The sequence below is a fragment of the Serratia sp. HNCC26DJ206 genome (genome assembly GCF_057180605.1).
The window spans coordinates 1-57,671 of sequence record NZ_JBXUGP010000028.1 but is presented as its reverse complement, the minus strand read 5'-3'; the positions used below and the strand labels follow the sequence as shown (position 1 = coordinate 57,671).

Below are 57,671 nucleotides of genomic sequence, written 5' to 3'. Positions count from 1 at the left end.
CGTGGTCGATACCATTATGGCCGGTGCTTACAGTGCCACGGATATGGCCGCCGTGGCCGTTGGCACATCGATCTGGCTCCCGGCCATTCTGTTTGGTCACGGCCTGCTGTTGGCCCTGACTCCGGTGATTGCCCAACTGAACGGCGCAGGCCGCCGCGATCGCATTGCCCATCAGGTGCGCCAGGGCTTCTGGCTGGCGTCAGGGGTTTCGGTGCTGATTATCGTCGCCATCTACAACAGTAAATTGGTCATCGATATGATGCACGGTATCGATCCCCAGTTGGCGGATAAAGCCGTCGGTTATCTACATGCCATTATGTGGGGAGCTCCCGGCTATCTGTTCTTCCAGGTGGTACGTAACCAGTGTGAAGGGCTTTCAAAAACCAAGCCCGGCATGGTGATTGGCTTTATCGGTCTGCTGGTCAATATTCCCATTAACTACATTTTCATCTACGGCAAATTCGGTATGCCTGAGCTGGGCGGTGTCGGTTGCGGCGTCGCCACCGGTAGCGTGTATTGGATCATGTTCCTGCTGATGCGCTGGTATGCCAAACACGCATCGTCGCAGCGTGATATCAAATTGGCCGTTGGCCAGCGTCGCGGCCCAGATTGGCAAACCCTGAAGCGCCTGATCGGCCTTGGCATGCCGGTCGCGCTGGCTCTGTTTTTTGAAGTGACGCTGTTTGCGGTCGTGGCGCTGCTGGTGTCACCACTGGGTATTGTCTCGGTTGCCGGGCACCAGATTGCCCTGAACTTCAGCGCGCTAATGTTTGTACTGCCGCTGTCGCTCGGCGTCGGTGCCACCATCCGCGTTGGCCACCGCTTGGGGGAACGGTCGGTGGAAGGCGCTCGGGTCGCGGCTTACTCAGCGATTGGCGTTGGTATTGCCATGGCGTGCTGTACCGCGCTGTTCACCACGGTTTTCCGGGAGCATATCGCCCTGCTGTATAACGACAGCCCGGCGGTGGTAGCCATGGCGTCACACCTGATGCTGCTGGCAGCCATTTACCAGATCTCCGACTCGGTGCAGGTGATCGGCAGCGGTATCCTGCGTGGCTACAAAGATACCCGCTCGATTTTCTACATCACCTTTGTCGCCTATTGGATCCTGGGGCTGCCCAGTGGCTATCTGCTGGCGCTGACGGACTATGTTGTTCCGGCCATGGGGCCAAGCGGTTTCTGGATTGGCTTTATCATTGGCCTGACCTTTGCCGCCATCATGATGGCATGGCGCATGCACTGGCTACAGCGGCAACCTGCGGCCTTGATCCTGCAACGTTCCACCCGTTAAGGCTATTTGCCGGTCGGTGTTATGCAGACCGGCGAGTTCCCCATCAATCTTTGCAGAAAAAACCGCCTCGCTGCGCATAAGCTCAGCAATCGCGTGAAATACCAAATAAAATTGTGCTTTTCCCCTTGCCAGCAAGCAGGTAGCTCGTTAATATTCGTCCCCGCTGTCAGCCATGACAGATAGGAAAAGATGCGTCCGTAGCTCAGTTGGTTAGAGCACCACCTTGACATGGTGGGGGTCGATGGTTCGAGTCCATTCGGACGCACCAAATTCCTGTAGCAACTCAGTGCGTCCGTAGCTCAGTTGGTTAGAGCACCACCTTGACATGGTGGGGGTCGATGGTTCGAGTCCATTCGGACGCACCACTTCTTTTCAGGTTATCTCCCTTTTCTAGCCAAATTTCATCATTAGTAACGGTATTACAGCGATACTTCATCGGGTATCATCAACACAATACCGGTTAAAGGCAGCTTTTCTCATGTTGATATTTAAAGCTGAGACGCCGTTCGAGTGTCTCGACAATGGTCTTGCCCGCCGTGAAGGGCGAATGAGTGATCAAACGCCAGCAACGGAAGTGAAATTTACTGCCGGTGCGTTTGGCCAATTGCAAAAGCGGCCGTACCCACAGCAGATCCAAATCCTTTCTGGCGAATTTGAATTTACCGTCGGTAATGACATTCACACCATTTTTGCTGGGGAAACGCTGCTGATCCCTGCCGCAACCTTATTTGGCTGTTTTTGCCTGGTTGCGGGTAGCCTGCTGGAAATTCCACAGCACGCTTAAATGACGCGAGTTCGTGAGCAGTAACCTATATAAGGTTGTGATTTACCAATCAGTTTCCCTTCTGGCGCTCGTCAAATTGTTTACAGTAAGGTTATTTGCGCAACAAACCGCTACTGCTGATTTGCATTTGCGCCACATTTGCCCCGGTTTTGACTAAACCTGCCATACGCATCGGTTTTTTGTTTTGTTTCCCACCACAGAGCCCTTATAATGCGCAACGTCTTTCAGTTGAATGGTTTCAGCCCTTGATCTGCGAAAACGCAATAACGACAATTTCTCATCCCATCATTATGCGCAGCATACCCGCGCCTCAGCAGCGGCTGAATTTTTCCACATCATTTTTACTGTGGTCACCTATTCTTAACTATGTTTTGCACTACCAGGCACGCTTCAAATCCCTTACCGATGGCCCGGCCACCGGTATCGTTCGTTTTATCATCCATCACAACTTGTAGAAAAAATCGTCATGAAAAAGACCAAAATTGTTTGTACCATCGGCCCAAAAACCGAATCGGAAGAAATGCTGACCAGCCTGCTGAGCGCAGGTATGAACGTAATGCGCCTTAACTTTTCCCATGGCGATTACGAAGAACATGGCAACCGCATCAAGAACCTGCGCGCCGTACTGGCGAAAACCGGTAAAACCGCCGGTATCCTGCTGGATACCAAAGGCCCGGAAATCCGCACCATGAAATTGGAAGGCGGAACTGACGCCGCTCTGGTGGCTGGCCAGACTTTCACCTTTACCACCGATCAAAGCGTCATCGGCAATAAAGAACGTGTCGCAGTGACCTACCCTGGTTTCACGGCCGATCTGAAAGTGGGCAATACCGTGCTGGTGGATGATGGTTTGATCGGGATGGAAGTCACCGCCGTTACTGACAAAGAAGTGGTCTGTAAAGTGCTGAACAACGGCGATCTGGGTGAAAACAAAGGCGTTAACCTGCCAGGCGTTTCCATCCAACTGCCAGCACTGGCGGAAAAAGACAAACTCGACCTGATCTTCGGCTGCGAGCAAGGCGTAGACTTCGTTGCAGCTTCGTTCATCCGTAAACGCTCCGACGTGCTGGAAATCCGTGAACATCTGAAAGCGCACGGCGGCGAAAACATCCAGATCATCTCCAAAATTGAAAACCAGGAAGGTCTGAATAACTTCGACGAAATCCTCGAGGCCTCTGACGGCATCATGGTTGCTCGTGGTGACTTGGGTGTCGAGATCCCGGTTGAGGAAGTGATCTTCGCGCAGAAGATGATGATCGAAAAATGTAACCGTGCACGCAAAGTGGTGATCACCGCCACCCAGATGCTGGATTCGATGATCAAAAACCCGCGCCCTACCCGTGCTGAAGCCGGTGACGTAGCCAACGCCATTCTGGATGGTACCGATGCCGTGATGCTGTCCGGCGAAAGCGCCAAGGGCAAATATCCGCTGGAAGCCGTGACCATCATGGCGACTATCTGCGAACGTACCGACCGCGTGATGCCAAGCCGTATCGAAACCCAGAACGACAGCCGCAAGTTGCGCATCACCGAAGCCGTCTGCCGTGGCGCTGTCGAAACGGCCGAAAAGCTGGATGCACCATTGATCGTGGTGGCAACCAGCGGTGGTAAATCGGCCAAGTCAGTGCGCAAATACTTCCCTAACGCCGTCATTCTGGCGCTGACCACCAATGAAATCACCGCACGCCAGTTGATCCTGAGCAAGGGCGTCGTGACTCAGATGGTGAAAGAAATCGCCTCTACCGATGATTTCTATCGCATTGGTAAAGAAGCGGCGCTAGCCAGTGGACTGGCACATAAAGGCGACGTCGTGGTGATGGTTTCCGGTGCTTTGGTACCGAGTGGCACCACCAATACAGCTTCGGTTCACGTACTGTAATTAATATACGTGACAATAAGTGCTCTGACTAAAACGCCGCTTTGCGGCGTTTTTTTATCCTTCGCCAACTGTTTTCTAAAAAACGCAACCGCTAACTGCTCATTATTTAGCTAATTTCAATGAAGAGTGGTCCGTTGTAATGGGGCTGTTTTCCTTCGTTTTTTTAACTATTTTGTAAAACAAGATGCAAGTTTGAGCGAACGATCAAAATAAAGGGCCCTAATACAAAAAAATTATTCTCTTTCGAAAAAAGTTTGTGTAATACTTGTAACGCTACATGGAGATTAACTCAATCTAGAGGGTGTTATAATGAATCGTACTAAACTGGTACTGGGCGCGGTAATCCTGGCTTCTACTATGCTGGCTGGTTGCTCTAGCAATGCTAAAATCGATCAACTGTCTTCTGACGTTCAGACTCTGAACGCTAAAGTTGATCAGCTGAGCAACGACGTGAACGCAATCCGTTCTGACGTTCAAGCAGCTAAAGACGACGCAGCGCGCGCTAACCAGCGTCTGGACAACCAAGCACACACTTACAAAAAGTAAGTTAGCTTCGGTAATTAAAAACGGTGCACAATGTGCGCCGTTTTTTTTGCCTGCCATTCCCACTCGGAACCTCCCTTTTCATCTTGCCAACTCTCTTTAATGCCTGTTTATAGGCAAAAAAAGAGGCCCAGCATGCTGGACCTCAGTATTCTCTAAAACCGACTTAATTGACTGAACTGATCGGAGCCCCTGTTGGAGCCGCGCTATTTGCGCTCTGAGGCTCCACTGGCGCTAAAGAAACCTCATCAGGCTCCTGACCTACGCTCACCAGCACAGGCATGCCAGAGCGCCGTACAACCGCACTGTCGAACACGGCCTTATCCGTCAGTTGATCGCTCGCAAAGGCTTTCTGGTTTTTAGAAAGCGAAATAGGCATGGTCTGTGGATCGTCACTGTCCACTCTCGACAACGGCTGATGCACTTCCACATAGCGTTTACCGTCAGGTTCAACGGAAACCTTCACCGGCTCATTGATGATCTGCACCCGCATACCTTGAGGGATCATATTAAACAACGCTTCGATATCCGTTGGGCGTAAACGAATGCAGCCAGAGCTGACGCGCATGCCAATGCCAAAGTTGGCATTGGTGCCGTGGATCAGATATTGGCCATGCCCCATCGATAGACGCAGGGCAAACAGCCCCATTGGATTCTCTGGCCCGGCCGGGATCACCGCCGGAAGTATTTCCCCCTGAGCCGCGTAGCGTTTGCGGATATTGGCGGTTGGCGTCCAGGTTGGGTTCGGGATCTTCTGGCTAATCGACGTCACCTGCAACGGAGTATTCATCCCGGTCTGGCCAATCCCGATCGGATAGACGATGACCTTATCTTCGCCTTTCGGATAATAATACAGACGCAATTCTGCCAGGTTAACCACAATCCCTTCGCGCGGGGTATCAGGCAACAGCATCTGCGTCGGGATCGTCAATGCAGAGCCCGGCGTTGGCAGATAGGGGTCGGTGCCTGGATTAGCCTCCAGCATCCCCAACAGACCAATCTTGTAATCAGCAGCAATGGCCTCGAGCGAGCGCCCATCGTTCGGCACATTGTAAATAATGTTTTCACCAATCAGGCGGCTACCCGGTGGCGGCAATGGGTATTCATTCGCACTGGCGGTTTGGATGCCTGTCAGCGCGGTGGCAAACAGTATGCCTATTAAAGTCAACGTACGTTTCATTCTCATCCCTATTCTTAATCACACCCTTCAAGCTTGATGCCACTGCACAAAGCTTTGGGTATACAGTTCAATCACAAGACTATCTGGCGCTTGTTGGTGGGTAAATCAGATAAACACTCGAATGATACTAACAAGAACAGGAGTAAAGGCAATAAGTCGTCTAAAAATCAACATGTTATAACATAATCAATGCATCAGATTGTCAACGGAACGTCAATGAGTAACATGCTGAAATACCACTGATTTAGCGGGAAAAAGCGAGGGATTGATCGGGATTGTAAAGGCTCATTGACATTAAACCGGTATCAATGAGCCAAGGTTCTAAGTGAACTGCGCGGCTTTACTGCGAATAGCGCGGATCATCGCCTCAAGCCCCTGAGCGCGCGAAGGCGTCAAATGCTGGCTGAGCGCCAGTTCAGCGAAGAATGGCCGCACGTCCAGATCGATAATCTGCTGTGGCGTGAGTTGGTGATACAGAATAAACACCACCGCCAGCAAGCCTTTCACGATAGCCGCGTCGCTGTCGCCATGGAACGCAATCTCCCCTTCGGCCTGTTTACGCAGCGCAATCCATACCTGGCTCTGGCAACCGGCAATCAGGTTCTCAGCCTGCCGATCGGTTGCGGCCAACGGCGGCAATTGGCTGCCCAGTTCGATCACGTACAGGTACTTCTCTTCCCAATTCAGGCAACGGGAAAAGTTACGCACCAGTTTGTCTTTGTCCGGCAAGTTTGCCATGAGGCTCCCTTCTGTGATGCAAGGCGTTATCCAAGTAACCGGTTGATCCGCTGTAACCCAGCGACCAACCGGTCCACCTCTTCCCGCGTATTATACAGCGCCAACGAGGCACGACACATGCTCGGCACAGCGTAGAAGGCCATCAGCGGCATCGCGCAGTGGTGCCCGGTGCGAATGGCGATGCCGTACTGATCCAAAAAGCTGCCAACGTCATAAGCATGATGCTCACCCAGGTTAAAGGCAATCACGCCTGAACGCTCTACTGGGCCATAAATCCTTAGCGTCGGCACCTGTTTCAGCGCCTCCAGCGCGTAATGCATCAGCGACTGTTCGTAATCGTGGATCGCATCCAACCCCAGATCGTTCACATAATCAATCGCAGCACCCAGCCCCATGATGCCAGCGCTGTTTGGCGAGCCCGCCTCAAAACGCCACGGTGGCGCAGCAAACGTGGTGCCTGTTGTCAGATTGACCTGCTGGATCATCGCACCGCCCCCTTCCCATGGCGGCATCTGTGCCAGCAGTGACTGCTTGCCATACAGAATACCTATCCCAGAAGGCCCATAGAGCTTATGGCCGGAGAACACATAGAAGTCACAATCCAGCGCCTGCACGTCAACCCGTTGGTGCATCACCGCCTGCGCACCATCCACCAGCACCTTCACCCCAGCGGCTTTGGCCACAGGAATGATTTCACTCAGTGGATTGACTGTACCCAGCACATTGGAAACCTGAGCGATCGCCAGCAGGCGGGTTGAGGCATCAATCAGGCCCGGCAACTGTGCCAGATCCAAGGTTCCATCCGGCTGTAATGGCCAGATGCGCAGCTCGATCCCCCGCTCCTGCGCTAGCATCTGCCAAGGCACAATATTGGCGTGGTGCTCCATTTCGGTGATGATGATATTGTCACCCGCAGCCAATAAATGGCGGCCAAAGCTGTTAGCCACCAGATTGATCCCTTCGGTGGTGCCTTTTACAAACACGATCTCTTCTGCCGACGCAGCATTGATAAAAGCAGCCACCTGCCCACGCACCGCTTCCATCTGCTGCGTGGCTTCTGCACTCAGCAGATGTATGCCACGGTGCACGGCGGCGTAGCCGTGGCGATAAAAATCCAGTTCACGGTCAATCACTCTCTGCGGTTTCTGCGCGCTGGCGGCGCTGTCCAGATAGGCCAGCGGTTGCCCATTCACTTCGCGTGCCAACAAGGGGAAATCGCTACGCACCCGTTCCAGGGGATAACTCATGCAGCCTCCTTCGGCAAACGTTCAGCAATGCGAGCCAACACCTGTGCGCGAATGGTGGGATTGGCGATCCCTTCCGTCAGTTCTGCGGCAAAAGCAAAAATGATCATCCGCTGTGCCGCCGGTTTATCAATCCCGCGTGATTGCAGGTAGAACAGTTGCTCGGCATCGATGCGCCCTACGGTGGCACCATGGCTGCACTTGACGTCATCGGCGTAAATTTCCAACTGCGGTTTGGTGTCCACCTCCGCCACTTTCCCCAACAGCAGGTTATGGTTGGTCATCTGACCATCCGTTTTAATCGCGTGCTGTGCGACTTTGAGCATGCCGTTGAACACCGCCTTGGCGCGATCGCTGACCACCGTTTTGTGTAACTGGCGGCTTTCGCCATAGCCTTGGTTATGCTCCAGATAGGTTCGGGTATCGCACACCTCTTTGCCCACCGGCAGCACCAGGCTGTTGATCACCAGATTGGCCCCTTCTCCGTTCAACTGCGCGCTGGTGTTATGGCGAGTTAGCCGCGCGCCAAGCAAGAAACTGTCACTTTTTACCCGTGCGTCACGGCCAACCACCAGATCGTTGTGCGCAAAGTGGTAGCTGCCCTGGTTTTCAAACGCCAGCTTACAGTGGAGCAATACGGCATTGTCGCCAATCGTCGCAGTCAGGCGTGCACCGGTAAAATGCGCCGCTGAACCCAAGCTGACGTAGTGCTCGATCACTTCCGCCTGCGCGCCGGTTGCAATGTTCAGATGGTGCCGGTGATGTACGGTATTCACCTCTCCGTCATCGCCACGCCCGCTGCTGATATGCAGCAGATAGAGCGGTTTTCCGGGCGCTTTACCGGCTGGCAAATGGATCACACGGGTTTCCTGCGCCAAGCTTTCAGTCAGATGCAGGAAAATCTCCGGCTGAATCGGCTCCGGCAGCGTTGGTGGTGCGCTCTGTAGCTGATAGTCACCCAAGTCCTTGTCGCTTAACTGCGGGCAGAAGCGCCCATCGATAAACACCAGACGATAGGCATCGATCTTCAGCGCCAAAGCATCGCGCTGGGCAGCAGTAAACGTTCTCCCCACAGGTTCCAGAAACTGTTGATCCAGCAGAGCGTCCAGCGGAGTATATTTCCAGTTTTCCTGCTTGCGGGTTGGCCAACCAAGGCACAAAACCTGCTGCCAATGTGCCAAAGCATGAGGTGAAGATTCGCCGCCGCGGGCTGCGAACAGACTGTGCATCTGTTGTAGCACCGGCGAATTATTGTTGGTCGGAAAGCCAGCCATAGCCCTGCTCCTCCAACTGTTTCACCAAAGAGAAATCGCCGGATTTGACGATGCGCCCTTGGGAAAGGACATGCACATGATCTGGTTGGATGTAGTCCAGAATGCGCTGGTAGTGGGTGACGATAATAAAGGCACGATTGCCGTTACGCAGCGAGTTAACGCCGTTCGCTACAATCTTCAACGCATCAATATCCAACCCGGAATCAGTTTCATCAAGGATGCATAAATCCGGCTCCAACGCCGCCATTTGCAAGATATCGTTACGTTTCTTTTCGCCCCCCGAGAAACCGACATTTACCGAACGGGTCAGCAGATCGGCGGGCATACTCAGCAGCGCGATCTTCTCCTCAATAAAATCGGCGAAATCGAAGCGATCGAGCGCCTGTTGCCCACGATATTTACGCACCGCGTTAACCGAGGTTTGCAGGAAAAAATGGTTGCTGACGCCGGGGATCTCGACCGGATACTGAAACGCCAGAAAAACCCCTTCACCGGCGCGAGCCTCCGGCGCCAAGGCCAGCAGGTCTTTACCTTTGAAGCTGATTTCACCGGTGGTCACCTGATACTCTTCACGCCCGGCCAGCGTGGCGGCCAGCGTACTTTTGCCTGAGCCGTTCGGGCCCATGATGGCGTGCACTTCACCCGGCTTAATCTCCAGATTCAGGCCCTTGAGGATCTCGTTACCGTCTGCGCTAACGTGCAAATTCTTGATACTTAACATACTGTGTCCTCATTGGCGTGCTTAGCCCACGCTGTGCTCCAGGCTGATCGCCAGCAGTTTCTGTGCCTCAACGGCAAACTCCAGCGGCAGTTCGGAGAAAACATCCTTACAGAAACCATTAACGATCATCGAGATAGCATCATCTTCGCTGATGCCACGCTGCAAGCAGTAGAATAACTGGTCGTCACCGATCTTCGAGGTGGTGGCTTCATGTTCCAACTGAGCGCTGTTGTTGCGCACCTCCACATATGGGAAGGTATGTGCGCCGCTGTCCGGCCCAATCAACATCGAGTCGCACTGGGTAAAATTGCGCGCGTTTTCCGCCCCCGGCAGGATCTTCACCAGGCCACGATAGGTATTCTGGCTGTGCCCGGCGGAGATCCCTTTGGCAATAATGGTGGATTTGGTGTTTTTGCCGATATGGATCATCTTGGTGCCGGTATCGGCCTGTTGATGGCCGTTGGTCAGCGCCACAGAGAAAAATTCGCCGACGGAGTTATCCCCTTGCAGGATCACGCTGGGGTATTTCCAGGTGATCGCCGAACCGGTTTCCGACTGCGTCCACGACATTTTGGAACCGGCACCCTCGCACAGCGCCCGCTTGGTGACAAAGTTCAGAATCCCACCTTTGCTTTCGCCCCCGGCAAACCAGTTCTGCACCGTGGAATATTTCACTTCGGCATCTTTATGCAGGATCACTTCCACCACCGCCGCATGCAGTTGATAGCTGTCGCGCACCGGCGCTGAACAGCCCTCAATGTAGCTGACGTAGCTGCCCTCATCGGCAATCAGAATGGTGCGCTCGAACTGGCCGGTTTTTGCCGCGTTGATGCGAAAGTAGGTGGACAGCTCCATCGGGCAACGCACGCCTTTCGGCACATAAACAAAGGTGCCGTCAGAGGCCACCGCAGCGTTGAGCGCGGCAAAGAAGTTATCGTTATGCGGCACCACGCGGCCCAGATACTTGCGTACCAGATCCGGATATTCTTGAATTGCCTCACTGAACGAGCAGAAAATCACCCCGCTTTCCGCCAGTTTCGAACGATAGGTGGTGGCCACAGAAACCGAATCGAAGATGGCGTCTACCGCCACCTCACTGCCTTCGCGCACCGGCACGCCCAGTTGGGTGAACGCCAGTTCCACTTCGCTGGTCAGATAATTGTTTTCCGTCACCGCACCAGGTTGCTGCTCAGCCCCCGGCTGAGAGCCGCAGGCGTCGTCACAATGGCCGCAAGAGGGGGCAGAATAATAGCTGTAATCCTGATAATTCAGTTTGTCGTAGTTGGCTTTCAGCCAATGCGGCTCTTCCATTTGCAGCCAGGCACGGTAGGCCTCCAGGCGGAATTCCAGCATCCACTCAGGTTCATTGCGCTTGGCGGAAATGGCGCGTACCACCTGTTCATTAATGCCCTTGGCCAACTCATCGGTGGCCAACTGGGTGAAGAAACCCTCTTTGTAACGACCCTCGCTGACCCAAGCCTGTACATCATGAGTCACTTCTACCTTGCTTCGCGTCATGTTGATAGCATCGCTCAAACGCCAAAGCTCTCACCGCACCCGCAGGCGTTCTGAGCTCTAGGGTTATTGAATTTGAAGATCTGATTCAGCCCATCGCGGACAAAATCCACCGTGGTTCCATCAATAAACGGCATCGCTTTCAGTGGCACATACAGCACCGCGCCATCACGTTCGAAGCGCAGATCGTCTGCGGCTGGCTCGCGCGTCAAGTCCAGCACATAGGCAAAACCGGCGCAGCCTGATTGCTTCACCCCAAGCCGCAGCCCCAAGACCTGCGGATCCTGCTGCGTTAATTTGATAATTTGCATAACTGCACTGTCGCTGAGCGAAATGCCTTGCCAGACACTGTCTGCCAAAGAGAACGTACCGACATCTTCCGTTTGCATAAGACCCGCCTCAATCTGGTGTTTCACCATGACAAATAAACATATATATAAAATACCTATTTATGCATCTTGTCTGTCGCAAAAATGCGCTTCGTTGCTTTAAGTTTAGTCGTTACTGAGTTTTTTGAACCACTGGCGGCCAAATGAACTGATTGGAGGGAGTATGAGAGAATGGCCCGCAGACTGGAGTTCTGCGGGCAAAAAGATTACTCGATGACCGCCGTGGTTAGGCGAGAGGTGCAGCACAGGCGATCGCGGCTATCGAAAATCTCGATCTGCCAGACCTGATTACGCCGGCCCGCGTGCAGCGCGCGGCAAACGCCACGCACCTGCCCTTCAAACACCGCCCGAATATGGTTGGCGTTGATTTCCAGCCCAACCACTTTCTGTTCCCCTTCGGTACATAGGTAACCGGCCATAGAACCCATCGATTCCGCCAGCACCACCGAAGCACCGCCGTGCAGCAGGCCGAACGGTTGCTTGGTGCGATGATCAACCGGCATTACCGCCTCCAGATAATCATCCTCAATGCGGGTGAACTGGATGCCAACATGGCCTACCATGCACCCTTCACCGGTGTGATTGAGCTGTTCCAGCGTTGCTTCACGTTTCCACAATTTCACGCCATTATCTCCAGAAGAGCCTGTAACGGATGCCGCACGCCATTACCTTCAATGCGTTTCACCTGGCTGCGGCAGGAATAACCGGTCGCCAAGCAACGTTGCCGCGGCAAACGTTGCAGCGCCTGGTGCCAAGAAAGCTCATAAATCCCCAAGGAGTTCTGTAGATTCTTGGCTTCATGACCGTAAGTTCCCGCCATGCCGCAACAGCCGACGCTGACGTTCTCCAGTTTTGCGCCAAAACGGCTAAAGATCGTGGCCCATTGCTGGGTGCTGGCAGGCAGCGCAGTGGTTTCGGTACAGTGGCCAAACAGATACCAGGCTTCGCCGGTTGCGGATTGATCTGGACGATCGGCCAGCAACTGTTGCAACCATTCGTGCACCAACTGCACCTGGAAATTGCCCCGGTTATCACCGAGGATCTCCTGATACTCGTCGCGGTAGCACAGCACCAACGCCGGATCGACCCCTACCATCGGCATACCGAGCTTCGCCACCCGGTTGAGGAAATCGGCAGTTTTGCGTGCCGTTTTGGCAAACCGCGTCAGGAACCCTTTGATGTGCTGTGCTTTACCGTTGGGTGAGAATGGCAGCAATACCGGTTGGTAGCCCAGCTTCTCCACCAGCCGCACAAAATCAGCCACCACCTGCGCATCGTAATAGCTGGTAAACGGATCCTGCACGATCAGCACATGCTGTTGCCGCTGCGCCTCGCTCAGTGCTTCAAGCTGTTCCAGCGTCATGGTAAAAGCGCTGTGGCCGGAAAGCTGCTGACGCAGAGTCGGGCTGGAGAGCAGCGGTAAATCCACCATGCCGATGGTGCTACGACTCAGTTCGCGCATCCAAGGCTGTTTAAAGAAGAAGTTGAACACCTTCGGCGCTTTGGCCATCAGCGGCGTATAGCTCTCCACCCCGGCAACCATATAATCGCGCACCGGGCGCAGGTAGCGGGTGTGATAAAGCTGTAGGAAGCGGGAGCGGAAGCCCGGTACGTCGATCTTGATCGGGCACTGAGTTGAACAGGCTTTACAGGCCAAGCAGCCGGACATGGCTTCTTTCACTTCGTGCGAGAAATCATACTCCCCTTTGCCAGCACGCCAGCTGTTGCGGGTTTTCTCGATTACGGTGCGGAAGCTAAGGCGCTGCTGCGGCAGTTGCTGCTCCAGCGCCACCGGATCGACGCCCTGTTCAGCCAACAGCCGCAGCCATTCACGCACCAGCGCCGCGCGGCCTTTTGGCGAATGAATACGGTTACCGGTGATCTTCATCGACGGGCACATCGGGCTGCGCACGTCAAAGTTGAAGCACAAACCGTTACCGTTACACTCCAGCGCACCACGGAACGAAGTGCGGATATCCAGCGGAATACGGCGATCCAACGTGCCGCGTTTCACCGCATCCACCTTCATCATCGGCTCATCCACACCCATCGGCGGGCAGATCTTGCCTGGGTTGAGGCGATTAAGCGGATCGAACGCCGTCTTGATGCGGCGCAACTCTTCATACAGGATTTCACCGAAGAAGGCTGGGCTGTATTCCGCGCGGAAGCCTTTACCGTGCTCCCCCCACAGCAACCCGCCATATTTGGCAGTGAGCGCCACCACCCGATCGGAGATTTGCTTCATCAGCACTTCTTGCTGCGGATCGCACATATCCAGCGCCGGGCGCACATGCAGTACCCCCGCATCGACGTGGCCAAACATGCCGTAGCTCAGGTTGTGGCTGTCCAGCAACTGCCGGAATTCGGTAATGTAATCGGCCAGATGCTGTGGCGGCACACAGGTATCTTCGGCAAACGGGATCGGCTTGGCCTGCCCTTTGGCATTGCCCAACAGCCCCACCGCCTTTTTGCGCATATTGTAGATACGCTCAATACCGGTAAGATCGCCACAAATCTGATAACCAATCACCCCAGACTGTTGCTTGGCAATCAAATCGTCCAGGCGTTCACACAGCGCTGCCATCTGGCCGTCGATCAGCGCTTTATCATCACCGGCAAACTCGACGATATTCAGCCCGAGCATCTCTTTATCCGGCACGTTGGTGATCAACTCGCTGACGGAATGCCAGACGATGTCCTCGCGCGCCAGGTTGAGCACCTTGGAGTCGATGGTTTCCACCGACAGCGCCTTGGCTTCCACCATCACGGGCGCATTGCGCAGCGCAGAATCGAAAGAGTCGTATTTGATGTTAACCAAGCGGCGCACTTTCGGCAGCGGCGTGATATCCAGCCGCGCTTCGGTGATAAACGCCAGCGTACCTTCGGAGCCGGTGAGAATACGCGTCAGGTCAAAGGTTTGCAGATCGTCGCTCAGCACGTGGCGCAGATCATAGCCGGTGAGGAAGCGGTTAAGTTTGGGGAATTTATCCAGGATCAGCGCACGCTGTTCGCGGCAACGGTTGAGCACCGTGTCGTAAATGCGCCCTTCCGGCGTGTTTTCCTGGGCAATCGTTTCCGCCAACGGCGTCGGCATAGCGCGAGTGTCGATCATATCGCCCCCCAGCAGCACCGCCCGCAACCCGAGCACGTGATCCGAGGTTTTTCCATAAACCAGTGAACCCTGGCCGGAGGCGTCGGTATTGATCATACCGCCGAGCGTGGCGCGGTTACTGGTGGAAAGCTCTGGAGAGAAGAAATAGCCGAACGGCCGCAGATACTGGTTGAGCTGGTCTTTAATCACCCCGGCCTCAACCCGCACCCAACCCTGTTCAACATTGATATCCAGAATACGGTTCATGTAGCGCGACATATCGACCACAATGCCAGCGTTCAGCGCTTGACCGTTAGTGCCGGTGCCGCCGCCGCGCGGGGTGAAGGTCAACGCCTTGAAACGCTCTTCTGCCGCCACGCGGGCAAGCAGCGCCACATCACTGGTTGAACGAGGGAACACCACCGCATCGGGCAACAGTTGATAAATACTGTTGTCCGTCGCCATCGTCAGACGATCGGCGTAGCTGGTGGCAGTATCGCCGCTGAATCCGTTTTGTTTTAACGCTTCCAAAAAATCGAGCACACATTGAACGAGGCCGGGTGCCTGAGAAATCTGTGGGATCATTCGCTTTTTTGACCCTGTCTGTCTAATTTTTAACTACTTAACCGGGCCTAGATGCAGACCCACCCCTATCTTTATATCGTCAGTAAAAGCTAACATACTTCGTTTTGTGCAGGCACTCACATTATCACAAACTGACGGCAACAGAAGCGCCTGCGGCAAAACGTACGCTTGGCTGTGAAAGTTGCCCGAAATGCACCATGATAAAAACGGATAGAAGATTTCACTAATAGGATGAAAACGCATTCATGACACAATCGCAACGCCGATACGATTTACCCACGATTATTTTTGGCGTGCTGTTTATTGCCATTATGATCGTCGCCAGTTTTTGGGTGGTTCAGCCGTTTATTCTTGGCTTCGCCTGGGCTGGCATGGTGGTGATCGCAACCTGGCCAGTATTGATTAAACTACAACGCTTGCTGTGGGGCCGCCGCTCGCTGGCGGTGCTGATCATGACCATTCTGCTGATCCTGCTGTTTGTGCTGCCGATTTCGTTGCTGGTCAGCAGCGTCGTCGACAATAGCGCACCGATAGTCTCTTGGGTGAACTCACCGGGTAAGATCCAGATCCCGGAGCTGGAATGGCTGCGCGCCATCCCGCTGATTGGCGACCGGGTTTATAGCAGCTATCACCTGCTGGTGAGCACGGGTGGAGCCGCACTGATCGCCAAAGTGCAGCCCTATTTCGGCCAGACGGCAACCTGGTTCGTGACGCAGGCGGCGCATATTGGGCGTTTTCTGGTGCACTGTACGCTGATGGTGCTGTTCAGCGCCCTGCTGTATGCCCGGGGCGAACAGGTCGGGCTGGCGATCCGCCATTTTGCCGTGCGCCTGGCTGCCGAACGTGGCGATGCCGCCGTGCTGCTCGCTGGGCAAGCGATCCGCGCCGTGGCATTGGGCGTGGTAGTGACGGCTCTGGTGCAGTCGGTGCTGGGGGGAATTGGTCTGGCGGTTGCCGGTATCCCTGCGGCTACGTTGCTGACGGTACTAATGTTCGTGTTCTGCGTGGCACAGTTGGGGCCATTACTGATACTGATCCCGGCGATTATCTGGCTGTATTGGACCGGCGATACCACTTGGGGCACCGTGCTGCTGATATGGAGTTGTGTGGTGGGTACGCTGGACAACTTCCTGCGCCCGGCGCTGATTCGCATGGGAGCAGACCTGCCGTTGATTCTGATCCTGTCCGGTGTGATCGGCGGTTTGTTGGCATTTGGGATGATCGGCCTGTTTATCGGCCCGGTGGTGCTAGCGGTTTCTTATCGCTTGGTCAGTGCCTGGGTCAATGAAGCCCCAGAACCCAATACCGATATTGAGGAAGTGGTTAAGGACTTAGAACAGCTGTAATCACTTAGCGGTCTGCCCGGCCACGGGCAGACTATTATCTCGCTCATCTCTCCTTCATTCCCCTTTTCGTTTTATACCGCCAGGCTTGATTAGGACGAGTCTTAATGACGAGCCCTGCGTAAGTGCTTATTCTTCTTGCTATATCTTGCCTAGATCACCGACATTCTGGCAGATATCCAACCAATATCATTCCATCTAAGTGAATTGCTGTGTGTAGTCTTTGCCCGTCTCTTACGATGGGCCTTTTTTTATTTTTATCATAACCTCGTGGCTGTAATATCGCTCAGTTACCTACAACAGAGGGTGCTGGTGAAACCCGCGGCTCTCACTGCGGGTACACTGTATTTCTCAGGATTATTCGGCCGTAACAGGTTTGACCGTGGAAAGGGGTTGGGCCGTGACACGATGTTTAAGCACAAAGCAGGCGGCGATACCAAAGCAGGCCATCACGACGGTATAACCAAAATAAAGTTGGTAACCGGTTTTCTGATCGGGGGCATAGTCCATGATATAGCCATTAATCAGTGGGATAAAAATATCCGGACAATAACCAACCGCAGAAATTACGCCAATTGCCAGACCGAGCTTACTTTCCGGCACCTTCAGGTTCTCAATAATCGCCCAGTACAAGCCACGTACTGCGTAAGTCAGCAGGCCGACAAACAGAATAAAGAAAACGCAGAAACCTATCACCAGGCCCGCAGACAAACGGGTCGCCGGAATACAGATCAGCCCGACAAGCCCAAGCGCGCTAAGCATTAATGCGTAGGTTAATACCCTGATATTCCCTAATTTATCCCCCAGAAAACCACCGACGACGCCTCCTACTGGCCGCAGCCACAGCTTGATCGTGGTGATCGTCCCCGCCATCACCGCGGTAAATCCCCAGCCACCGGCCTGTAAATAACCTGAAAAGCTGTAGGTAGACCAAAATAAGTGATAACCGGAGGAGATAATAATCGCGATCAGCCATACCTCGGGTTGGCGCAGGATAAAACCTAAATCCTTCATCAGGTTTTTATGAGTGACTTTTGTCTGCTTTTCCTCTGTCTCGTTTGGTGAGTTTCCTTCAAACCAGATACAGACAAAACAGACTACGGCTAACGCAATACAAAACCAGGAGTACAGGTGAATAACGTAGACTAACCCTTGAACCACGTTCGCGTCATTCGGGCCGACCGTCATCGAGAAGATAAATAACGCAATGCTTGCGAGGATCGATTCCACCAGGCCACGGCCACCATCATAAATACCGTAAAAGCGCCCAGCCTCATTTTTGGCCGCAAGCAGCTTAATGCGCTTCATAACGGCCCCCCAGAAGGTCAAACCGGTGGTCACTCCCCAGCCAGAGAAAATGATTAATAGCGCGGTATAGGAAGGCAAGGTGCTGTACCAAAGCCCTAACAGGCCCGTCCCCAGTAGCGACAGGGTGATCAGTTTCATCGGCTTCACTCTATCAGCCAACCAACCGCTGGGCGTGTAGCAGATAAAGAATAAAAAACCCATGACTGAATACAATTCACCGAGCTGTACATTGGAAATATTAAAGGCGTGGATCATCGTATCCTGATAAATCTGCCTCAAGTATAACATCGGATATATTGCCCCACCGGCGACAGTCAGCAATAATATTTGCATATATCTGGCACTATTTTTAACTTGCTCAGTCTTTGCTGTATTTTCCATAATAGTCATACCTGTATGATATTGTTCACCCTCTTTTATCCAAACAGTAAGATGCCCTAAGCCAGATATTTAATTAACATCTATGCGTAGCACCTTGGAATGGAGTAGAGAGATTTTTATATTGATGGTTTATTAAGAAAACCATAGGCCTCTGACAGGAGTGGATCGGTATAATTGCGTACTTTCATATAGACATTTTTATTAATCTCATCATAGTAAATATGGTTGTTCTGATTCGGAATGTACTTCTTCTTAACCTGCACCATATCTCTTTTCGCCTGGTTGAAATCCTCCACCACGCCTAATCCAACGGCGGTACACATGGCAGCTCCCAGGCAGGCTGAACTATTGGCCTTCAGGGTATAGGTCTCTTTACCAAACAGATCACAGATAATCTGCACTAATACATCGCTTTTTGCCCCGCCGCCAATAATACGAATACTGCTTATCGTGGAGGCCGTTTCCTGTAACATCGCATCAATATTATTTTTTATCGTGTAAGCAATAGCTTCCAGAATAGAACGATAAATATGATATTTAGTGTGCCGTTGATCAAAGCCAAGCATGATCCCTTTGCGGAATTGATGGCTTGGAGGGCTCAGCCAGTCAAGAATAGTGATCAACCCTTCCGAACCTGGTGCGATGGATTCTGCAATACGATTTAACACATCCTCTTCACTGATATTTTCCATTTCAGCGATCTTACTGATATCTTCACCGGCTAAATTTTTAAACCAACTCACCGTCCACATACCGCGCCGGATCCCAGTAGATTCATAGACATATTTGAAAGGTTCGCACGCCAGCGTCGGGAAAAAACTCTCGGCATTAGAGTAATAATCATGACGGTAAAGCATGGCTGAAATGAATGTCCCTAACGAGATCATGATTTCATCGGTCGCAGTGATACCTGCCCCCAGCACTTCGACGGCTTTGTCATTGCCGGTGGCAAACACCTGAATGTTGGCGTTCAGACCAAAACGCTCGCAGAGTTCTGCACGGAGCGGGCCGTAACTCTCGCCGGGTTTAATCAGTTCAAACAGCTGGCCGCGCGTTAACCCCTGACGCTGGATCTCGGCGTCATCGGCCCACTGCAAGGTTTGCCAATCCATTGGCCAATAGACTTCCTGGTTGGAACAGCTGTCCTTGAACGCGCCGGTCAGGCGGAGCCCAAGGTAACCGGAGGTGGTGGTGACATATTTCACCGCGTCATTCTGATGAACATAGGGTTGCGACATACGCATGTCCATCCAACTGATGACCGGCTCAACCAACTCACCGTTTTCATCCAGTAACACCCGGCAACAACGGATAGTACACAGCCCCATTCCCAGGATCTGATGCCGGTCGCCGGTAAATTTATTCAGGCAATCCTCTATGGCCCGCACCAGGCTTTCCCAGAGATCCTCTCCGGGATGGTAAACAACCCCAGGTGCCGGTGTTTCTGTACTCTGTAATAGATCGCTGCCATAACAGATTTCATTACCCTGCTGATCAAAAATACCCACCTTGGTACTTTGCGATCCACTATCAATGCCCATAAATAGTTTTTGCATTATTCACTTCCATTATTCTTGATAGCTATAAGGTGGGAAAGGTATTTATCTATCCTGAGTTGCAATATTATTGACTGCAACGCCAAGCACGCAGGATATTACATAAGCCTCTCCCGTTCCCTTTGGAAGATTTATCCGTGAAGATTACTCAAAGAAATGCTCAGTACCCGGCTGTGGATAAATACAGCCAAAGTTCATGATGCCTTTCGGATCATAGACCTGTTTCAGCCCTTGCAGAATATAATAGGCGCTGCCATGTTCCTGCTCGGTCCATTGGTTACGATATTTCCCAATACCGTGATGGTGACACATGGAACCGCCCAGTTTCAGCGTCTCTTCCACAATAATACGCTGGATAGGATGGTGATAAATACGCATCTCATCCTTTGGTTCACAGTGAATATTATAGTTATACACAAAGTACATATTGGTACCGTTAATATAACTGTGCGATGAGTGCCCCCCCAGCATGGTGAGATCTTCACTGCGTTCAAATTCACTACGAATACGCTGGATCACGCGATCGTAAATTTTCGGGATCATTTCCCAGCTTGCTGAGATCTCAGTGGTGAAACCATCATGCCGATTGTGATTCACCATCTCGCTCACCTCTTGCTCGATGCGCGCCTGTGACCAGTTGAGATGATTGAACCAGTCTTCGATCAGTTGGCCTTTAACCGGTTTCAGGATCCCCGCCGCATGCTCTTTGATGATGTCGTTGATGCCATCAATGGTGGCATTCACAATGCCGGAAGGCCCTTCCACCATAAAGATCAGAACACATTTGCCTTCGTGGAAGGCCGAGAAATGCTGCGCCGCGTCCTCTTCAGAATACACTCGCGCCACCGAAGGGCGATAGCCTGCCGCCATAACGTCACGCAGGATCTTGATACCCGAAGCAACATCTTTGATTAAGTGGCCGATAAACCGATTGTTTTCCGGGTAGAACTTGAACAGTTTCACCGTCACTTCGGTGATAAAACACAGGGTGCCTTCGTTACCAATCACCACATGACGGATGTCCGGGCCACCCGCACGGCGGGCAACGCTCTTGATGCGTGAAATATGCCCATCAGGGAAGACACACTCCAGACCAAGCACCATATCCTCAATCCCGCCGTACAGGGTAGAGAACTGGCCGATACTGCGGGTTGCCACTAAGCCACCATACTGCGCCACCGGTTTGGACTGGGGTGAGTGGCCGGTGGTCAGGCCCTGCTTACGCACTTCATCTTCCAGCGTTTGCAGGCAAACACCGGCTTGCACCGTGGCCTCCATATTATAACTGTCGATCTTGATGATTTTATTCAGGCGCGCTGAGTCAATCACCAGCGTATTTTCTTTCCAGTTTTCCAGGCCACCTTCAGTCGCCGTCTTGCCACTTCTTGGAATAACGTTAACGGTATTTTCATTACAGAATTTAAGGATCTCAGCCACTTCTTCGGCATTTTCTGGCAGCACAATTGCCGTAGGGATAGGAACATTAAGCTGCTCCTTGGCCTTGGCATATTTTTTATATCTGTCGGCGGCTGCATCATAGAGCTTGGCATGATCGGTCACGATCTGATCCGCTTTCAGCAGGCTACGCAATTGCCCTAATGTGTCATGCTTGTTCATAATTACCCTTATCATCATTGATTAACGCACTAAAAAACCACCATCAACCGCTATCACTGAGCCGTTAACATAATTGGATGCATCTGAGGCCAAAAAGACTGCCGTCCCCATCAGATCGGCAATATTTCCCCAGCGATTAGCTGCAATATGAGAAAGCACCCGTTGATTAGCGTCAGGATCTGAACGTGTTTTTTCAGTTAATGGCGTTGCATAATATCCAGGGGCGATAGCGGTGACCTGAATATTGAACTGTGCCAATTCGTCGCAATAGGCTTTCGTCAGCCCAACAATGCCATGTTTACTTGCTGAATAAGCCGGTGACCACTGCCCCCCTAAATAAGAGAACATAGAGGCGATATTGATAATCTTCCCGCTTCGTTGGGGGATCATGTACTTGGCCACTTCGTGAGACATTTCAAAGGCGGCGCTCAGATTGAGAGCGATCATTTTATCCCACTGTACGCGGGTAAATTTGAGAACATCCGGCTCGTTAATGCACATCCCGGCATTGTTAACCAGTATATCGATTCGACCAAAACGCGCGGCTACCTGATCTATGGCCTGCTGTGGCTCCCCTTCACGGGTAATGTCCGCAAGAATAAACTGATAGTCCACCCCACACTCTTCTACCAGATGCCGGGTTTCCCCTTCGTCGTCCGCAATGGCGATAACAGCAACATTGGCACCAGCTTTAGCAAACGCCAGGCTGTATGCCTGCCCCAGCCCACTGTTGCCTCCCGTGACGATCGCAGTCCTGCCCTTTAGGGAGAACAGGTTCAAACTGAAGTCTGTGATTTTTTCCAACATGATCGTTTCCTGATGGTTTTTAACATTTCACTTTCATTAGCCCTGACGCTGGGTAACATTTATACCAATAATTTTCCATAAAACTATGCTTTATATCCTATTTATGGAAAATTATCGACATTAAGTTGATTTACACCTTATTTTAATGTTAAAACGGAGTAAATATGAATAAAAATCACAGAAATATGGTTTTTAATGCTAATATTTTTAATAAAAACAGTATTTTAATTTAACGGAAGAAATGAATTGATAGACTGTAGGTGAGGAGTGGCTTTGCCGAGGTGGTTATCTCTTCAGCAATTGGGGTACTCATTGGGCTGATTTTCTCGTAACATTGAGCAGAGATGATCGGGGCTTAACATCGGAAATAAATCATGATAAAGATTGATTACAACAGTTTGAACGTGTTGGAAAAGAAACTATTAGACAGTACCAAAGAATGCATTCAGCATAATTCAACGGTTTCTATTACTGAGCTCAGCGCACAGTTTGATGTTTCAACGTCAAAAATCTCCAAGTTTGTTAGAAAGCTGGGGTTTGAATCTTTCAAACAATATAAAAAATTTATTATCAGCGAACATAATGAAGCCCCCCCGGCAAAACCATCAAGCGAACTCCAGCGCATATCAGACTATATCGCTAACTTTGACGATAACCTTGCTCATGATTTTTGGTTAAAGATAAAAGATTGCAATAAGCTGATTATCTATGGGCTAGGCCCTTCTTTCATTTGCGCCGATTACTTTGCCTATCGTCTGCGGATTTTTTCTGATGTATTTTCGCTAGCGACCAATGAAGTGACTACCGTCAGAAACTCTGACAGCAAAGACACTAAACTCTTGGTGCTGTCGACTACCGGGCAATTTAAATCTTTTGATGAAGAATTATCCGATTTGAATTACAAAGAGATAATCTTTTTATTTGAAGAGTTCCGCTACTTCCCAAAACTGCAGCAAAACACGCTTTTTTATCTCACTAATAGCGGAGGCAACAGTAAGCTGAAGCCCTATGAGAAATCGCGGACGTTATTTTTTATTTTTCTGGAAGAAGTGATACAAAAATTTATGCCTCATGCTTAGCCTGGCGAAATAGCATACAGGGGCACCTACTCGGTGCCCCTAGAAAGATAAATTACTTTTTCTTCGACAGATCCATCCAGGTTTGCACCACGGTATCCGGGTTAAGCGACAAACTGTCGATCCCCTGATCCATCAGCCACTCGGCAAAATCGGCATGATCTGAAGGCCCTTGACCGCAAATCCCTACGTACTTGCCGTGACGCTTGGCGGCTTGAATCGCCATGGTCAGCAGCATTTTTACCGCTTCGTTGCGTTCGTCGAACAGTTCGGAAACCACGCCAGAGTCGCGATCCAGCCCCAGGGTTAACTGCGTCATATCGTTGGAACCGATAGAGAAACCGTCGAAATACTCGAGGAACTGATCGGCCAGCAAGGCGTTAGAAGGGATTTCGCACATCATGATCACTTTCAGCCCATTCTCTCCACGCTTGAGCCCCTGACGCGCCAACTCCGCCACCACCGCTTCCGCCTGCGCCACGGTGCGGACAAACGGCACCATAACCTCGACGTTGGTCAGCCCCATGTCATTGCGCACCCGCTTCATCGCCTCGCATTCCATGGCAAAGCAGTCACGGAAGCTGTCAGCAACGTAACGACCTGCACCACGGAACCCCAGCATTGGGTTTTCTTCGTGCGGCTCATACTTCTCGCCGCCCACCAGGTTGGCATATTCGTTGGATTTGAAGTCAGAAAGACGCACGATAACGCGCTTCGGCCAGAACGCCGCGCCCAAGGTGGCGATCCCTTCGGTCAAACGGCCGACATAGAACTCGACCGGATCGTCATAACCCTGCATCAACGCACGGATTTCGGCTTGCAGTTCTGGCGTTTGCTGGTCGAACTCCAGCAGCGCACGCGGATGCACGCCAATCATGCGGTTAATAATGAATTCCAAGCGCGCCAAACCCACCCCATCGTTCGGCAAACGGGCAAAGTCGAAGGCACGATCCGGGTTACCCACGTTCATCATGATCTTCAGCGGGAGTTCTGGCAGTTCGGTGACCGCTGAACTCTGCACGCTGAAATCCAGCATGTCGCTGTAAACAAAGCCGGTATCGCCTTCGGCACAGGACACGGTGACTTTCTGCCCATCTTTCAGCAAATCGGTGGCATGCCCGCAGCCAACTACCGCCGGGATCCCCAATTCACGGGCAATAATCGCCGCATGACAGGTTCGCCCACCACGGTTGGTGACGATCGCTGCGGCTTTTTTCATGATCGGTTCCCAGTCTGGATCGGTCATGTCAGTCACCAACACGTCGCCTGGCTGAATACGGTCCATTTCACTGATGTCGTAAATCACTTTCACCGGGCCAGCCCCGATGCGCTGACCAATAGCCCGCCCTTCCACCAGCACGGTGCTGTTGCCGTTCAACTGGTAGCGCTCCATCACTTTTTCATTGGAACGCACGGTTTCCGGGCGCGCCTGTACGATCAGCAATTTGCCGGTGTGGCCATCTTTTGCCCACTCGATATCCATCGGGCGGCCGTAATGTTTTTCGATCAACAAAGCCTGATGGGCTAAGGCCTGCACTTCATCATCGGTTAAGGAGAAGCGATTGCACTGCGCCTCTGGCACATCTTCAATCCGAACCTGTTTACCATGATCCTGCGAAGGTGCGTACACCATGCGGATTTTCTTCGAACCCAGGTTGCGGCGCACGATGGCCGGTTTGCCTTTCAGCAGCGTCGGTTTGTGCACATAGAATTCGTCCGGGTTGACCGCGCCCTGCACCACCATTTCCCCCAGGCCAAACGCCGAAGTAATAAACACCACCTGATCGAAACCGGATTCAGTATCGATGGTGAACATCACCCCAGACGAGGCCAGATCGGAGCGCACCATGCGCTGCACGCCCGCAGACAGCGCCACGCCGCGGTGATCGTACCCTTGATGCACCCGGTAGGAGATCGCACGATCGTTAAACAGTGAAGCAAACACATGCTTGATCGCCACCATCACGGCATCGATACCTTGCACGTTGAGGAAGGTTTCCTGCTGGCCAGCAAAAGACGCATCTGGCATATCTTCGGCGGTGGCGGAAGAACGCACGGCAAACGAGGCTGCGCTTTCGCCGTCTGCCAATTGCTGGTACGCAAGGGTAATTTCACGCTCAAATTCTGGGTGGAAAGGCGTATCGATCACCCATTGGCGAATTTGCGCACCGGCTTTGGCCAGTTGAACAACGTCGTCAACGTCGGTTTGATCCAATAACTGATAGATGCGTTGGTTAACACCACTTTGCTCAAGAAAATCGTTAAATGCCTGTGCGGTGGTGGCAAAGCCGTTTGGCACGGCAACACCCAAATCGGAAAGGTTGGTGATCATTTCACCGAGGGAAGCATTTTTGCCGCCGACACGGTCAACGTCGTGCATGCCAAGCTGGTTATACCAAAGTACATTACGCAAGTCTGGGCCATTGTTGGACATCGAGACAATCCTTTTTGCTATCAGTAGGGTCTAAGCGGATTTTATTCGGTAAGCAGAGCCAAGCCAGACTAGCACAATGATCCATAGAAATTGGAAAGGTGAATCGATCAACCCGATGAAGAAAATGGATTTTAAGATAAACACTGAAATAATATAATTTAAATGGGGATCGTTCCCTTTGGTACTAAATAAATACAATTCAACAAGTTAAATATTATTATTTCCAGATTAAACGCCAATTTTACTCGACAACGAATTTGTAGAAAATAGCATCAATGAACCGAGAAAACACACTAATAATTTATAGTCATTGTTTTATAAAAAATAAAATTACGTTTTATTAAGTTAATTTTTGACCTATCTTTAGTTTGCCTGGTTAAAATATGGCTTTATTGTTCGCAAGTTATCATGATATTCACTCATTCACGAACTATGCTATTTTTCACCCCAGGATCACTATTTTCAGTAAAGGAGTTGCGGATGGACAGAAGCGTTTTTTATATTTCAGACGGAACGGCCATCACCGCCGAAGTGCTGGGGCATGCGGTTCTGTCACAGTTTCCCATCAAGGCGACGACCTATACCCTGCCATTCGTAGAAACCGAAGCACGGGCCCGTGGCGTGTGCCAACAAATTAATGATATTTATCATCAGACCGGGGTTCGCCCGCTGGTGTTCTATTCAATTATCTCGCCAGAAGTCCGCCAGGTGATCACCCAGAGCGAAGGTTTCTGCCAGGACATCGTGCAAGCACTGGTTGGGCCGCTCCAGGGTGAACTGGGGGTAGAACCTACGCCCATCGCCAATCGCACCCACGGCCTGACCGAAAGCAATCTCGGCAAATATGACGCCCGTATCGCCGCCATTGATTACACTTTGGCGCATGATGACGGTATTTCGCTGCGTAATCTCGACCAGGCACAGGTGATCCTGCTTGGCGTTTCGCGCTGTGGTAAAACCCCCACCAGTTTGTATCTGGCCATGCAGTTCGGTATTCGCGCCGCCAATTACCCATTTATTGCCGACGATATGGATAATTTACAACTGCCTGCCGCGCTAAAACCCTTTCAGCATAAGCTGTTTGGCCTGACGATCGATCCGGAACGGTTGGCCGCCATCCGTGAAGAGCGGCGGGAAAACAGCCGATATGCTTCAATGCGCCAGTGCCGGATGGAGTTGGCAGAAGTAGAAGCCTTGTTCCGCAAGAATCAAATCCGCTACCTCAATACCACCAATTATTCGGTGGAAGAAATCTCGACCAAAATCCTCGATATTCTCGGCATGAGCCGCCGAATGTTCTGAGGGCAAAGCAGCAGGAAACTGGCCTGCTGCCGCCCACTTTTTACCCTGTCAGGCTTTTTTGCTGAATTTGCTCAACAGAACCGGGGTTCTACGGTTGAATTCAGCGATTTTTGCGTTATTGTGATCATCATCACTTCCCGGTATTCCTGCCGTAGCGAAGAACAGTTTTAGAGAAAATCATGCACAAAACAGATGAACTGCGAACCGCGCGCATCGATCACCTCGTTACGCCTCAAGCACTAGCGGAAAAGTTGCCGATCTCAGACGCCATTGCCAATAACGTGACAGCGTCACGCAAACGTATTGAAAACATTCTGCTGGGTGAAGACCGCCGCTTGCTGGTGGTCATTGGCCCCTGCTCCATTCACGATCTGGATGCCGCTACCGATTATGCCGGCCGCTTGAACGTTTTGCGGGAACGCTATCAGGATCGCCTGGAAATCGTGATGCGCACCTATTTTGAAAAACCACGCACCGTGGTCGGCTGGAAGGGGTTGATCTCCGATCCCGATCTGGACGGCAGTTTTCAGGTCAACCGTGGGATTGAAATGGCCCGTAAGCTGTTGCTGGCCGTTAACCAGCTCGGCCTGCCTACCGCCACCGAGTTTCTGGATATGGTGATCGGCCAGTATATTGCCGATCTGATCAGTTGGGGGGCGATTGGCGCACGCACCACAGAAAGCCAGGTGCACCGCGAAATGGCCTCGGCGCTCTCCTGCCCGGTGGGCTTCAAGAACGGCACCGACGGTAATACCCGTATTGCCATCGATGCCATCCGTGCGGCCCGTGCCAGCCATATGTTCCTGTCGCCCGACAAACACGGCCAGATGACCATTTACCAGACCAGCGGTAACCCATTCGGCCATATCATCATGCGCGGGGGCAAAACGCCGAATTATCACGCCAGTGATGTGGTTGCCGCCTGCGACAGCCTGCGCGAGTTCGACCTGCCGGAGCATTTGGTGATCGACTTCAGCCACGGTAATTGCCAGAAAATGCACCGCCGCCAACTGGAAGTGGCAGAGAACGTCTGCCAGCAGATCCGTGCCGGTTCAGTGGCGATCACCGGCGTGATGGCAGAAAGTTTCCTGGTGGAAGGGACACAGAAAATCGTCAGCGGCCACCCGTTGACCTATGGCCAGTCAATTACCGATCCATGCCTGAGCTGGTCCGACAGCGAACAGTTACTGGCAATGTTGGCAGATGCGGTGGATACTCGTTTCTGATCGCCTTGAGTGGGGTGTGTATCACACCCCATCAGCAGAAATGCGGAGCCTCTTGTATGAACAACTCTTTGTTATCCATCCCCTGCGTTACCTTACAGGGCGAGTTCAAAACGCTGGCAGACTTCCCCGCACGGGTTTATCTGGTGGTCAACACCGCCAGCCAATGTGGTTTTACCCCACAGTATCAAGGGTTGGAAAATCTCTGGCAGCGCTACCGCGAACGTGGCCTGGTGGTGCTCGGGTTTCCCTGCAATCAGTTTGGCAAACAAGAGCCGGGTAACGCGCTGGAAATAGCCGAATTTTGTAACCTGAATTACGGCGTTAGCTTCCCGCTATTCAGCAAGATCGACGTTAACGGTGCAGATGCCCACCCGCTGTTTAACGAGCTGAAACGTCGGGCACCCGGCCTGCTGGGCAGCCAACGCATCACGTGGAACTTCACCAAGTTTCTCTTCACTGCGGACGGTGCTCGAATTACGCGTTTTGCCCCGTTCACCAAGCCAGAACGCTTGCCCGAGCACATAGAAAAACTGCTTGAGCCTTAGCTCGAGCAGGAAATCTCCAGATGCTTACCCCAGTCTGGCGGCAACGCCGCGAGATCCTCATATTGTGGGTCATCGGCAAACGGCTTCAACAATGCCTGATGCAGACGTGCCAGTTTGCTGACATCATTTTGCTCTGCCGCCTCGATCGCCTGCTGGGCCAGATAATTGCGTAAAATCAACTGTGGATTGGCCGCCTTCATGGCTTGCTGACGCTCGGCATCGCTCACTTGCTCTTGCTGCAAGCGCAGGCGATATTGCTGATACCAATGATCAAACGCTGCGCGATCGATAAACTCGTCCCGCAGCGGAGATTGCGCCTGTTGTTGTTCAACCGTGCTCAATAGGCGGAACGTGCGGGTATAATCACGCCCTTCCTGCGCCATCAGGCGCAGCAGGCCAGTCAGCAGATCGTTATCCTGCGTCAACGGCGTGAAGAAGCCCAGCTTGGCACGCATCTGCTCACCATAAGCCTGCATTAACGCGGGTTCATAGGCCGCTAGCGCAGCCTGTAACTGCTCGGCGGTCATCAGGCCGGAAAGCGTGTGCGCCAACCGGTGCAGGCTCCACAGCCCGACGGCGGGTTGATTATCGAAAGCATAGCGGCCCTGATGATCCGAGTGATTACAGATATAATCCGGCTTGTAATCATCGAGGAAGCCATAAGGCCCGAAATCCAGGGTAAGCCCGAGGATTGACATGTTATCGGTATTCATCACCCCGTGCGCAAAGCCGACGGTCTGCCAATGGGCAATCAAGCGCGCGGTACGTTCTACCACCTCAGTAAACCACAGCGAGTAACGTTCTTTTTCTTCTACCCAGTGCAGCCAGTGATGGGCAATCACGAAATCCGCCAGTTGCTTCACCTGGTCTGGTTGCTTGCGGTAATAGAAATGCTCAAAGTGACCAAAGCGTATGTGGCTTTCCGCTACGCGCAGCAGCATCGCTCCCCGCTCTGGCTGTTCGCGAAATACCGGTTGCTCGCTGGTTACGATGGTCAGTGCTCGCGTCGTGGGTATGCCAAGGTGATAAAGCGCTTCTGAAGCCAGAAACTCACGGATCACCGAACGCAGCACCGCCCGGCCATCACCCATGCGCGAATACGGCGTCAAACCCGCCCCTTTCAGGTGCCAGTCCATGCTGCGGCCGTCCGCCAACTTCTGTTCGCCCAGTAAAATCCCACGGCCGTCGCCCAACTGCCCGGCCCAAGAACCAAACTGATGGCCGCTATAAACCTGTGCCAGCGGCTGCATGCCCGGCAACAGCGTTTCCCCCGCCCAAACGGGCGTTTTTTCCGGTGTAAACCAGCTATCATCTAAACCCAACTCACGGGCCAACGGCTGGCTGTGGTACAGCAAGCAAGCACCTTTGAGTGGCGTAGGATGTAACTCGGTGTAAAAACCGGGCAACTGCTGATAATAGGTATTTTCAAACTGTGGCATAGGCCCTCCATTACCTTCAGTGTAGAGCCTGAGCACGCTGATTAATACGGAGGAATTGCAGGGATAACGCTCTGCCTGTTTACCAGGCAGAGATGAATGGCACTACCGACGACGACGGGAAATTTTTAATGATTTACCACGTTGACCAAAAAAATGCTTTCCGAACGAAAAAATCGCGATAAATAACAATACCGGGATCACGAAAACAATCACTCCGTCCATTGTTAACCTCATTGTGCGTGTTGGAAATAATCAGCTATTGTTGTCGAATGCTGCATAAGTCCTTCGCAGAGTTCGTAGATTATCCACACTAGTGACAGGCCATAAAAACCCCTGTAGCCCTAAAACACCAGCGTTTCTAAGTTTATTGAAGTACTCTTTTTTTTCTATTCCGCAAACGACCACTCCCTTACAGAGCAGATTGATATTTTTCAATAGTGAATCAATAACCACGTCATAACCCGGATGGTTAAACAGTTGCCAGTAAAAGCGTTTATCTACTTTTACGTAGTCAAACAGGCCATCATACAACGCCGTGAGCGTTGTTTTACCTGAGCCAAAATCATCCAGCCACAGGGTAAAATATTCACTCAATAACCTGACCGTTTGATTGCTTTTTCCCGCAGAAAGATGAGGGAAACTCTCGCTAATCTCAAAATTAATAAACGGCCATTGCTGAATACGCTGGCGTAGCAGAAGGTTGCTAATAAGCAAATCAGCAATAGTTTCTTCAATATTAATGGTTAATAATACGTCATTCTCAACAAACCATGATGCCTGCTGTTCAACCAGCTGCAACTGTTCGTAAAATAATTCAATCCGTTGTTCAGGGGATAATAAATTGACCCCAATCTCCATTGGCATTGCCAGACCGCCATCCAGGCTATTGAAACGACTGAGGATCTCCACCGCCAGCAATCTTCCTTCCATTGAGTACACCGGTTGGAAGACAGAATGACTAATAAAGTCAGCTTCAAATTTAACGTTCATTTTAATGCCAAAGGATTAACGGCGATTATTCGATGCTATATCAATATATTCTATCGCTCAACCCCACCTAGGATTAATCGTAAAATTAAATGTAATTGCCAATGCGTTATCAATAAATCAATAGATTAAAGCTATGTTAAAACCATAAATAGTTTAATTATAAATTAATTTATCTTAAGATTAAAAAGACCCAGGGAGACGTTTTTTGTTCTATTTTAACTTATAACGAGCAAGCCTGCTGAGCATTTGATTTTTTACTGCTGATTTTTATAGAAAAATCCTAAAAATGTGAAACAGAGAGAATGCCATCCGGAACGTTGTCAATACTGAACCCCTCAAAAATAGTAATTTTACTTATGTATAAATAACTTCTGTTACATCGTGTATCAGAGCCTCTACGTCACGACTGCCTTGATTTTTGCTATATCTGTACTATCGGTGCATTTATCCTCAATCAGGACAATAAAACAGCAACGGTTAACTATCTGCCAGCGTTGATAGCATAAAAAAGGGACAGGTTTCCCCGTCCCATGCTCTTCATCTGCCTGATAACGCTATTTGATCGTTTCCATCAACCAATCACGTAACGCGGAAAGTTCGTCTGCTTGCTGCGGGAACTGCAATTGCAGACGCTCACAACAGGCGGCCAGCGCCTCACTGCGATAAGGGCATCCCACCAACATAGTGGCCAAGGTCTGCATGGGAGCCGGATTAAGGCTGTCGGTAAAGATCTGCGCCCGTATAATCGTGCCCTTTTCGACATCAAAGAAAATATCTACGCCTCCCCAGCTAAAGCGCTCATTCAGAAGATGGCTGAACGCAGGCGCTTTACCGAAATTCCATTCCCAACTGCTCTGCTTAGCAAATTGTTGTTCAAAATCAGGCAGGTTGGGGAAAACATCCGGTGAGATCACTTCCGCTGGTGCACTGTCACCATAGTGGGCAAAAAATGCCTGGATGATCGCATCGCAAACCTGCTGATGATGAATCCCTGGCAAGAACTCCGCCAAATTGGCGACGCGAGAGCGAACAGAAGTGATCCCCTTCGCCTGTAGCTTTTTAGGATCAGGGTTGAGGTAATCAGCCAAACGATTGAGATCGGCGTTTAGCAGCAGAGTGCCATGATGGAAGCCCCGATCTTGCGTCTCGCGATAGGCAGAACCGGATATTTTGCGGATCCCGTCGGCTGTCTCAACCACCAGATCGTTGCGTCCGGAAGCCACAGCGTTAATCCCCAACTGCGCCAGCGCTTGCAGAATAATGCCGGTTGAAACGGTTTTATCATAACCCGGCTTACCCGCCATAAAGGTAAAACAGGTATTACCGAGATCGTGAAACACCGCTCCACCACCGCTGCTGCGCCGTGCCAAGCGAATACCGTCCTGCTCCATACGCCGGGTATTACACTCTTTCCACGGGTTCTGCGATTGACCAATAACCACGGTTTCAGCATTACGCCACAGGAACAGGATGTTCTGCGTCGTCATTTCGCGGAAGATGCACTCTTCAACCGCCAGGTTGAACCAAGGATCGTAAGAGTCGGAAATTAATAAACGTAGGGAATTCATGGCATTCACCAATAACAATGTGATGCTGCCATGATACACCAGTGCAACCGGTTACACGCTAGATTCGGCGCGCTTGCCAGTAGACTTTTCGCCAGTACACATTGTTCAGCGAGGAACGCGTCACGCCACGGCTGGTGGAAGCGTGGATAAATTCGTCGTTGGTATCATAGATGCCGACATGCAGGCCATTCTCACCGCTGCCGGTTTTGAAGAACACCAGATCGCCCGGCAGCAGTTCGTCACGCGATACTTTGGTGCCGATGCTGGTCTGTTGTTCCGTAGAGCGTGGCAACTGCATATCGAAACGATCGCGGAAAGTGCGGTAGACAAAGCCAGAACAGTCAACACCGGCTTGATCTAAACCACCATAGCGATACGGCGTACCGTACCATTGGCGTAATTGCTCATTCAGTTGCGCGACAACGACGATGGAATCGGACAAACGACCATTTGGCGGTGGCGCATGGCTGCTGCAACCGGCAAGGATCAAACTGACTAATAAAAACCACACACGCATCGCATCGTTCCCTTCACTGAATCATGCTACCCGCACATTGCCACAGAGTAAGTTAAATAAGGATAGCGCTGATTTATCTCGCAATACAGGAAAAAGGCAAGCATTGTGAAGGAGATATCGAGGGTTTATCGCTATTGGGGAGATTTAACCTTCGCTTTGCTGTTAATCAGCCAAACGCCGAACAGGATCGACAGGGTTCCCAGCGTTTTCAGCCAAGTCGCCGACTCGTTGAACCAAGGCAGGATCACTGCGGCCAGATAGACCAACGCATAGCTGATGCTCAATAACGGGTAAGCGCGATTCAGTGGCAGGTAACGCAATGCAAAGAACCAGCACAGCATCGACAAGGCATAGCCGAAGATGCCACCACTGACCGCCAATAACGCCAGCCAGTGATAGCGCAATAACGCCAGCGTAATATCTGCAAATGATAATAGCGGGATCTGCGCCATGCCCCATTTCATCAGCAATTGTGCCAACGTCACCAGCAGGACACTGGCGGCCCCCCACGCGTAGCCTTTCATGGATTAAGACTCATCAGCAGTATTCCCAGCATGATTGAAAGCACGCCGCACCAGTGGCGCAGCGTGGTGGGTTCATTAAACAGCCAACGTGCTGCCAGCGTGACCAGCACAAAGTTGAGGCTGAGCATCGGGTAGGCTACGCTGAGCGGCAAGCGTTGCAGCACGTTGAGCCAGATGAGCATGCCCAGCCCCAGGAAGATTACCGCCAGTGCCAACCAACGCAGAGTGATGCTAAAGCGTCGATCAGCAGCCTGCTCCCAGGTTTGGGCAGCCTGCTTCTGACATAGCTGCCCTGCACAGGTAAACAGGCTGACCAGAATCACCAACCCATAGGCCATCATGGCTGCTGCTTGTACCACAGCAGTGCCAAGCGATGCATTTCGGTAACGCTATCTGGCGTTGGGAGATCCTGCGGTACATGTTCATCACGGGAAAGGTGTAACACCAGCGACACATCGCCCTGCTTGCGCGCCTGCTCGAGCCACTGCGGGAAATCTTCATCGCGGATGTAGTGACTGCGTGAGTCTTCATAATTCAGGCCGTAGGAAACCTCACCCCGCTGGCTGAACATCAGTATATCGCTACGCTTCAGTTCCCAGGCCAACCCTGCTGCTACACCTACGTTGTCGGCGAGAACATACTGGCTCTGACTCAGAACTGGCATATTGGCCCGTACAAAGTTCTGCGGCTGTTTGGAATCGACAACCTGCTGCGGAATGGCATAGCCAATCAGCAAGCAGAGCAGCAACGGACAGGCCGCGGCCCAAGCCCAACGCTGTGCATTATTGCGCGCAGAGATCACGGCAAACAGCAGCCAGCCAGCAAAAGCAACGAAGCCAAGAATAATCTTCGGCCACTCATCTGAAGTGAACAGACGTACGTTAGGCAACAAACCTAACCCCATCAGCGACAGTGCTACGATACCAATCAGGCCAAACAGGCCGTTTAGTACGGCATTAGCTTTGAATACCCGGGTACGCAATTGCGCCATGCAATCTTCCGCATAGGCCGCCATCAGCAAGGCCAACGGTGCCATACACGGCAGAATGTAGGTCGCCAACTTGCCCTTAGCGATGCTGAAAAAGATTAACGGCATCACCACCCAACTTAACAGGAAGAATAACTCAGGGCGCTGAACGCGCTCACGCCAGCCTTTGACCAGCGAACCGGGCAATAGCGCCAGCCATGGCAACACGGCGGCAATCAGGATCGGAATGTAATACCAGATCGGTGCTTTATGTTGGGCATTCTCTTCGGCAAAGCGCTGAATGTGCTCCACCCAGAAGAAATAGTTCCAGTAATCCGGTTCACGTTGGGCCACTGCCAGTGCCCACGGCAGGCTGAGCAACACCGCCACCACCACAGCAACCGGCCCGTAAATCAGCAGTTCTTTGATTTTGCGCTGCTGGATCACAATCGGAATCACCGCAATCACCGGCACCGCCAAGGCCAGGAATCCTTTGGTCATAAAGCCCATGCCACAGGCCAAACCGAGCAGCACATAGCCCCCGAGCTTGCCTTTGGTGGTGGTGGCTTTCAGCGTCAGGTAATAGCTGACCATCGCCGCTGTTAACCACAGCGAGATCATCGGATCGAGCACGCTATATGTTCCGACGCTAAAGACCAGGAACATCGACAGGAAGATCAACACCGCCAAACAGGCACGACGCGCGTTTTTCCACATCAGCCAGGCCAGTGTAAACACCAGCAGTGCAGCCATGCCGGTACTGAATACCGAAGCGAAGCGCACGGCAAAATTGTTATCACCAAATATCCACTGGCTAACGTTGTTAAACCAGTAACCTGCTACCGGTTTTTCAAAATAGCGCAGACCAAGCAGATTGGGGACCACCCAATCGCCCTTCGCCAGCATTTCACGGCTGATCTCGGCATAGCGGGTTTCGTCGGGTTGCCATAACAGGCGTCCATTGAGCGGAATCAGATAGACTAGGGCAAAAAAAATGGCCAATACAATGGCCCAGGTTCCTTTCAGCGCTTTCATGAAACGTCTTTTTCCTCTACTTCGGTTTGACAGCCTAACCAGCCTTCACGGCCAGGAAAGGGTGCTCGCGTGATGCGGCCCAGCGGCAACGATGCCGGATCCTGCGGCAACAAGGCACTCAGCGGGCAGAATTCAATGCCCTGCTGCTGCGCACGCTGCAACAGATCTTCAAACATGGCGGCCTGAGACATCCCTTCCACCTCGGTGTGAATGGTGTACACCGGCACGCCCCGATCGTTTTCGATTGCACGCAGAATGTAGTCATTGAAGTCGGCAATGCTGACTTCGCTGCCAATCACTTCATCAAAGGTGGGGAGTGTGACGGGAATTTGCACCGCTCCCGCCTGACCGTTGTTTAATAGCGGACGAAACGGGTGTGTGCCACGGCAATCGCTGTTGTACTGAAAATCAAAGCCCTGCTTCACCTCGACAACGCGTTGATCGGCACGCCAGCCAGCAACGGCCGAGAACTTGACCGGTTGCCCCGTGCTCGCCGTCAGTGCGTCAACGCCCAACTGCACTTGCCGCTTCAATTCCTGTTCCGACCAGCGCGCCACTCGAGCCTGCCAACCCTGATGATCCCAGGCATGCAGCCCCACTTCATGACCCGCCTCGGCGGTACGTTTCATCAACGGCCCTAACGCCCGGGAGATGTTACGCCCCGGCCAGGCAGTGCCCGCCAGCAAGATATCCCAGCCGTACAGCGAAGCCGCATTTGAGCGCAGCATTTTCATCAGGAATTGAGGACGAAGGAGGCGCCACAAGTGGCGCCCCATATTGTCCGGCCCAACGCTGAAGAAGAAACTGGCCTGAATGCCGTACTTATCGAACAGGTCCAGCAAACACGGCACCCCTTCACGGGTGCCGCTGAAGGTATCTACATCAACTCGCAGGCCGACCTTCTTCATGCACCATTACCTTCCTCTACCGTGGTACGCAGGAAGTAATCCAGCGTATCGGCAACGGTCTGTTGCATGGCGATGGTTGGCTGCCAATCCAGCAAACGGCGCGCATTTTTGATGCTTGGGGTACGGTGTTCAACGTCCTGATAGCCCTTGCCGTAGTAGCTGCTGCTTTCCACATCTTTGAAACCGGCAAACGGTGGGAAATTGCCACGCAACGGATGGTTGTTGAAACTTTCCAGCAGCATTTCCGCCAGTTCACGAATGCTCGCTTCGTTGGTCGGGTTACCGATGTTAACGATCTGACCGTCACACTGCCCGTTACGGTTTTCAATAATGCGATACAGTGCTTCGATGCCGTCATTGATATCGGTAAAGCAGCGCTTCTGCGCACCACCGTCAACCAGTTTGATCGGCGAACCTTCAACCAGGTTGAGGATCAGCTGGGTGATAGCACGGGAAGAACCAATGCGTGCCGCATCCAGGTTATCCAGGCGCGGCCCCATCCAGTTGAACGGACGGAACAACGTGAACTTCAGGCCTTCTTTCGCACCATAAGCCCAGATTACGCGGTCCAACAGCTGCTTGGACACAGAATAAATCCAACGCTGCTTGCTGATTGGCCCCACGATCAGGCGTGAACTGTCCTCATCAAACTCTTTATCATCACACATGCCGTAAACTTCAGAGGTGGATGGGAAGATGATGCGTTTGTTGTACTTCACACAGTCACGGACGATTTTCAGGTTTTCTTCGAAATCCAGTTCAAACACTTTCAGCGGATTACGGGTGTATTCGATCGGTGTAGCGATCGCCACCAGCGGCAATACCACATCACATTTCTTGATGTGATACTCGATCCACTCGGAATGAATGCTGATATCCCCTTCCACAAAGTGGAAGCGTGGGTTATCCAGGAACCGGCTGATCGCATCAGAACCAATATCCAGCCCATAGATGTCATAGCGATCTTCACGCAGCAAGCGCTCGGTCAGGTGGTTACCGATAAAGCCGTTAACCCCGAGGATTAACACACGAGTTCTGCGCTTCATGGCCGCACTCGGTTTCGGAGCCAGGCGCACATCGGTGACGATGCCCATCTCCAGCGCCAGGCGCGAACCCTGCACGTATAAACCGGATTCACTTTGACCCGCCACGATCTCCAACGCGCCATCACCACAGGCAATGGTCAGCGGTGAAGTGCTCAACACGGTACCCGGTTGTTTGTCATGCTGGGTGTCCAACACGCGTGAGCGCCATACGGTCAGTTTGCGCTGGCCGAGATAGCTGAAGGCACCTGGGTAAGGTTCTGTTACGGCACGCACCAGATTGTCGATCTCGCGGGCGGATTTATGCCACAAGATCTCGCCATCAGCGGCAGTACGGCGGCCAAAATAGCTGGCCTCCGCTTCATTTTGCGGGGTCAAGGTTGCTGTGCCGTTTTTCAGCTTTGGCAGTTGCTGTTTCAACAAACCCTGTGCGGCTTCCAATACTTTCTTATGCAACGTCAGCGCGGTATCGCTCGTCGTGATCGCCACTTTTTGCTGACCGACGATGTCGCCCGCATCTGGACGCTTGACCATCTTATGCAGCGTAACACCCGTTTCTGTTTCGCCATTCAGCAGCGCCCAGTTAACCGGCGCACGCCCGCGATAACGTGGCAACAGTGAACCATGCAGGTTAAAACCGCCCTTCGGGGCCAGCGCCAGCACTTCTTCGCTCAACATGTTGCGGTAGTAGAAAGAGAAAATAATGTCAGGCTGCAATTCGCGGATACGCTCAATCCACAGCGGGTGGTTCACGTCTTCCGGTGCATACACCGGTAAATCCAGCTCAGCCCCTTGACGGGCAACAGAAGAGAAGAAGTTGTTTTCACCAGGATCGTCGGTATGAGTAAACACCGCCTTCACGTCATAACCCGCTTCAGTCAGTGCTTGCAAGCCAGCACAGCCGATATCATGGTAAGCAAATACAATAGCTTTCATCGTTCTTCTTCCTGAGTATTTTGGGTCTGCTTATCGCCGACCACTTTCTGAACAAAATAACGAGGGCGGGCGCGGACATCATTGTAAATCCGGCCGATGTATTCCCCCAGCAACCCCATACCGACAAACTGTGCGCCAATGAAGGTGAAAAGCACCGCAAACAGAGTGAACACCCCACCTGCCGCCCATTCAGGCCCCAGAATCAAACGCAGGGCGATCAACAACACCGCCAGGACAAACCCGGATAACGCAATCACGCTGCCAACAACGCTGAGCAAGCGCAGTGGCGTTGTCGTCAGGCAAGTGATCAGGTCATACATCAGGTTGATCAGCTTCATCAGGCTGTATTTGGAATCACCGAACTCACGTTCGGCGTGGCGCACCTCAATTTCAGTGGTGCGACGGGCGAAAGTATTCGCCAGGATAGGGATAAAGGTACTGCGCTCATGGCAGTGCAACATCGCTTCGATAATATGACGACGATAAGCACGCAGCATGCAGCCGTAATCACCCATCGACTTACCGGTCGCGCGCTGGATCATCATATTGATCATGCGCGAAGCCGACTTGCGGAACCAGGAATCCTGACGGTTGGCACGTACGGTACCCACTACGTCATACCCCTCTTCCGCCACGCTAACCAAGCGGGGGATTTCTTCTGGCGGGTTTTGCAGGTCGGCATCTAGGGTGATCACCAGATCGCCACTGACCTGATTGAAGCCGGCCATGATGGCAGAGTGCTGGCCGTAGTTACGATTCAGCAATACCGCAATAATGCAACTGTCTGGCTGTTCAGCAGCAGTCGTCAGCATCTCTGCGGAATTATCGCTGCTACCATCATCAACCAGAATAATTTCATACGGTTGGGTTAATTGCTTACAGGCGGCAGTGGTACGTTCCAGCAATGCAGGTAAACTTTCCTGCTCGTTGAATACCGGGATGACCACCGAAACTTTCTTAATCGGTTCAGCGCGAGACACGAGATGACTCCACAACAGAAGATAAGGCATTGACCACGCGATCGACATCAGCTTCGGTCATGTCAGGGAATAGCGGTAAGGTGCATAAACGCGCCGAATTCCATTCGGTATTAGGCAACGAAAGCTGCGGATAACGCTCACGATAGAATTTTTGCGTGTGGGCGGCACGGAAATGCAGGCCAGTGCCCACACCCACCTCTTTCAAACGCTCCATCAGTTGGTCACGCCCAATGCCGCAGCGTTCTTCATCAACACGGACCATAAACAGGTGCCATGCGTGATCGTGCGGATAATCCGGCAGCCCCAACGGCTGGAATGGAGAGTCTTTCAGCGCCTTGAGGTAACGCTCTGCCAACACTTTGCGCCGCGCATTCAGTTCAGGCAGACGTGCCAGTTGCACTACGGCAATCGCGGCATGAATATCAGAAAGGTTATACTTGTAGCCTGGTTCAACCACTTCAGCCTGCGGCTTACGCCCTTGCAACTGACGATCGAAGGCGTCTACCCCCAGACCGTGGAATTTCAGACAACGCACGCGATCGGCCAATGCGTCATCATCGGTAGCAATTAAGCCACCCTCGGCGCAGGTCAGGTTTTTGATCGCGTGGAAAGAAAAGATCGCCGTACCGCGTGCACCGACCCACTCTCCATTAAAACGAGTTCCTACCGCATGAGCAGCATCTTCAATCAGAGGGATATCGTGGCGCTCGGCCACATCGCGCAGCGCATCCATCGGTAATGGCGCACCTGCATAGTGAACGGGGATAATCGCTTTGGTACGTGCTGTGATTGCGGCTTCCACATCGGCGGCGCAGACCATCAAGGTATCGCGGTCAACATCGATCATCACCGGCGTTGCGCCAAGCAATTCGATCATATTTAACGTGGAAACCCAGGTCTGCGAAGGCGTAATCACCTCATCACCTGGCCCAATACCCAGTGCCATTAAGGTGACATGCATGCCTGCGGTCGCAGAAGAGACGACAACAGCATGTTTGCATCCGAAGGTTTTACAAAACTCACTTTCCAACTGCTGATTCTGTGGCCCGGTGGTGATCCAGCCGGAACGCAGTACCTTTTCTACCGCCGCAATTTCTTCATCACCAATAGCCGGGCGTGAAAAAGGCAGGAATTGATCCATAGTTAGACCTCAAACGTCTCAGATTTCTTTAAACCACTGTAAAACTGTTTCATTTAACCAATGTTAAACGCCAGAGAGAATGATTCCCGGTGGGTAAACTGCCAATGTACGTCGGCAAGCTTAACTAAACCTTAAGCTGTAAATGACTGTCAGGAAGCTTTTCGAAAGACACTGCCCTTATCAAAAACAAAAATATCCAAATTAATCAAAATATTACTTTATTATCGTTTTCTATTGACCGCGTCTAGCGTAGCACGTCATTGACGTTTTTCAACGAAAGAATCTATTTTGGGGAAAAGAATCAGATAAAAGATTGATGATTTGCAAGCTACCTATCAAAAATCCAACTGCTTAAAATAACAGCAAAAAATCCAACTATGCCGTTTTTGTCATAATCCAACGCTGGTCGCCCAACGCCTGTAAGTGAAAATCAACATCATAAATACGTGATAACACCTCTGGCTCCATCACTTTATGTGTACTCCCTTGCGCTACCAGTCGCCCAGCATGTAATAACCAGACACTATCGGCCTGTTGCAGAGTATGGTTCAGATCGTGTGCACAGATCAGCGCAGTGCGGCCGCTGTGGCAAAACTCCCGTAACAGGCGATCAAGCGCCACTTTCTGCGCAACATCCAGGCTATTGGTGGGCTCATCAAGCAACAATAACTGGCTATGTGGGTTAACGGTGGGCCACACCTGCAACAGAACCGCAGCCAGACGCACCCGCTGCCATTCGCCACCGGATAACTGAGTCAGCATGCGTGATAGCTTGTCTGACAGTTTCAAACGCTCAGATAAATAAAGGATGGTGTTTTCTAACTCACGTTTATCCGAACCCACAGGTTGATGCAAAGCGAGGTATTGGAATACCGGCATCAGAGCAACAGGTGGCTGCTGCTGGCAGAGATAAGCGCGGCGCATCGCCAATTCATGACCTGGGTAATCATCCATTGCCCTGCCCGACAGCAGGACTTCACCTTGCCCAGGCAGGATCCCTGCCAACCTTGCCAGTAGCGTACTTTTCCCTGCACCGTTAGGGCCAATCAGGTGAACCTGCAACCCAGCGCTGATTTGCCCTGAACAAGGGGCAAAACGACCTTCTACTCCCACCTGGCTGAGTTGCAGCATGTTCTAATAGCCTCTTTACTTACTTCGCCAGCGCCAGCTTGACCGCTTGTATCACTGCCGGATCCTCCGGCGTCATATCGGGCGAGAAACGCTGGATCACCGTACCATCACGGCCAATCAAGAATTTCTCAAAGTTCCACAGGATATCGCCCGTTTGTTTTGGTGCGCGCCCCTTGCTGCTCATACGCTCTAAAAACTCACTGCCTTCAGGAGTGACAGCCTGTGGCTGTGCTGCAATCAATGCCTGATAAAGCGGATGACGATTCGTGCCATTCACCTCAATTTTGGCAAACATCGGGAATTTGACGCCAAAAGTCCCGCGACAGAAGGCCAGGATCTCTTCATTAGTGCCAGGTTCCTGCCCCAGAAACTCATTGGAAGGGAAACCCAACACGGCAAAATCTTGCTCCTGATAGGCTTCATAGAGTTTTTCCAGACCTTCATACTGCTTGGTCAGGCCACATTCCGAAGCAACGTTAACCACCAACAGCACTTTCCCTTGATACTCACCCAAGGTAGTCGACTGGTTTTCAATAGTTTGCAGCGGAACGGCATAAATTGGCTTACTCATTAGATTTCATCCTATTGTTTTATTTGCAGGTGAAGCAGAGAAAGTACCACCGGTTTATAGCGGTAGCTCATTTACCTTACGCTTTTTGACCGGGTCAGTAACCAGATAAATAGCGGTGCGCCCAGTGTGGCAGTCACTACGCCGATGGGGAGTTCTGCTGAGAGCAGCGTGATACGTGCAACCACATCAGCCACCAGCAATACTCCGGCCCCTGCCAACGCGCAACCGGGCAACAGGAAGCGCTGGTTGGTCAAGCCACTGAGCCGCAGTATATGAGGAATGACCAACCCCACGAAACCGATCACCCCTGCCAGTGCCACACTGGCACCCACCAACCAGCCGATCGCCAGCACCAACAGATTGCGCCACAGATGAAGAGAAAGCCCCAGTTGCCGGGCCTGAACTTCACCCAGCGCCATCAGATTTAGCGCTTTACCCTGCCCGCATAGCCACAGCAGCACCGGCAACAATATCAGCAGCAACCATTTTTGCCGCCAGTCGACCCCGCCGAAACCGCCCATCATCCAATACATCAGTTGACGCAGATCGAGGCTAGAACTGAAATAAACGGCCCATGTCATGATAGCGCTACAGACGATGCCCAACGCCACTCCCACCAATAACAGGCGTGCATTACTCATTCGGCGGCGGCGGGCAAAACTCAATAACAGGAAGGTCATCACCAGTGCGCCGAGGATCGCACTCAGGCTCATCAAGGCAACCGGCAATAATCCGTTGCCGAACAGCACCGTCAGAACCAGTGCCACGCCAGCCCCATTCGCCACACCAAGCAATCCAGGCTCTGCTAGCGGGTTTTCAAACAGCGCCTGCATCGCCGCTCCCGCAACTGCCAAGCTGGCCCCCACCAACATGACCGCCAGCGCTCGCGGCAGGCGCAGTTGCCAGACAAATAGCCGCGCAGACTCACTCAGCCACTGAGTGGGCCAGATCCAGACATCCCCGGCACTCAGGCTGAAGACAAAAGCCACCACAACGCCCAGCGTCAACAGTGACAAATGGCGTTTATCGCGTTGGCGCTGATTTTGCTGCAATAACGTGAACGTTTGGTGGGTAGGCATAGGCGCAACAATTCCTGCAGACCGTTGTCATGGCCTGATAATTAACATCTTGCAGCGAATATTAAGAGGTTAGCGCCGTGAGGGAAAGGGTTGTGTCGCAGATCGGCCAGGAAAACAGCGGTTAGCACTGCCGATCACCCAACAGGTGATAGCAATACTAACCGCCGGTGAATCAATCAGTGGCGCGGATCGTTGTTGTTCTGTGGATAAGGCCGACTGTGGGCATTATGGCTATCGTTGCGGTTATTGCCACGATCGCCATCATCGTGCGCATTACGATCATTGTTACGATCGCCATGGAACGGATTCCTGCCGCGCTCAGCATGGCCGCGAGGGTCCGCTGACTGCCAACGCCCGCCATCCCAATACATGCCGCGTTCATTTCGCTCCCCGACACTCTGCCCCTGATGCGCATGCCACCACTGTGGCGGACGCCAGTCATAGCCATCCCAGTAATAGCCGCGTTTGTCTTGATCGCCCAGGTGCAGTGAAACACCAGGTACATTGATATCAATAGAGACATTCGCCTGGGCTGCTGCCACCGGCAGCAGCAGAGGTAAACACACCAGCAACAGGATCTTTTTCATTGATAATCTCTCTTTATTGCAAAACTGAGAGGGTTATATCAGTGCAGTTATTTCACGCCTATCGCTTCAAAGCCTATTTTCAGATCGTTTTCGCGCCCTTTACACAATCCCTACACTGTCACCATCCCTATTTAATTAATACATACACTAACAGAGCTTAACGAATAATTGACGCACTGATTTCGCCATAACTATTTATAATCATCTGACACTCATCTGAGGGTATTATTATGATTAAACGCATTGGGATTTTATTAACCATAGCTTTGCTCACTACGGCTCTATCTGCCTGCTGTTTCGGCCCACGCGGTGGCCATGGCGGCGGTTCACACGGCGGTAGATCTGGTCATTACTATCATTAACCCAGGAGCTATGGCCCTGAGTGATTTGCAGCGTACTATTAAAATAAAGCGATATAGGAATGCTCTGCAAATATTATCAAACAGCCCTTATAGCAGCATAATATAATTTATAAGATTATTTAATGTTTCCGAATTAGTGAGAAATAGTAATGAAGAAATAAAAAAAAACCAGGTAACAATATATTCCCACATAATGTCACCGTTCAAATTATGATTCTGTATGACATAAGAAAAAGGCCGCGAACGCGGCCTTTTTGGTGTTACGCAACTTATTCTTTTGGGCTCGCGTTTTCCACCCGGCTTTTTAGTTTTTGCCCCGGACGGAAAGTGACCACGCGGCGCGCCGTAATCGGAATGTCCTCACCAGTTTTCGGGTTGCGTCCCGGACGTTGGTTCTTGTCACGCAAATCAAAATTACCAAAACCTGACAGTTTTACCTGCTCACCGTTCTCTAAAGCCCGACGGACCTCTTCAAAGAACAGCTCTACCAGATCTTTGGCGTCCCGTTTGCTAAGCCCAAGCTTCTCAAACAGGTGTTCTGACATTTCAGCTTTAGTAAGCGCCATAGGTTCAATCCCTCAAGGATGCTTGGAATCGCTGTTTTAGAGCCTCTACGCATCTTGCAACGGTAGCGGCGATCTCCTCTTCTTCCAGTGTACGAGCGGTATCCTGCAATACCAGACTGATAGCCAGGCTCTTGTAACCCTCTGCTACGCCCTTGCCACGGTACACATCAAACAAGTTTACGCCAACTACCTGATTTGCGCCAACTTTCTTACACTCTGCCAAAATATCTTCTGCGGCGACGTTTTCAGCCACGACAACCGCGATATCACGACGGTTTGCAGGGAAGCGAGAAATTTCACGCGCTTGAGGTACGGCGCGGGTTGCGACCTTATTCCACTCCAGTTCAAACACCACAGTACGACCGTTAAGATCCAGTTTACGCTCAAGTTCTGGGTGAACCACACCGATGAAACCTACGCGCTCACCGTGCAAATAAATCGCCGCACTTTGACCCGGGTGGAGAGCCGAATGGGCCTCTGCCTTGAACTGAATTTCAGATAACTTACCTGTCAGCTCAAGCACAGACTCCAGATCCCCTTTCAAATCATAGAAGTCCACCGGCTTTCTCGCCAGATCCCAGTGCTCTTCATGGGTATGCCCGGCAATGACGCCAGCCAGCATGACATCCTGACGGATCCCCAGATTCGCCGTAGTATCAGGCACAAAGCGCAGGCCGCTTTCGAACAGGCGCACACGCGTTTGCTGACGATTCTGGTTGTACACCACCGCAGACAGTAAACCCGTCCACAGCGACAGGCGCATAGCGGACATCTCTACCGAGATTGGGCTTGGCAGGATCAGCGCTTCTTCGCCCGGATGCAGCAGCGCCTGTACTTTCGGATCGACAAAACTGTAAGTAATTGCTTCCTGGAAGCCGTGATCGACCAGCATGGTTTTTACACGTTTCAGCGCCAGATCGGATTCATGATGCTTGGTCATCACCAGATCGGCACGCACAGGTACGTCTGGAATATTGTTGTAGCCGTATACACGAGCCACTTCTTCCACCAGATCTTCTTCGATCTCCATATCGAAACGCCAGCTTGGCGCAACCGCCAGCCAGTTGCTGCCCTGCTCAGTCACCTGGCAGCCCAGGCGGCGCAGAATATCGCTCACCTGCTCGGCGGGTACCACATGGCCAATCAGGCGATCCAGCTTTTCACGGCGTAATGTGATAGAGGCACGTTTCGGCAACGCGTTCTCATCGGTCACATCAATGATAGGCCCGGCTTGACCGCCACAGATGTCCATCAGCAAACGAGTTGCACGCTCCATAGCCTTATACTGCAATGCAGGATCCACACCACGCTCGTAACGGTGGGAGGCGTCGGTATGCAAACCATGACGACGCGCACGGCCAGTAATCGATAGCGGGCTGAAGAACGCACACTCCAACAGCACATCCTGGGTTTCATCGTTCACACCAGAGTGCTCACCACCAAAAATGCCGCCCATCGCCAACGCTTTGTGATGATCGGCAATCACTAAGGTATCTGCGCTTAATTTGGCTTCATTGCCATCCAACAGGCGCAGCGTTTCGCCTTCAGATGCCATACGCACCACGATCCCGCCTTCAATGCGGTTCAGATCGAACGCATGCATCGGCTGGCCTAGTTCCATCAACACATAGTTGGTGACGTCAACCACCGCATCGATAGAACGGATCCCGCCACGACGCAGTTTTTCACGCATCCACAATGGTGAAGGCGCCTTTACGTTGATCCCTTTCACCACACGCCCCAGATAGCGCGGGCACGCCTGCGGCGCGTCTACACGGATTGGCAGCGTATCGGTGATGGTAGCAGCAACCGGGCTCATATCTGGCTCGGTGAGCGGCAACTGGTTCAGCACGGCAACGTCACGCGCAACGCCAATGATGCCCAGACAATCTGCGCGGTTAGGGGTGACGCTGATTTCGATCGCGTTATCATCAAGCTTTAGATAGTCGCGAATATCGGTACCGATCGGCGCGTCTTCTGGCAACTCAATAATGCCGTTATGATCGTCAGAAATCGCCAGTTCGGAAAACGAACACAGCATACCTTCTGAAGGTTCGCCACGCAGCTTGGCGGCTTTGATTTTGAAATCACCCGGCAATACCGCGCCAACGGTAGCTACCGCTACTTTTAAACCAGCACGGCAGTTTGGCGCACCACAAACGATGTCCAGCAAGCGTTCGCCACCCACATTAACCTTGGTTACACGCAGTTTGTCGGCGTTAGGGTGCTGCCCGCATTCCACCACGTGGCCAACCACCACACCGTTGAAAGCACCGGCTACCGGCTCAACGCCGTCCACTTCCAGGCCAGCCATGGTGATTTGATCGGACAATGCTTCGCTGCTGATGGCCGGGTTTACCCACTCGCGCAACCAGAGTTCACTGAATTTCATGTGATATTCCCGCCTTACTTAAACTGTTTGAGGAAACGCAGATCGTTTTCGAAGAATGCGCGCAAATCGGTGACGCCGTAACGCAACATCGTCAAGCGCTCCATGCCCATGCCGAAGGCAAAGCCGGAGTAAACTTCCGGATCGATACCTACATTGCGCAGTACGTTCGGGTGCACCATGCCGCAACCCAACACTTCCAACCATTTACCGTTTTTACCCATCACATCAACTTCTGCGGAAGGCTCAGTAAACGGGAAGTAGGAAGGACGGAAACGAACCTGCAAGTCTTCTTCAAAGAAGTTGTTCAGGAAATCATGCAGCGTGCCCTTGAGATTGGTAAAGCTGATGTCTTTATCGACAATCAGCCCTTCCATCTGGTGGAACATCGGGGTGTGCGTTTGATCATAATCGTTACGATAGACACGGCCTGGCGCGATGATGCGGATCGGCGGTTGCTGGGTCTTCATGGTGCGGATCTGCACGCCAGAGGTCTGGGTACGCAGCAGACGCGTAGCGTCAAACCAGAAGGTATCGTGATCGGCACGCGCCGGGTGATGAGCTGGAATATTCAGCGCGTCAAAGTTGTGATAATCGTCCTCGATTTCTGGGCCGGTTTCGACAGAGAAACCCAGTTCGCCGAAGAAAGTTTCAATACGATCGATAGTGCGGGTCACCGGGTGCAGACCCCCATTCTCCAAACGACGACCTGGCAGCGAAACATCGATAGTCTCAACCGCCAAGCGTGCGTTCAGTACGGCAGACTCCAGCATGTTCTTGCGCGCATTCAGCGCATCCTGAACGTCCTGTTTTGCCTGATTGATCACCGCTCCGGCAGCCGGGCGCTCTTCCGCTGGCACTTCGCGCAGTGACTGCATCTGCAAGGTGAAATGACCTTTTTTGCCTAAATATTCGACGCGTACCAAATCTAACGCGGCAACATCCTGGGCATCTTCTACGGCTGCCTTGGCTTTGGCAACCAGCTCTGCGAGATGTGACATTGCTTTCCTCTTCCTCTGGCCGGTATGGCCCTAATTAATTGTTATCTATTATTCGAACACGCCTTTGGTTTATCTTCAAAGAATTTCAAGTCGTAGCTAGGCGGCCAACTCGCGAATCCTCAGGAGCTTACTCAAGTAAGTGACTGGGGTAAGCGAGTGCAGCCAACAACGCTACGGCTTGAAAGGCGAAGAAGATGGCCAAAAACAAAAAAGCCTCCACAGGGGAGGCTCAGGCGCTACTTTTCGTTTCTTTTCTTACGCCGATGCCCCCTGAAATCAGGCGCTAAAGTAAAAAAAGAAACGGAAAATAGCAGAGTGCATAGTTGCATTACCTTGTCGATTGATTGACGAACAGTGTGAGCGCTGAGGCCAATAAAAGTCAATATTTGTCTCTGAAAAATAACAATTAAAAGAGGGAGCAAGCTCCCCCTTTCGTCTTTCTTACGCCAGAGCTGCTTTCGCTTTTTCAACCAGTGCGCCAAAGGCCACTTTGTCGAATACTGCGATATCAGCCAGGATCTTACGATCAATTTCAATAGAGGCTTTTTTCAGGCCGTTAATGAACTTGCTGTAAGACAGGCCGTTCTGACGAGAAGCGGCGTTAATACGTGCAATCCACAGCTGACGGAACTGACGCTTACGTTGACGACGGTCACGGTAAGCATACTGACCTGCTTTGATTACTGCCTGGAAGGCAACACGATAGACGCGCGAACGGGCACCGTAGTAGCCTTTCGCCTGCTTCATAATTTTCTTGTGACGTGCGCGTGCAATTACACCACGTTTTACGCGAGCCATATGCTCTCTCCTAAAGTCTTATTCTTGATTCAAAAAATGTGGCTTATGCGTACGGCAGGCACGCAGTAACCAGGACCAGATCGTTCTTAGACACCATGCCTTTCGGACGCAGGTGACGTTTACGCTTGGTTGCTTTTTTGGTCAGAATATGACGCAGGTTAGCATGTTTACGCTTAAAACCACCGCTGCCGGTTTTTTTGAAGCGCTTGGCTGCACCACGTACAGTTTTAATTTTTGGCATGTTAATTAAATCCACTTCGCATTGTTAAACAACGAATCAGTGAGGCGAATAAAACCCACGCACGCTTGCACGGCGCGGGTTCGATTACTTGGAAGCCTTACTGTTTCTTCTTGGGTGCGAGCACCATAATCATCTGACGGCCTTCGATCTTCGTAGGGAAGGATTCGACCACGGCCAGATCAATATCTTCACACAGGTCTTTACGGACGCGGTTAAGCACTTCCATACCAATCTGCTGGTGCGCCATTTCACGCCCACGGAACCGCAGGGTGATTTTGGCTTTATCGCCATCTTCCAGAAAGCGAATCAGGTTGCGTAGTTTGACCTGATAGTCGCCATCATCGGTGCCAGGACGGAATTTGATTTCCTTGACCTGGATAACTTTTTGTTTCTTCTTCTGTTCTTTGGTCGACTTGCTCTTCTCGTAGAGGAATTTGCCGTAATCCATGATCCGGCAAACTGGCGGCTCGGCATTTGGGCTGATTTCTACTAAATCGACGCCCGCTTCCTCAGCTTTTTCAAGAGCTTCATTCAGACTGACAATACCAATCTGCTCGCCATCGACGCCGGTTAGGCGAACTTCTTGCGCGCGAATTTCTCTGTTAATGCGATTTGGACGCGCCGGTTGAACTCGTTTTCCGCCTTTAATACTTTATTCCTCCAATTGATGAAGACTACGGCTGCGAATCTCTTTCAGCAGCTTGTCTACGACGTCACCCACGTCCAGGCTCCCCAGGTCTTTGCCACGGCGGGTACGAACGGCAACTTTGCCCGATTCGACCTCTTTATCACCGCACACCAACATGTAAGGAACTCGACGTAGAGTATGTTCGCGAATTTTAAAGCCAATCTTCTCGTTTCTCAAGTCCGCTTTTGCCCTAATCCCTGCATCTTGCAGTTTTTTGGTCAATTGCTGGACGTAATCAGACTGGCTGTCGGTGATATTCATCACCACTACCTGCACTGGAGCAATCCAGGTTGGGTAGAAACCGGCATATTCTTCGGTAAGGATACCGATGAAGCGCTCCATGGAGCCAAGAATAGCACGGTGAATCATTACCGGTACCACGCGTTCGTTGTTTTCGCCGACATACGACGCGCCTAGACGGCCCGGTAAGAAGAAATCGAGTTGCACGGTACCACATTGCCATGCGCGATCCAAACAATCATGCAAGGTAAATTCAATTTTTGGACCGTAGAAGGCACCTTCACCCGGCTGATATTCAAACGGAATCCCGTTTTCAGTCAGTGCGGCGGCCAGATCGTCTTCAGCACGGGTCCACATATCGTCAGTACCAATGCGCTTCTCCGGACGGGTAGATAATTTCACCGCAATTTTTTCGAAGCCAAAGGTGCCGTACATATCGTAGACCATCTTGATGCAGTCGTTCACTTCAGCACGCACCTGATCTTCGGTACAGAAGATGTGGGCATCATCCTGGGTGAAACCACGGACACGCATCAGACCATGCAGCGAACCTGAAGGCTCGTTACGGTGGCAACTGCCGAACTCGCCCATGCGCAGCGGCAGGTCGCGGTAAGACTTCAGGCCCTGATTGAAGATCTGCACGTGGCCCGGGCAGTTCATCGGCTTGATACAATATTCACGATTTTCTGACGACGTAGTGAACATGGCGTCTTTGTAGTTTTCCCAGTGGCCGGTTTTTTCCCACAGCACACGGTCCATCATGAACGGCCCTTTCACTTCCTGATACTGGTACTCTTTGAGCTTCATGCGCACAAAGGCTTCCAGTTCGCGGAAGATGGTCCAACCGTCATTGTGCCAGAACACCATGCCCGGCGCTTCTTCCTGCATATGGTACAGGTCAAGCTGCTTGCCGATCTTACGGTGGTCACGCTTCGCCGCTTCTTCAAGACGTTGCAGATAAGCGTTCAGCTGTTTTTTGTCTGCCCAGGCAGTACCATAGATACGCTGCAGCATTTTGTTTTTGCTGTCGCCACGCCAGTAAGCACCCGACGTTTTCTGCAGTTTGAAATGATGGCAGAAACGCATATTCGGCACGTGCGGGCCGCGGCACATATCGATGTATTCTTCGTGGTGATACAGGCCAGGACGGTCGTCACGGCTGACGTTTTCATCCAGAATTGCCACTTTGTAGCTTTCGCCACGGGCAGCAAAGGTGTCGCGGGCTTCCTGCCAGCTCACTTTTTTCTTGATGACGTCATAATCTTTGTCGGCCAACTCATGCATCCGCTTCTCCAGCAGATCCAGATCTTCCTGCGTCAGGGTACGGTCGATGTCAACGTCATAGTAGAAACCATTGTCGATCACCGGGCCGATAGCCATTTTGGTGTCTGGCCACAGCTGTTTGATCGCATGGCCCAACAGGTGCGCGCACGAATGGCGCATGATTTCCAGGCCTTCGGCGTCTTTGATGGTGATGATGGCTAATTGCGCATCAGACTCGATCAGATCGCTGGCATCAACCAGTTCGCCATTGACACGGCCAGCAATACAGGCTTTGGCAAGGCCAGGGCCGATATCACGGGCAACATCCATCGGGGAAACGGCATGATCATATTGACGCTGACTTCCGTCAGGAAGAGTAATAACAGGCATTAATAATTCCTTATCTACAGTGGTGACCCACACGACAGATCACATGCAGTACAGATATTTTGATGAGTATTGAGTAAGTTATGCAGCATATCTCGCCCACCATTGCCAGATTGATACACAACTTGATACGCCCATAAAACGCGTACCTTCAGCGGCTTTTTACAGCCCTGCGGATAGTAACATTAAATTTGTAGCGGATAAATAAAGTGCAATCGCACCAGCATCAACAAGTTATTGCTGCAAGTGATGGGTGTGCCAAACGATGGATAAAACACCGTGAATATCACAGTGCTTGACTTTTAAGCACAATCCCGCCAAATTAATCCGGGTAAAATAATAATGCCCGGGTATAAATACAATGAATACGATTAACTCTGCAAAATGCACCGCATTTTTACGTCACCAACGTGTCGCCACAGGCTCCTACTCTGAGGTTGCAAAGGTGCTGACGTCGCTCGATCTTTCAGCCGGTGGGCTGTTGGTATTTGATGATGCCACAGGATCACAGGTGGACTATCCCTGGCCTGAGGGCTATGTCTGGCCGCAGCCTGGGGAAAATGTCTCCATACATGAGGCTGAACCCGCCACTCAGCCTTCCGTCGGGCGGCCAAAACTCGGTGTGGTGGCACGTGAAGTGACGCTGCTACCCCGCCATTGGGAATGGTTAGCACAACAGCGTGGCGGTGCTTCTGCCGCATTGCGCCGTTTGGTTGACGAAGCTCGGCACAATACGGCGGAGCAGGACCATGAACGCCAAGCAAAAGAGAAAGGCTACCGATTTATGACCGCCATCGCCGGTTGCTTACCTGGCTATGAAGAAGCGGTGCGAGCGCTGTTTAGCCATGACGGTAAGGTTTTTGCCGAGCGAATTACCCATTGGCCAGCCGATATCCAGGCGCATCTGGCCTGGATAACCCGCGATGCTTTCACCTCGTGATATCACACACACTTAGGCACGACTGGTGCTATTACCCCCTTTAAGTGCAGGAAAACGTTAAATGCCAACCCGTTCGCAACAAGGGCAGAAGCCGCTCTGGCGCATCTACCTGATCTTTTTGGTACCCATGGTACTGTCTAATTTCCTGCAAGGATTTTCCGGCACTCTTAACGGTATTTATATCGGCCAAATGCTTGGCACTCATGCTTTGGCAGCGATTGCCGGTATGTTTCCCGTGGTTTTCTTCTTTATCTCACTGGTGATTGGCGTAGGTGCCGGGGCATCGGTGTTGATTGGGCAGGCATGGGGAGCGAATGAACCGGAAAAGGTGAAAACCATCGCCGGAACAGCGCTAATGCTGGGCGTCATCATTGGCTTGCTGGCCGCCGTATTTGGTTCTCTGTTTGCTCGTCAGGCGTTGCAGGCTCTGGGAACCCCGCCGGATGTGCTGGAAGAAGCGGTTTCTTACGCCCGTATTATGATGCTGATTATGCCGCTGTTGCTGGTGTTTATTCTGTTTACCCAGTTGCTACGCGGCGTCAGTGACACGGTTTCTCCACTGTTGGCACTGCTGCTATCGACCTGCGTGGGTTTGCTGCTGACCCCGGCGCTCATCCGTGGCTGGTTAGGGTTTGCTCCGATGGGCATTCAGAGCGCAGCACTGGCGGGTATGGTAGGGAACGCTCTGGCCATGATCTATCTGGCGGTACGCCTTCGCCGTAAACAACACGTGCTGGCTCCCGATCGTGCCATGTTGGCCGCGTTGAAACTGAACCCGGTTGTGCTGCGCAAAGTATTGCGCATTGGCTTACCGACCGGTTTGCAGATGGTGGTGATTTCAATTTCTGAGTTGGCCATTCTGACGCTGGTTAATCGCCACGGTTCGGATGCCACTGCCGCCTACGGTGCCGTCACGCAGATCGTCAATTACGTGCAGTTCCCGGCGCTGTCGATTGCCATTACGGCTTCCATCCTCGGAGCCCAAGCGATCGGCGGCGGGCATATGGAACGGATTAGCCCCATTCTGCGTACCGGATTATTTATCAATTTCTGGTTAACTGGCACGCTGATCGTGTTGGGTTATCTACTTTCGCATTGGCTACTGGGTCTGTTCCTCACTAGCCCTAGCGTCTTGGCACAGGCAGAACATCTGTTACATATCATGCTGTGGAGCATGCTGGTGTTTGGTTTCCAGGCCATCGTCGGTGGTATCATGCGCGCCAGCGGCGTAGTGTTGGTGCCGGTATCCATTTCGATTCTGTGTATTCTGGTCGTACAATTACCCGCAGCTTACCTACTCAGTGCCTATTTTGGCTTGGAGGGCGTATGGATGGCGTTCCCGATAGCCTATTTGACAATGCTGGCATTGCAGACCACTTTCTACAGGCTGGTTTGGCGGCACAAAAAAATCGAACGTTTAGTATAACGTCGTTGAGATGAAGCGCCGCACCAGGCGCTTTGCTGACATCCACGTCCACAATTTTTGGGGTTTGTTTTTATGTTGACCATTTTGCAGTTGTTTCAAGCCATCGGGCTGGGACTGGTGTTACTGCTGCCACTGGCTAATCCGCTAACCACAATAGCGTTGCTGCTTGGCCTGTCGGGCAATATGACGAGTGAAGAACGTAACCAGCAGTCGCTGATGGCTTCGGTGTACGTGTTCTTTATCATGACTGTAGCGTTCTATGCCGGTCAACTGGTCATGAAAACCTTTGGTATCTCCATTCCCGGCCTGCGCATCGCCGGTGGGTTGATCGTCGCTTTTATCGGTTTCCGTATGCTGTTTCCACAGCAAACTCCAGGCGAAACGCTGGAAGTGGAAACCAAGAGCAAAGAGCTGCGCAAAAAAACCTCTGCCAATATCGCCTTTGTGCCATTAGCAATGCCGAGCACCGCCGGGCCGGGTACGATTGCGATGATCATCAGCTCGGCATCGAGCATCAAAGAAAACACGCTGGGATTTGCTCATTGGGTGCTATTGGTGGCACCCGTGCTCACCTTCCTGGCGGTTTCGGTGATTTTATGGGCCTGCCTACGCAGTTCGACCAGCATTATGCGCCTGGTTGGCAAAAGTGGCATTGAAGCCATCTCCCGCCTGATGGGTTTCCTGCTGGTCTGTATGGGCGTTCAATTTATTATCAACGGTGTGTTGGAAATTATCTCCACTTACACACCGAACGCCCTCTAAAAGTCTTACTTTGGCAGGGGATCATGCGCTAGCGGCTGCAACAAATCGGCGTATTTCTGCGATATGTTGCAAGCCGTAAGCGCATTGCCCAACTTCGATTTTCGGTTTGTTGCGCCCATGGAAGTCACTACCACAGGTCACAAATACCGAACGCTCAACGGCGAAGTCATATAGCTGGCTGGCCAACTCTGGCGAATGGTAGCTGGAGAATACCTCAATACCCATCACGCCCGCTTTCAGCATGTCATCAATCACCAGAGTGTGGTCCTGCTTAACGTTGGCACCAATATGTGCCACGACCGGTATCCCGCCATTATGGCGAATCACGTCGACCATTTCGCTCATTGCCGGGTAAGTGACCGGCATATAGCAGACTTTCCCAGGGCCAAAGAAATCCCAGTAAAAGTTGATCAATGGCATATCCGCCCTGGCACCACCAGCACGATAAGGCAGCAACAACGGATGGCCATCATTGCGTTCATCCTCCAGGATCACCTCTCCCATCTGCTCTTCCTGCGGAATAGCCCCGCCACACACCTGCTCTAACCGCTGTTCATCAAGGTAGAACTTCAGCTCGCGCAGCTTTTCGAACTTTTTCGGTGTCAGTTCACGCTGGATCGCACTGAAATTCTGGTGGATCGCCGCAAAGTCTTCACTGGGGGTAAAACCATAACCCAACAGATGATAGTTACGCCCGGCAAAGGTACAGTCGATTTCAATGCCGGATAACACATTCAGGCTGGATGACGCCAAGGCCTTGGCTTGCTCTACCGAGTTAGCGTTGTTGTGATCGGTGACTGCTAACGTGCTGATGCCCTGCTGCTGGCAGCGAGCGATCAGCACCTCAACCGGGAAATCTGCATCATCGCTGTAATTGGAGTGCATGTGCAGGTCAATCTTTTCCATTATTCCCCCTCAATTCCTGCTATCTAATATGCATCATTGATTTTGCTGATTTTATCAGCAGTCCATTTGGACTTTTGATCAAAGCACACTATGTTTAGCACAGCACTGGCCTGATAAATTTAAGATTCATTGTATTACGAGAGTGACAAACCCGTCGGTGAAGTACCTCCCGTTAGCCATGCAACATCATCCGCAAAGCCTACCTGCGGTTCCGCGCAGTGATTATATTGAGGGAACATCAATGCTAAAAACATTTCACGCTTTCATTTACCTGTTGCTGGTTTGCTGGCTGGCTCCTGCCACGGCAGAAACCAACAATAACCCTCAAGTTCAGATAAGCGACAGCGTTTCTTATCAGTTGATCGACCACTGGAGCAGTGAGCGATTGAACCAGATCCTCAATGTCGACACGCCAAAATTTGCTGGGGTAAATGTTAAATATACCCCAGCCCGCAACGCGGTAAACCTGTATCGCGTCACCTATCACTCGGTGATACCGGAGTTCGGCAACCGGCCAACGGTCGCATCAGGGTTGCTTGCCATCCCAGAAACCGCTGGCAAGTCCTTCCCACTACTCTCCTATCAGCACGGTACGGTCTACGGGAAATATCAGGTTCCTTCATTCCCTGAACAGTCACCGGAAACCCAATTGATGATCGCGCAATTTGCCGGGCAAGGTTACCTGGTGATCGGTGCCGACTATTTTGGCTTGGGTAACTCTACCGAGCCTGAAGGCTATATGGTAAAAGGCAGCCACCAGCAGGCCACCTATGACATGCTGATTGCCGCCCAAAGCGTGCTCAAACACATGGGGCTGAGCAACGATCGTCTGTTTCTTTCCGGCTGGTCACAGGGCGGTTTTGTGACCATGGTTATGCTTGAGAAGCTGGAAAGCGTCGGCATCAAACCGCAAGGCACCACCACCGCCAGCGCGCCCGTGGACGTGTTTGCTCTAATGAACGGTTTTCTGGTTTTCCCGCGTAAGTTTGACGCCAGTTGGCTGAATAGCATTATGATCCTGTCAGCTTTCGCTTACGAAAATTACTACGGAGTACCCGGTCTGGCTCGCGCATTGCTCAACGACGAGTATTACGACATTGCCAAGAAAGCCTATGAGCGCCAACCGTTCAACCCAGAAGATATTCCTACCGATCTGCACAAACTGATTCGGCCGGAATATTTTAACCCGCAATATTTCGCCAACTCAGCCTATGGCAAGCTGATTGCCGCAGCTCAAGCCTATCGCTGGGTTATCCAATCTCCGGTGCGTAACTATTACGGTGAAACAGACGAGGCCATCACGGTTGGCGTTGGCCGCATGGCGATGACCTATGCACAATCGATGGGTTCAGGTAACACGATGGTGGAGGCGATTTCCACGGGTGACACTACTCACCGAGGTACCTTCGCGACGGCGGTGCCGCAGTGGAAGTTATGGTTCGATACCAAATAAACAC

51 protein-coding genes, 2 tRNA genes and 1 other annotated feature (1 of these 54 running past the window's edge) are annotated in these 57,671 nt (G+C 51.9%); of the genes, 15 read left to right on the top strand and 38 right to left on the bottom strand.

Annotated elements, in window-relative coordinates; translation table 11 throughout:
• The 6 genes from AC2A1E_RS18460 to AC2A1E_RS18435 form a co-directional block, all read left to right on the top strand.
• Positions 1 to 1,291 carry the 3' portion of an MATE family efflux transporter gene (locus AC2A1E_RS18460; protein ID WP_484384959.1) on the top strand. Its footprint begins 86 nt before the window's first position, so only the last 1,291 of its 1,377 coding nucleotides appear in the window; its start codon lies off the left edge, out of view; its stop codon occupies positions 1,289 to 1,291.
• Positions 1,292 to 1,482: 191 nt separating this feature from the next.
• A tRNA-Val gene (locus AC2A1E_RS18455) sits at positions 1,483 to 1,559 on the top strand.
• Between the two features lie 20 nt (positions 1,560 to 1,579).
• Positions 1,580 to 1,656: transfer RNA gene (locus AC2A1E_RS18450), tRNA-Val, on the top strand.
• A 113-nt stretch (positions 1,657 to 1,769) separates the two neighbouring features.
• The gene (locus AC2A1E_RS18445; RefSeq protein WP_484384958.1) at positions 1,770 to 2,075 is read left to right on the top strand and encodes a cupin domain-containing protein; all 306 of its coding nucleotides are present in this window, start codon (positions 1,770 to 1,772) and stop codon (positions 2,073 to 2,075) included.
• 466 nt (positions 2,076 to 2,541) lie between these two features.
• Positions 2,542 to 3,954 carry a pyruvate kinase PykF gene (gene pykF / locus AC2A1E_RS18440; RefSeq protein WP_484384957.1) on the top strand — a complete coding sequence of 471 codons (1,413 nt, stop codon included), beginning with the start codon at positions 2,542 to 2,544 and terminating at the stop codon, positions 3,952 to 3,954.
• 309 nt (positions 3,955 to 4,263) lie between these two features.
• Positions 4,264 to 4,500 carry a major outer membrane lipoprotein gene (locus tag AC2A1E_RS18435; protein WP_484384956.1) on the top strand — a complete coding sequence of 79 codons (237 nt, stop codon included), beginning with the start codon at positions 4,264 to 4,266 and terminating at the stop codon, positions 4,498 to 4,500.
• Between the two features lie 163 nt (positions 4,501 to 4,663).
• Here the strand turns inward: AC2A1E_RS18435 and AC2A1E_RS18430 are convergent, their stop codons facing one another.
• The 9 genes from AC2A1E_RS18430 to ydiJ all read right to left on the bottom strand — a co-directional run bounded on the left by AC2A1E_RS18430 (position 4,664) and on the right by ydiJ (position 15,234).
• Positions 4,664 to 5,677: a L,D-transpeptidase family protein gene (locus AC2A1E_RS18430; protein ID WP_484384955.1), complete on the bottom strand. Its 1,014-nt coding sequence runs from the start codon at positions 5,675 to 5,677 to the stop codon at positions 4,664 to 4,666.
• 321 nt (positions 5,678 to 5,998) lie between these two features.
• Positions 5,999 to 6,415: a cysteine desulfuration protein SufE gene (sufE, locus tag AC2A1E_RS18425; RefSeq protein ID WP_484384954.1), complete on the bottom strand. Its 417-nt coding sequence runs from the start codon at positions 6,413 to 6,415 to the stop codon at positions 5,999 to 6,001.
• Between the two features lie 26 nt (positions 6,416 to 6,441).
• Entirely contained in the window at positions 6,442 to 7,662 is a 1,221-nt protein-coding gene (sufS, locus tag AC2A1E_RS18420; protein ID WP_484384953.1) for a cysteine desulfurase SufS, read from the bottom strand.
• On the bottom strand, positions 7,659 to 8,933 hold the full coding sequence (gene sufD, locus AC2A1E_RS18415; protein ID WP_484384952.1) for a Fe-S cluster assembly protein SufD: 1,275 nt from the start codon (positions 8,931 to 8,933) through the stop codon (positions 7,659 to 7,661). The genes sufS and sufD overlap by 4 nt, the downstream gene beginning before the upstream one ends.
• On the bottom strand, positions 8,908 to 9,654 hold the full coding sequence (gene sufC / locus AC2A1E_RS18410; protein WP_484384951.1) for a Fe-S cluster assembly ATPase SufC: 747 nt from the start codon (positions 9,652 to 9,654) through the stop codon (positions 8,908 to 8,910). Before sufC ends, sufD begins: the two co-directional genes overlap by 26 nt.
• A 21-nt stretch (positions 9,655 to 9,675) precedes the next feature.
• Entirely contained in the window at positions 9,676 to 11,172 is a 1,497-nt protein-coding gene (sufB, locus tag AC2A1E_RS18405) for a Fe-S cluster assembly protein SufB (protein ID WP_484384950.1), read from the bottom strand.
• A gap of 14 nt (positions 11,173 to 11,186) precedes the next feature.
• On the bottom strand, positions 11,187 to 11,558 hold the full coding sequence (gene sufA / locus AC2A1E_RS18400; protein ID WP_484384949.1) for a Fe-S cluster assembly scaffold SufA: 372 nt from the start codon (positions 11,556 to 11,558) through the stop codon (positions 11,187 to 11,189).
• 206 nt (positions 11,559 to 11,764) lie between these two features.
• On the bottom strand, positions 11,765 to 12,181 hold the full coding sequence (gene menI / locus AC2A1E_RS18395; protein WP_484384948.1) for a 1,4-dihydroxy-2-naphthoyl-CoA hydrolase: 417 nt from the start codon (positions 12,179 to 12,181) through the stop codon (positions 11,765 to 11,767).
• Entirely contained in the window at positions 12,178 to 15,234 is a 3,057-nt protein-coding gene (ydiJ, locus tag AC2A1E_RS18390) for a D-2-hydroxyglutarate dehydrogenase YdiJ (protein WP_484384947.1), read from the bottom strand. The genes menI and ydiJ overlap by 4 nt, the downstream gene beginning before the upstream one ends.
• A 245-nt stretch (positions 15,235 to 15,479) precedes the next feature.
• Between ydiJ and ydiK the strand changes: the two genes are divergently transcribed.
• Entirely contained in the window at positions 15,480 to 16,580 is a 1,101-nt protein-coding gene (gene ydiK / locus AC2A1E_RS18385) for an AI-2E family transporter YdiK (RefSeq protein ID WP_484384946.1), read from the top strand.
• A gap of 354 nt (positions 16,581 to 16,934) precedes the next feature.
• Here the strand turns inward: ydiK and AC2A1E_RS18380 are convergent, their stop codons facing one another.
• From AC2A1E_RS18380 to AC2A1E_RS18365, 4 genes are all read right to left on the bottom strand, one after another.
• Entirely contained in the window at positions 16,935 to 18,140 is a 1,206-nt protein-coding gene (locus tag AC2A1E_RS18380; RefSeq protein WP_484384945.1) for an MFS transporter, read from the bottom strand.
• Positions 18,141 to 18,382: 242 nt separating this feature from the next.
• Complete coding sequence (locus AC2A1E_RS18375; RefSeq protein WP_484384944.1) at positions 18,383 to 19,822, bottom strand: FGGY-family carbohydrate kinase; 1,440 nt, start codon at positions 19,820 to 19,822, stop codon at positions 18,383 to 18,385.
• A 144-nt stretch (positions 19,823 to 19,966) separates the two neighbouring features.
• Positions 19,967 to 21,439: an FAD-binding oxidoreductase gene (locus AC2A1E_RS18370; protein WP_484384943.1), complete on the bottom strand. Its 1,473-nt coding sequence runs from the start codon at positions 21,437 to 21,439 to the stop codon at positions 19,967 to 19,969.
• Positions 21,440 to 21,460: 21 nt separating this feature from the next.
• A complete protein-coding gene (locus tag AC2A1E_RS18365; protein ID WP_484384974.1) occupies positions 21,461 to 22,249 on the bottom strand; it encodes an SDR family oxidoreductase in 789 nt (262 codons plus the stop codon).
• A gap of 371 nt (positions 22,250 to 22,620) precedes the next feature.
• On the opposite strand from AC2A1E_RS18365, the gene AC2A1E_RS18360 reads away from it, so the two are divergent.
• A complete protein-coding gene (locus tag AC2A1E_RS18360; protein ID WP_484384942.1) occupies positions 22,621 to 23,325 on the top strand; it encodes a MurR/RpiR family transcriptional regulator in 705 nt (234 codons plus the stop codon).
• 52 nt (positions 23,326 to 23,377) lie between these two features.
• On the opposite strand, the gene ppsA is transcribed toward AC2A1E_RS18360, so the two are convergent.
• Positions 23,378 to 25,756, bottom strand: coding sequence for a phosphoenolpyruvate synthase (gene ppsA / locus AC2A1E_RS18355; RefSeq protein WP_484384941.1), 2,379 nt, complete (start codon positions 25,754 to 25,756; stop codon positions 23,378 to 23,380).
• 480 nt (positions 25,757 to 26,236) lie between these two features.
• On the opposite strand from ppsA, the gene ppsR reads away from it, so the two are divergent.
• The 3 genes from ppsR to AC2A1E_RS18340 all read left to right on the top strand — a co-directional run bounded on the left by ppsR (position 26,237) and on the right by AC2A1E_RS18340 (position 28,829).
• Entirely contained in the window at positions 26,237 to 27,058 is an 822-nt protein-coding gene (gene ppsR / locus AC2A1E_RS18350) for a posphoenolpyruvate synthetase regulatory kinase/phosphorylase PpsR (RefSeq protein WP_459398630.1), read from the top strand.
• Between the two features lie 179 nt (positions 27,059 to 27,237).
• A complete protein-coding gene (locus AC2A1E_RS18345; protein ID WP_484384940.1) occupies positions 27,238 to 28,284 on the top strand; it encodes a 3-deoxy-7-phosphoheptulonate synthase in 1,047 nt (348 codons plus the stop codon).
• A gap of 56 nt (positions 28,285 to 28,340) precedes the next feature.
• A complete protein-coding gene (locus AC2A1E_RS18340; RefSeq protein WP_484384939.1) occupies positions 28,341 to 28,829 on the top strand; it encodes a glutathione peroxidase in 489 nt (162 codons plus the stop codon).
• Here the strand turns inward: AC2A1E_RS18340 and AC2A1E_RS18335 are convergent.
• From AC2A1E_RS18335 to thrS, 23 genes are all read right to left on the bottom strand, one after another.
• A complete protein-coding gene (locus tag AC2A1E_RS18335; RefSeq protein WP_484384938.1) occupies positions 28,826 to 30,268 on the bottom strand; it encodes a protein adenylyltransferase SelO in 1,443 nt (480 codons plus the stop codon). The genes AC2A1E_RS18340 and AC2A1E_RS18335 overlap by 4 nt on opposite strands.
• Before the next feature lie 252 nt (positions 30,269 to 30,520).
• Positions 30,521 to 31,258: an EAL domain-containing protein gene (locus tag AC2A1E_RS18330; protein ID WP_484384937.1), complete on the bottom strand. Its 738-nt coding sequence runs from the start codon at positions 31,256 to 31,258 to the stop codon at positions 30,521 to 30,523.
• A gap of 554 nt (positions 31,259 to 31,812) precedes the next feature.
• The gene (gene lplA / locus AC2A1E_RS18325; RefSeq protein WP_484384936.1) at positions 31,813 to 32,826 is read right to left on the bottom strand and encodes a lipoate--protein ligase; all 1,014 of its coding nucleotides are present in this window, start codon (positions 32,824 to 32,826) and stop codon (positions 31,813 to 31,815) included.
• 58 nt (positions 32,827 to 32,884) lie between these two features.
• Entirely contained in the window at positions 32,885 to 33,343 is a 459-nt protein-coding gene (locus tag AC2A1E_RS18320) for an NlpC/P60 family protein (RefSeq protein WP_459398636.1), read from the bottom strand.
• Between the two features lie 131 nt (positions 33,344 to 33,474).
• Complete coding sequence (arnF, locus tag AC2A1E_RS18315; protein WP_484384935.1) at positions 33,475 to 33,867, bottom strand: 4-amino-4-deoxy-L-arabinose-phosphoundecaprenol flippase subunit ArnF; 393 nt, start codon at positions 33,865 to 33,867, stop codon at positions 33,475 to 33,477.
• Positions 33,864 to 34,208, bottom strand: a complete 345-nt coding sequence (arnE, locus tag AC2A1E_RS18310) for a 4-amino-4-deoxy-L-arabinose-phosphoundecaprenol flippase subunit ArnE (RefSeq protein ID WP_484384973.1) — start codon at positions 34,206 to 34,208, stop codon at positions 33,864 to 33,866. Before arnE ends, arnF begins: the two co-directional genes overlap by 4 nt.
• Complete coding sequence (arnT, locus tag AC2A1E_RS18305; protein WP_484384934.1) at positions 34,205 to 35,869, bottom strand: lipid IV(A) 4-amino-4-deoxy-L-arabinosyltransferase; 1,665 nt, start codon at positions 35,867 to 35,869, stop codon at positions 34,205 to 34,207. Before arnT ends, arnE begins: the two co-directional genes overlap by 4 nt.
• The gene (arnD, locus tag AC2A1E_RS18300) at positions 35,866 to 36,777 is read right to left on the bottom strand and encodes a 4-deoxy-4-formamido-L-arabinose-phosphoundecaprenol deformylase (protein ID WP_484384933.1); all 912 of its coding nucleotides are present in this window, start codon (positions 36,775 to 36,777) and stop codon (positions 35,866 to 35,868) included. Before arnD ends, arnT begins: the two co-directional genes overlap by 4 nt.
• Positions 36,774 to 38,756 (bottom strand): bifunctional UDP-4-amino-4-deoxy-L-arabinose formyltransferase/UDP-glucuronic acid oxidase ArnA, encoded by a 1,983-nt coding sequence (gene arnA, locus AC2A1E_RS18295; protein WP_484384932.1) that lies wholly within the window; start codon positions 38,754 to 38,756, stop codon positions 36,774 to 36,776. Before arnA ends, arnD begins: the two co-directional genes overlap by 4 nt.
• Positions 38,753 to 39,736, bottom strand: a complete 984-nt coding sequence (gene arnC / locus AC2A1E_RS18290; RefSeq protein ID WP_484384931.1) for an undecaprenyl-phosphate 4-deoxy-4-formamido-L-arabinose transferase — start codon at positions 39,734 to 39,736, stop codon at positions 38,753 to 38,755. The genes arnA and arnC overlap by 4 nt, the downstream gene beginning before the upstream one ends.
• Positions 39,723 to 40,877 carry a UDP-4-amino-4-deoxy-L-arabinose aminotransferase gene (arnB, locus tag AC2A1E_RS18285; RefSeq protein WP_484384930.1) on the bottom strand — a complete coding sequence of 385 codons (1,155 nt, stop codon included), beginning with the start codon at positions 40,875 to 40,877 and terminating at the stop codon, positions 39,723 to 39,725. The genes arnC and arnB overlap by 14 nt, the downstream gene beginning before the upstream one ends.
• A gap of 375 nt (positions 40,878 to 41,252) precedes the next feature.
• A complete protein-coding gene (gene btuD / locus AC2A1E_RS18280) occupies positions 41,253 to 42,008 on the bottom strand; it encodes a vitamin B12 ABC transporter ATP-binding protein BtuD (RefSeq protein WP_484384929.1) in 756 nt (251 codons plus the stop codon).
• A 19-nt stretch (positions 42,009 to 42,027) separates the two neighbouring features.
• Positions 42,028 to 42,579 (bottom strand): glutathione peroxidase, encoded by a 552-nt coding sequence (locus AC2A1E_RS18275; RefSeq protein ID WP_484384928.1) that lies wholly within the window; start codon positions 42,577 to 42,579, stop codon positions 42,028 to 42,030.
• Between the two features lie 71 nt (positions 42,580 to 42,650).
• Positions 42,651 to 43,658, bottom strand: coding sequence for a vitamin B12 ABC transporter permease BtuC (gene btuC / locus AC2A1E_RS18270; RefSeq protein ID WP_484384927.1), 1,008 nt, complete (start codon positions 43,656 to 43,658; stop codon positions 42,651 to 42,653).
• A 176-nt stretch (positions 43,659 to 43,834) separates the two neighbouring features.
• Complete coding sequence (locus tag AC2A1E_RS18265) at positions 43,835 to 44,245, bottom strand: DUF2502 domain-containing protein (protein ID WP_484384926.1); 411 nt, start codon at positions 44,243 to 44,245, stop codon at positions 43,835 to 43,837.
• A 631-nt stretch (positions 44,246 to 44,876) separates the two neighbouring features.
• Positions 44,877 to 45,173, bottom strand: coding sequence for an integration host factor subunit alpha (ihfA, locus tag AC2A1E_RS18260; RefSeq protein ID WP_004943604.1), 297 nt, complete (start codon positions 45,171 to 45,173; stop codon positions 44,877 to 44,879).
• Between the two features lie 4 nt (positions 45,174 to 45,177).
• Positions 45,178 to 47,565 carry a phenylalanine--tRNA ligase subunit beta gene (gene pheT / locus AC2A1E_RS18255; protein WP_484384925.1) on the bottom strand — a complete coding sequence of 796 codons (2,388 nt, stop codon included), beginning with the start codon at positions 47,563 to 47,565 and terminating at the stop codon, positions 45,178 to 45,180.
• Positions 47,566 to 47,579: 14 nt separating this feature from the next.
• Positions 47,580 to 48,563, bottom strand: a complete 984-nt coding sequence (gene pheS, locus AC2A1E_RS18250) for a phenylalanine--tRNA ligase subunit alpha (protein WP_459398649.1) — start codon at positions 48,561 to 48,563, stop codon at positions 47,580 to 47,582.
• 203 nt (positions 48,564 to 48,766) lie between these two features.
• Positions 48,767 to 48,890, bottom strand: a sequence feature (Phe leader region).
• Positions 48,840 to 48,884, bottom strand: coding sequence for a pheST operon leader peptide PheM (pheM, locus tag AC2A1E_RS18245; protein ID WP_459402801.1), 45 nt, complete (start codon positions 48,882 to 48,884; stop codon positions 48,840 to 48,842). It overlaps the preceding feature by 45 nt.
• A 114-nt stretch (positions 48,891 to 49,004) precedes the next feature.
• Positions 49,005 to 49,361 carry a 50S ribosomal protein L20 gene (rplT, locus tag AC2A1E_RS18240; RefSeq protein WP_484384924.1) on the bottom strand — a complete coding sequence of 119 codons (357 nt, stop codon included), beginning with the start codon at positions 49,359 to 49,361 and terminating at the stop codon, positions 49,005 to 49,007.
• Between the two features lie 43 nt (positions 49,362 to 49,404).
• Complete coding sequence (gene rpmI, locus AC2A1E_RS18235) at positions 49,405 to 49,602, bottom strand: 50S ribosomal protein L35 (RefSeq protein WP_004931418.1); 198 nt, start codon at positions 49,600 to 49,602, stop codon at positions 49,405 to 49,407.
• Between the two features lie 97 nt (positions 49,603 to 49,699).
• Complete coding sequence (gene infC, locus AC2A1E_RS18230; protein WP_071882841.1) at positions 49,700 to 50,251, bottom strand: translation initiation factor IF-3; 552 nt, start codon at positions 50,249 to 50,251, stop codon at positions 49,700 to 49,702.
• Positions 50,252 to 50,254: 3 nt separating this feature from the next.
• Entirely contained in the window at positions 50,255 to 52,183 is a 1,929-nt protein-coding gene (gene thrS / locus AC2A1E_RS18225) for a threonine--tRNA ligase (RefSeq protein WP_484384923.1), read from the bottom strand.
• A 358-nt stretch (positions 52,184 to 52,541) separates the two neighbouring features.
• Here thrS and AC2A1E_RS18220 point away from each other — a divergent pair, with 358 nt between their 5' ends.
• The 3 genes from AC2A1E_RS18220 (at position 52,542) to AC2A1E_RS18210 (ending at position 55,308) form a co-directional block, all read left to right on the top strand.
• On the top strand, positions 52,542 to 53,120 hold the full coding sequence (locus AC2A1E_RS18220; protein WP_484384922.1) for a DUF2239 family protein: 579 nt from the start codon (positions 52,542 to 52,544) through the stop codon (positions 53,118 to 53,120).
• 61 nt (positions 53,121 to 53,181) lie between these two features.
• Positions 53,182 to 54,546, top strand: coding sequence for an MATE family efflux transporter (locus AC2A1E_RS18215; protein WP_484384921.1), 1,365 nt, complete (start codon positions 53,182 to 53,184; stop codon positions 54,544 to 54,546).
• 72 nt (positions 54,547 to 54,618) lie between these two features.
• Positions 54,619 to 55,308 carry a MarC family NAAT transporter gene (locus AC2A1E_RS18210; protein ID WP_484384920.1) on the top strand — a complete coding sequence of 230 codons (690 nt, stop codon included), beginning with the start codon at positions 54,619 to 54,621 and terminating at the stop codon, positions 55,306 to 55,308.
• A 21-nt stretch (positions 55,309 to 55,329) separates the two neighbouring features.
• Here AC2A1E_RS18210 and AC2A1E_RS18205 read toward each other — a convergent pair whose 3' ends face one another.
• Positions 55,330 to 56,214, bottom strand: a complete 885-nt coding sequence (locus tag AC2A1E_RS18205; protein ID WP_484384919.1) for a PHP domain-containing protein — start codon at positions 56,212 to 56,214, stop codon at positions 55,330 to 55,332.
• Positions 56,215 to 56,455: 241 nt separating this feature from the next.
• On the opposite strand from AC2A1E_RS18205, the gene AC2A1E_RS18200 reads away from it, so the two are divergent.
• Positions 56,456 to 57,667: an alpha/beta hydrolase family protein gene (locus AC2A1E_RS18200; RefSeq protein ID WP_484384918.1), complete on the top strand. Its 1,212-nt coding sequence runs from the start codon at positions 56,456 to 56,458 to the stop codon at positions 57,665 to 57,667.
• The last annotated feature ends 4 nt before the right edge of the window (positions 57,668 to 57,671 follow it).

Excerpts from the sequence above, each read along its gene's own strand:
- pykF (WP_484384957.1), top strand. The coding sequence starts at position 2,542 with ATGAAAAAGACCAAAATTGTTTGTACCATCGGCCCAAAAACCGAATCG.
- ppsA (WP_484384941.1), bottom strand. The coding sequence starts at position 25,756 with ATGTCCAACAATGGCCCAGACTTGCGTAATGTACTTTGGTATAACCAG.
- sufD (WP_484384952.1), bottom strand. The coding sequence starts at position 8,933 with ATGGCTGGCTTTCCGACCAACAATAATTCGCCGGTGCTACAACAGATG.
- sufE (WP_484384954.1), bottom strand. The coding sequence starts at position 6,415 with ATGGCAAACTTGCCGGACAAAGACAAACTGGTGCGTAACTTTTCCCGT.
- btuD (WP_484384929.1), bottom strand. The coding sequence starts at position 42,008 with ATGCTGCAACTCAGCCAGGTGGGAGTAGAAGGTCGTTTTGCCCCTTGT.
- AC2A1E_RS18430 (WP_484384955.1), bottom strand. The coding sequence starts at position 5,677 with ATGAAACGTACGTTGACTTTAATAGGCATACTGTTTGCCACCGCGCTG.
- AC2A1E_RS18330 (WP_484384937.1), bottom strand. The coding sequence starts at position 31,258 with ATGAACGTTAAATTTGAAGCTGACTTTATTAGTCATTCTGTCTTCCAA.
- lplA (WP_484384936.1), bottom strand. The coding sequence starts at position 32,826 with ATGAATTCCCTACGTTTATTAATTTCCGACTCTTACGATCCTTGGTTC.
- ydiJ (WP_484384947.1), bottom strand. The coding sequence starts at position 15,234 with ATGATCCCACAGATTTCTCAGGCACCCGGCCTCGTTCAATGTGTGCTC.
- arnD (WP_484384933.1), bottom strand. The coding sequence starts at position 36,777 with ATGAAGAAGGTCGGCCTGCGAGTTGATGTAGATACCTTCAGCGGCACC.
- rplT (WP_484384924.1), bottom strand. The coding sequence starts at position 49,361 with ATGGCTCGCGTAAAACGTGGTGTAATTGCACGCGCACGTCACAAGAAA.
- btuC (WP_484384927.1), bottom strand. The coding sequence starts at position 43,658 with ATGCCTACCCACCAAACGTTCACGTTATTGCAGCAAAATCAGCGCCAA.
- AC2A1E_RS18380 (WP_484384945.1), bottom strand. The coding sequence starts at position 18,140 with ATGATCCACGCCTTTAATATTTCCAATGTACAGCTCGGTGAATTGTAT.
- AC2A1E_RS18210 (WP_484384920.1), top strand. The coding sequence starts at position 54,619 with ATGTTGACCATTTTGCAGTTGTTTCAAGCCATCGGGCTGGGACTGGTG.
- sufC (WP_484384951.1), bottom strand. The coding sequence starts at position 9,654 with ATGTTAAGTATCAAGAATTTGCACGTTAGCGCAGACGGTAACGAGATC.
- thrS (WP_484384923.1), bottom strand. The coding sequence starts at position 52,183 with ATGCCTGTTATTACTCTTCCTGACGGAAGTCAGCGTCAATATGATCAT.
- arnF (WP_484384935.1), bottom strand. The coding sequence starts at position 33,867 with ATGAAAGGCTACGCGTGGGGGGCCGCCAGTGTCCTGCTGGTGACGTTG.
- arnA (WP_484384932.1), bottom strand. The coding sequence starts at position 38,756 with ATGAAAGCTATTGTATTTGCTTACCATGATATCGGCTGTGCTGGCTTG.
- arnE (WP_484384973.1), bottom strand. The coding sequence starts at position 34,208 with ATGATGGCCTATGGGTTGGTGATTCTGGTCAGCCTGTTTACCTGTGCA.
- pheT (WP_484384925.1), bottom strand. The coding sequence starts at position 47,565 with ATGAAATTCAGTGAACTCTGGTTGCGCGAGTGGGTAAACCCGGCCATC.
- AC2A1E_RS18360 (WP_484384942.1), top strand. The coding sequence starts at position 22,621 with ATGATAAAGATTGATTACAACAGTTTGAACGTGTTGGAAAAGAAACTA.
- sufB (WP_484384950.1), bottom strand. The coding sequence starts at position 11,172 with ATGACGCGAAGCAAGGTAGAAGTGACTCATGATGTACAGGCTTGGGTC.
- ihfA (WP_004943604.1), bottom strand. The coding sequence starts at position 45,173 with ATGGCGCTTACTAAAGCTGAAATGTCAGAACACCTGTTTGAGAAGCTT.
- AC2A1E_RS18370 (WP_484384943.1), bottom strand. The coding sequence starts at position 21,439 with ATGAACAAGCATGACACATTAGGGCAATTGCGTAGCCTGCTGAAAGCG.
- AC2A1E_RS18435 (WP_484384956.1), top strand. The coding sequence starts at position 4,264 with ATGAATCGTACTAAACTGGTACTGGGCGCGGTAATCCTGGCTTCTACT.
- arnT (WP_484384934.1), bottom strand. The coding sequence starts at position 35,869 with ATGAAAGCGCTGAAAGGAACCTGGGCCATTGTATTGGCCATTTTTTTT.
- AC2A1E_RS18320 (WP_459398636.1), bottom strand. The coding sequence starts at position 33,343 with ATGCGTGTGTGGTTTTTATTAGTCAGTTTGATCCTTGCCGGTTGCAGC.
- arnB (WP_484384930.1), bottom strand. The coding sequence starts at position 40,877 with ATGGATCAATTCCTGCCTTTTTCACGCCCGGCTATTGGTGATGAAGAA.
- ppsR (WP_459398630.1), top strand. The coding sequence starts at position 26,237 with ATGGACAGAAGCGTTTTTTATATTTCAGACGGAACGGCCATCACCGCC.
- AC2A1E_RS18345 (WP_484384940.1), top strand. The coding sequence starts at position 27,238 with ATGCACAAAACAGATGAACTGCGAACCGCGCGCATCGATCACCTCGTT.
- sufA (WP_484384949.1), bottom strand. The coding sequence starts at position 11,558 with ATGCAAACGGAAGATGTCGGTACGTTCTCTTTGGCAGACAGTGTCTGG.
- AC2A1E_RS18375 (WP_484384944.1), bottom strand. The coding sequence starts at position 19,822 with ATGCAAAAACTATTTATGGGCATTGATAGTGGATCGCAAAGTACCAAG.
- AC2A1E_RS18205 (WP_484384919.1), bottom strand. The coding sequence starts at position 56,214 with ATGGAAAAGATTGACCTGCACATGCACTCCAATTACAGCGATGATGCA.
- AC2A1E_RS18445 (WP_484384958.1), top strand. The coding sequence starts at position 1,770 with ATGTTGATATTTAAAGCTGAGACGCCGTTCGAGTGTCTCGACAATGGT.
- pheS (WP_459398649.1), bottom strand. The coding sequence starts at position 48,563 with ATGTCACATCTCGCAGAGCTGGTTGCCAAAGCCAAGGCAGCCGTAGAA.
- rpmI (WP_004931418.1), bottom strand. The coding sequence starts at position 49,602 with ATGCCAAAAATTAAAACTGTACGTGGTGCAGCCAAGCGCTTCAAAAAA.
- AC2A1E_RS18335 (WP_484384938.1), bottom strand. The coding sequence starts at position 30,268 with ATGCCACAGTTTGAAAATACCTATTATCAGCAGTTGCCCGGTTTTTAC.
- AC2A1E_RS18275 (WP_484384928.1), bottom strand. The coding sequence starts at position 42,579 with ATGAGTAAGCCAATTTATGCCGTTCCGCTGCAAACTATTGAAAACCAG.
- sufS (WP_484384953.1), bottom strand. The coding sequence starts at position 7,662 with ATGAGTTATCCCCTGGAACGGGTGCGTAGCGATTTCCCCTTGTTGGCA.
- AC2A1E_RS18265 (WP_484384926.1), bottom strand. The coding sequence starts at position 44,245 with ATGAAAAAGATCCTGTTGCTGGTGTGTTTACCTCTGCTGCTGCCGGTG.
- ydiK (WP_484384946.1), top strand. The coding sequence starts at position 15,480 with ATGACACAATCGCAACGCCGATACGATTTACCCACGATTATTTTTGGC.
- AC2A1E_RS18340 (WP_484384939.1), top strand. The coding sequence starts at position 28,341 with ATGAACAACTCTTTGTTATCCATCCCCTGCGTTACCTTACAGGGCGAG.
- AC2A1E_RS18200 (WP_484384918.1), top strand. The coding sequence starts at position 56,456 with ATGCTAAAAACATTTCACGCTTTCATTTACCTGTTGCTGGTTTGCTGG.
- AC2A1E_RS18215 (WP_484384921.1), top strand. The coding sequence starts at position 53,182 with ATGCCAACCCGTTCGCAACAAGGGCAGAAGCCGCTCTGGCGCATCTAC.
- AC2A1E_RS18220 (WP_484384922.1), top strand. The coding sequence starts at position 52,542 with ATGAATACGATTAACTCTGCAAAATGCACCGCATTTTTACGTCACCAA.